Annotated in this window: 40 protein-coding genes, 2 tRNA genes and 2 other RNA genes; 22 read left to right on the top strand and 22 right to left on the bottom strand. The window is 65.0% G+C overall.

What is annotated here, in order from left to right:
- Positions 1 to 13: 13 nt before the first annotated feature.
- The 5 genes from CKY51_RS22485 to CKY51_RS13215 all read right to left on the bottom strand — a co-directional run bounded on the left by CKY51_RS22485 (position 14) and on the right by CKY51_RS13215 (position 4,229).
- On the bottom strand, positions 14 to 157 hold the full coding sequence (locus tag CKY51_RS22485; protein ID WP_170292327.1) for a hypothetical protein: 144 nt from the start codon (positions 155 to 157) through the stop codon (positions 14 to 16).
- Between the two features lie 109 nt (positions 158 to 266).
- On the bottom strand, positions 267 to 716 hold the full coding sequence (locus CKY51_RS13230) for a hypothetical protein (protein ID WP_152249346.1): 450 nt from the start codon (positions 714 to 716) through the stop codon (positions 267 to 269).
- An 8-nt stretch (positions 717 to 724) separates the two neighbouring features.
- The gene (locus CKY51_RS23025; protein WP_484607008.1) at positions 725 to 1,831 is read right to left on the bottom strand and encodes a hypothetical protein; all 1,107 of its coding nucleotides are present in this window, start codon (positions 1,829 to 1,831) and stop codon (positions 725 to 727) included.
- Between the two features lie 66 nt (positions 1,832 to 1,897).
- Positions 1,898 to 3,556, bottom strand: coding sequence for a ShlB/FhaC/HecB family hemolysin secretion/activation protein (locus CKY51_RS13220; protein ID WP_031339419.1), 1,659 nt, complete (start codon positions 3,554 to 3,556; stop codon positions 1,898 to 1,900).
- Positions 3,557 to 3,794: 238 nt separating this feature from the next.
- A complete protein-coding gene (locus tag CKY51_RS13215) occupies positions 3,795 to 4,229 on the bottom strand; it encodes a BLUF domain-containing protein (protein WP_022971905.1) in 435 nt (144 codons plus the stop codon).
- Between the two features lie 559 nt (positions 4,230 to 4,788).
- On the opposite strand from CKY51_RS13215, the gene CKY51_RS13210 reads away from it, so the two are divergent.
- The 8 genes from CKY51_RS13210 (at position 4,789) to CKY51_RS22835 (ending at position 13,820) form a co-directional block, all read left to right on the top strand.
- On the top strand, positions 4,789 to 7,023 hold the full coding sequence (locus CKY51_RS13210; protein WP_022971906.1) for an ATP-binding protein: 2,235 nt from the start codon (positions 4,789 to 4,791) through the stop codon (positions 7,021 to 7,023).
- Positions 7,023 to 7,475 (top strand): response regulator, encoded by a 453-nt coding sequence (locus tag CKY51_RS13205; RefSeq protein WP_152249345.1) that lies wholly within the window; start codon positions 7,023 to 7,025, stop codon positions 7,473 to 7,475. Before CKY51_RS13210 ends, CKY51_RS13205 begins: the two co-directional genes overlap by 1 nt.
- 78 nt (positions 7,476 to 7,553) lie before the next feature.
- Complete coding sequence (locus tag CKY51_RS13200) at positions 7,554 to 9,902, top strand: PAS domain-containing protein (protein ID WP_052172244.1); 2,349 nt, start codon at positions 7,554 to 7,556, stop codon at positions 9,900 to 9,902.
- A gap of 372 nt (positions 9,903 to 10,274) precedes the next feature.
- A complete protein-coding gene (locus CKY51_RS13195) occupies positions 10,275 to 10,784 on the top strand; it encodes a MarR family winged helix-turn-helix transcriptional regulator (RefSeq protein ID WP_022971909.1) in 510 nt (169 codons plus the stop codon).
- Positions 10,781 to 12,469: an FAD-dependent monooxygenase gene (locus tag CKY51_RS13190; protein ID WP_022971910.1), complete on the top strand. Its 1,689-nt coding sequence runs from the start codon at positions 10,781 to 10,783 to the stop codon at positions 12,467 to 12,469. Before CKY51_RS13195 ends, CKY51_RS13190 begins: the two co-directional genes overlap by 4 nt.
- Before the next feature lie 245 nt (positions 12,470 to 12,714).
- Positions 12,715 to 12,894 carry a hypothetical protein gene (locus CKY51_RS22480; RefSeq protein ID WP_022971911.1) on the top strand — a complete coding sequence of 60 codons (180 nt, stop codon included), beginning with the start codon at positions 12,715 to 12,717 and terminating at the stop codon, positions 12,892 to 12,894.
- 594 nt (positions 12,895 to 13,488) lie between these two features.
- Positions 13,489 to 13,668: a hypothetical protein gene (locus CKY51_RS13180; protein WP_152249344.1), complete on the top strand. Its 180-nt coding sequence runs from the start codon at positions 13,489 to 13,491 to the stop codon at positions 13,666 to 13,668.
- Between the two features lie 29 nt (positions 13,669 to 13,697).
- Complete coding sequence (locus tag CKY51_RS22835; RefSeq protein ID WP_272944117.1) at positions 13,698 to 13,820, top strand: hypothetical protein; 123 nt, start codon at positions 13,698 to 13,700, stop codon at positions 13,818 to 13,820.
- 68 nt (positions 13,821 to 13,888) lie between these two features.
- Here CKY51_RS22835 and CKY51_RS13175 read toward each other — a convergent pair.
- A tRNA-Arg gene (locus CKY51_RS13175) sits at positions 13,889 to 13,965 on the bottom strand.
- A 132-nt stretch (positions 13,966 to 14,097) separates the two neighbouring features.
- Here CKY51_RS13175 and amaB point away from each other — a divergent pair.
- The 6 genes from amaB to CKY51_RS13145 all read left to right on the top strand — a co-directional run bounded on the left by amaB (position 14,098) and on the right by CKY51_RS13145 (position 19,874).
- The gene (gene amaB / locus CKY51_RS13170; protein WP_022971913.1) at positions 14,098 to 15,630 is read left to right on the top strand and encodes an L-piperidine-6-carboxylate dehydrogenase; all 1,533 of its coding nucleotides are present in this window, start codon (positions 14,098 to 14,100) and stop codon (positions 15,628 to 15,630) included.
- 175 nt (positions 15,631 to 15,805) lie between these two features.
- Complete coding sequence (locus tag CKY51_RS13165) at positions 15,806 to 16,090, top strand: DUF4190 domain-containing protein (RefSeq protein ID WP_031339431.1); 285 nt, start codon at positions 15,806 to 15,808, stop codon at positions 16,088 to 16,090.
- Complete coding sequence (locus tag CKY51_RS13160) at positions 16,087 to 16,860, top strand: class I SAM-dependent methyltransferase (protein ID WP_022971915.1); 774 nt, start codon at positions 16,087 to 16,089, stop codon at positions 16,858 to 16,860. Before CKY51_RS13165 ends, CKY51_RS13160 begins: the two co-directional genes overlap by 4 nt.
- 4 nt (positions 16,861 to 16,864) lie before the next feature.
- The gene (locus CKY51_RS13155) at positions 16,865 to 17,920 is read left to right on the top strand and encodes a quinone-dependent dihydroorotate dehydrogenase (protein WP_022971916.1); all 1,056 of its coding nucleotides are present in this window, start codon (positions 16,865 to 16,867) and stop codon (positions 17,918 to 17,920) included.
- Positions 17,917 to 18,969 carry a UDP-N-acetylmuramate dehydrogenase gene (gene murB / locus CKY51_RS13150; RefSeq protein ID WP_022971917.1) on the top strand — a complete coding sequence of 351 codons (1,053 nt, stop codon included), beginning with the start codon at positions 17,917 to 17,919 and terminating at the stop codon, positions 18,967 to 18,969. The genes CKY51_RS13155 and murB overlap by 4 nt, the downstream gene beginning before the upstream one ends.
- A complete protein-coding gene (locus CKY51_RS13145) occupies positions 18,963 to 19,874 on the top strand; it encodes a DMT family transporter (RefSeq protein WP_022971918.1) in 912 nt (303 codons plus the stop codon). The genes murB and CKY51_RS13145 overlap by 7 nt, the downstream gene beginning before the upstream one ends.
- A 142-nt stretch (positions 19,875 to 20,016) precedes the next feature.
- Here the strand turns inward: CKY51_RS13145 and CKY51_RS13140 are convergent, their stop codons facing one another.
- The gene (locus CKY51_RS13140; RefSeq protein WP_022971919.1) at positions 20,017 to 20,739 is read right to left on the bottom strand and encodes a phosphatase PAP2 family protein; all 723 of its coding nucleotides are present in this window, start codon (positions 20,737 to 20,739) and stop codon (positions 20,017 to 20,019) included.
- Positions 20,705 to 21,970, bottom strand: coding sequence for a flavodoxin-dependent (E)-4-hydroxy-3-methylbut-2-enyl-diphosphate synthase (ispG, locus tag CKY51_RS13135; protein WP_022971920.1), 1,266 nt, complete (start codon positions 21,968 to 21,970; stop codon positions 20,705 to 20,707). Before ispG ends, CKY51_RS13140 begins: the two co-directional genes overlap by 35 nt.
- A 120-nt stretch (positions 21,971 to 22,090) precedes the next feature.
- Here ispG and CKY51_RS13130 point away from each other — a divergent pair, with 120 nt between their 5' ends.
- The gene (locus CKY51_RS13130) at positions 22,091 to 23,317 is read left to right on the top strand and encodes a sensor histidine kinase (protein ID WP_022971921.1); all 1,227 of its coding nucleotides are present in this window, start codon (positions 22,091 to 22,093) and stop codon (positions 23,315 to 23,317) included.
- Positions 23,314 to 23,889, top strand: coding sequence for a response regulator transcription factor (locus CKY51_RS13125; protein WP_022971922.1), 576 nt, complete (start codon positions 23,314 to 23,316; stop codon positions 23,887 to 23,889). Before CKY51_RS13130 ends, CKY51_RS13125 begins: the two co-directional genes overlap by 4 nt.
- Positions 23,890 to 23,971: 82 nt before the next feature.
- Here CKY51_RS13125 and CKY51_RS13120 read toward each other — a convergent pair whose 3' ends face one another.
- Entirely contained in the window at positions 23,972 to 24,958 is a 987-nt protein-coding gene (locus tag CKY51_RS13120) for a cellulase family glycosylhydrolase (RefSeq protein ID WP_031339435.1), read from the bottom strand.
- A gap of 344 nt (positions 24,959 to 25,302) precedes the next feature.
- On the opposite strand from CKY51_RS13120, the gene CKY51_RS13115 reads away from it, so the two are divergent.
- Positions 25,303 to 27,135, top strand: a complete 1,833-nt coding sequence (locus CKY51_RS13115) for a putative bifunctional diguanylate cyclase/phosphodiesterase (RefSeq protein ID WP_031339436.1) — start codon at positions 25,303 to 25,305, stop codon at positions 27,133 to 27,135.
- Positions 27,136 to 27,426: 291 nt separating this feature from the next.
- On the opposite strand, the gene CKY51_RS13110 is transcribed toward CKY51_RS13115, so the two are convergent.
- The gene (locus CKY51_RS13110; protein ID WP_152249342.1) at positions 27,427 to 28,989 is read right to left on the bottom strand and encodes a sodium/sugar symporter; all 1,563 of its coding nucleotides are present in this window, start codon (positions 28,987 to 28,989) and stop codon (positions 27,427 to 27,429) included.
- A gap of 261 nt (positions 28,990 to 29,250) precedes the next feature.
- Positions 29,251 to 31,860: a glycoside hydrolase family 3 protein gene (locus CKY51_RS13100; RefSeq protein ID WP_022971927.1), complete on the bottom strand. Its 2,610-nt coding sequence runs from the start codon at positions 31,858 to 31,860 to the stop codon at positions 29,251 to 29,253.
- 409 nt (positions 31,861 to 32,269) lie between these two features.
- Here CKY51_RS13100 and CKY51_RS13095 point away from each other — a divergent pair, with 409 nt between their 5' ends.
- Positions 32,270 to 34,225: a PhoX family protein gene (locus tag CKY51_RS13095; protein ID WP_031339440.1), complete on the top strand. Its 1,956-nt coding sequence runs from the start codon at positions 32,270 to 32,272 to the stop codon at positions 34,223 to 34,225.
- A gap of 246 nt (positions 34,226 to 34,471) precedes the next feature.
- Here the strand turns inward: CKY51_RS13095 and pgi are convergent, their stop codons facing one another.
- From pgi to pcnB, 6 genes are all read right to left on the bottom strand, one after another.
- Positions 34,472 to 35,986, bottom strand: coding sequence for a glucose-6-phosphate isomerase (pgi, locus tag CKY51_RS13090; protein ID WP_022971929.1), 1,515 nt, complete (start codon positions 35,984 to 35,986; stop codon positions 34,472 to 34,474).
- Positions 35,983 to 36,363 (bottom strand): aspartate 1-decarboxylase, encoded by a 381-nt coding sequence (gene panD, locus CKY51_RS13085; protein WP_022971930.1) that lies wholly within the window; start codon positions 36,361 to 36,363, stop codon positions 35,983 to 35,985. The genes pgi and panD overlap by 4 nt, the downstream gene beginning before the upstream one ends.
- A gap of 105 nt (positions 36,364 to 36,468) precedes the next feature.
- Positions 36,469 to 37,314: a pantoate--beta-alanine ligase gene (panC, locus tag CKY51_RS13080; protein ID WP_022971931.1), complete on the bottom strand. Its 846-nt coding sequence runs from the start codon at positions 37,312 to 37,314 to the stop codon at positions 36,469 to 36,471.
- Entirely contained in the window at positions 37,311 to 38,126 is an 816-nt protein-coding gene (panB, locus tag CKY51_RS13075) for a 3-methyl-2-oxobutanoate hydroxymethyltransferase (RefSeq protein ID WP_022971932.1), read from the bottom strand. Before panB ends, panC begins: the two co-directional genes overlap by 4 nt.
- Before the next feature lie 35 nt (positions 38,127 to 38,161).
- Positions 38,162 to 38,647 (bottom strand): 2-amino-4-hydroxy-6-hydroxymethyldihydropteridine diphosphokinase, encoded by a 486-nt coding sequence (gene folK / locus CKY51_RS13070; protein ID WP_022971933.1) that lies wholly within the window; start codon positions 38,645 to 38,647, stop codon positions 38,162 to 38,164.
- Positions 38,648 to 38,650: 3 nt separating this feature from the next.
- A complete protein-coding gene (gene pcnB / locus CKY51_RS13065; protein WP_031339442.1) occupies positions 38,651 to 39,997 on the bottom strand; it encodes a polynucleotide adenylyltransferase PcnB in 1,347 nt (448 codons plus the stop codon).
- Positions 39,998 to 40,077: 80 nt separating this feature from the next.
- Between pcnB and CKY51_RS13060 the strand changes: the two genes are divergently transcribed.
- Positions 40,078 to 40,152, top strand: a tRNA-Glu gene (locus CKY51_RS13060).
- Positions 40,153 to 40,587: 435 nt separating this feature from the next.
- Here the strand turns inward: CKY51_RS13060 and CKY51_RS13055 are convergent.
- The 3 genes from CKY51_RS13055 to CKY51_RS13045 form a co-directional block, all read right to left on the bottom strand.
- Positions 40,588 to 40,663, bottom strand: a non-coding RNA gene (locus CKY51_RS13055) — sX9 sRNA.
- Between the two features lie 61 nt (positions 40,664 to 40,724).
- Positions 40,725 to 41,648: a GTP cyclohydrolase FolE2 gene (folE2, locus tag CKY51_RS13050; RefSeq protein WP_031339446.1), complete on the bottom strand. Its 924-nt coding sequence runs from the start codon at positions 41,646 to 41,648 to the stop codon at positions 40,725 to 40,727.
- A gap of 29 nt (positions 41,649 to 41,677) precedes the next feature.
- Positions 41,678 to 42,847: an N-acetylmuramoyl-L-alanine amidase gene (locus CKY51_RS13045; protein ID WP_022971936.1), complete on the bottom strand. Its 1,170-nt coding sequence runs from the start codon at positions 42,845 to 42,847 to the stop codon at positions 41,678 to 41,680.
- Between the two features lie 213 nt (positions 42,848 to 43,060).
- Here CKY51_RS13045 and CKY51_RS13040 point away from each other — a divergent pair, with 213 nt between their 5' ends.
- The 3 genes from CKY51_RS13040 to CKY51_RS13030 all read left to right on the top strand — a co-directional run bounded on the left by CKY51_RS13040 (position 43,061) and on the right by CKY51_RS13030 (position 44,584).
- Positions 43,061 to 43,288, top strand: a complete 228-nt coding sequence (locus tag CKY51_RS13040) for a hypothetical protein (RefSeq protein ID WP_022971937.1) — start codon at positions 43,061 to 43,063, stop codon at positions 43,286 to 43,288.
- Between the two features lie 178 nt (positions 43,289 to 43,466).
- Positions 43,467 to 43,542, top strand: a non-coding RNA gene (locus tag CKY51_RS13035) — sX9 sRNA.
- Positions 43,543 to 44,119: 577 nt separating this feature from the next.
- The gene (locus CKY51_RS13030) at positions 44,120 to 44,584 is read left to right on the top strand and encodes a hypothetical protein (protein WP_244952539.1); all 465 of its coding nucleotides are present in this window, start codon (positions 44,120 to 44,122) and stop codon (positions 44,582 to 44,584) included.
- Here the strand turns inward: CKY51_RS13030 and CKY51_RS13025 are convergent.
- A complete protein-coding gene (locus tag CKY51_RS13025) occupies positions 44,538 to 46,076 on the bottom strand; it encodes an MASE1 domain-containing protein (protein ID WP_152249340.1) in 1,539 nt (512 codons plus the stop codon). The two genes, CKY51_RS13030 and CKY51_RS13025, sit on opposite strands and share 47 nt — an antisense overlap.
- Positions 46,077 to 46,339: 263 nt before the next feature.
- Positions 46,340 to 47,767 (bottom strand): sugar porter family MFS transporter, encoded by a 1,428-nt coding sequence (locus tag CKY51_RS13020; protein WP_152249339.1) that lies wholly within the window; start codon positions 47,765 to 47,767, stop codon positions 46,340 to 46,342.
- Between the last annotated feature and the right edge of the window lie 97 nt (positions 47,768 to 47,864).

Genomic DNA, 47,864 nt, shown 5'->3' with positions numbered 1-47,864 from the left:
TTGACGGGGGAGCTTACGCTGCGGCCTGTCGAGTACGCACGCTCAGGCCGCCTTGTGCGCTGATGCCGTTGAGAGCGCTGCCGTTGAGCGCGCTGCCGATGATGCTGCGCCCATCGCTGCCGACGGCGCCGATGCTGACGCCTTGACTGCCGGTCATGCTGGCGGTCAGAGCGGCCGCTTGAGGTTGCTTAGGTCCCTAACCTGCATCATTTTGCGGCCATATCTTTCACCGACCTGCACAAACGGTATCGCTCTTCTGAATAAATCTACTTTTCGTCTTTATTTTTATTTGAAAATTCACGATTTGCTTCAAGTGCTCCACGAAGTAATCCGCGTCTACGTCTAGATATGTAATTTTCGATGATTGCTATTGGGCAGAAATCAGCTCTGATCGCACTGAAATTTGTTATTACTGGCAATTTGTAGTAGATGTTGCGCGGATCGTCTTGGCAGAGATCCCAATGACCCCCAATCTCTCTTCTAAAAATCTCACCCAAATAACGGGAGCATCGCGTTATATTTCTCGTCGCGTCTGGCTTTCCGTAAAAAAAATCAATAAGAACCTCTAAAGAATTTATACTATCTATGGAATAGTCCAGCGAGATACCTTCCGCAGCGGCCGCCGCGATAAGCCCTTCTAACGCATCGTCCATCTCAAAAACGAATTCTTGGAACTTCTCCAACTCATCGCTGCCTGGATTTGATTTACTTTTCATATTTTACCTCATTTTATCTGAGGTCCAATTCTATACTTAATTCCGGCATTTTCCAACGCATCTAACAACGGCTTTGATGCCCCCGCCTCAAGGATCCATTCAACCTGATAACCGTTCTGCACCAAATAAGCATCCTTTTTGATAGCCATCTCGTTTGAGCGCGCTCCAAGCTTTGAATTTATCGTAGTCAATGATTCGGGACCTGTTTTCACTTGCACCATAAGCTTGGAATCGTCAACAAAAGCATCTATTTGTCTCGGACCATATGGAGTTTGGATCACACGGTTTTCTCCGCCAATCGCAGCCCTATATTCAGCTTCACGCGTCAGAGGGCCCGATGAGTTCTGCATATTAACGTCATACTGCTTACTCCAACGCTCATAGTCCCAAGATTTTTCATTTCCGGAATTTCTAGCCTGATAATCTTCCCAGCGTTGAGCCTTGTGCTCGGCACTCCCAGGAAATCCTGCCTTTGTCGCGCCTTGCGAGCCGGACAAGTTAACCGCTTGAGATACATCAATCTGATTGCCACGAACAGCATCACCAGGTACAGCGGCAACGGGAGGCTCAGGCTTGAGTAATGGCACCTCCACCAAGTCAGCCGACGGCTGGACAACAATACTCGGATCTCTCACGACATCTGCAAGAGGAGCATCGATCTTTCTAGTGCCTTTCAGCGCATCCTTAAATATCGTAATAATTTTACCGGCAGCAAGTCCGCCCACCTCACCGAGCTTCGACAGGAGAACCGCGCCTGCAACTGCATTCATTGCGCCGTCAGTATCACCCGTCGCCAATTTGTGAGCGACATCAGCGGCGAAGCCGACATCTCCCATGAACGTCGTCCCGACTGCCCACGCATCCTTATTCAGCACACCGCTGACATAGTCATTTGACCAACCGGAATCTGTCCGGTTAAGCGCCTGCAACAAATATCGCACACCGTTGGCCGCCACCTGCTGACCCGGCGTCTGCCCTGCGGGGTTGGAGGTCGGTGCGACCTGGGCCCAGGCCGGGAACGATGTCCAGGTGACCGTGCAGCACAGCAGCAGCGCAACCGCGCGCTTGCATTGCTCGGCCACCCTTCCACGCACGCTCGTCGCTTCCATGTCCATCGTGTCTCTCTCCGCGCAAGCGGATCAACATCGGCAAACGCGCTGCCACACGGCAACGCATGAAGGTCAAAACTGGTAGATCACGCGCACGCCATAGGCCGGCTGGGCGCTGCCAAATCCGTCCGGGCGATGCACCGCCCAGCCCGCAAAGGCATCGAGGCTGGCACCGAACCAGCCGCCGCGCAGGCCGGTGGCGCTGATGCCATCGATACGGCCGGCATCCAGGCCCAGATACGGTGTGATACCGAGTGTTTGCAGCGGTGCGCTCAGCGTGTTGCGCCAATACGCGCCCTTCTCCGCGCCCAAGGTGGCCTCGCCATCGAAACCGCGCACGCTGTAGCGCCCACCGATGGTGATGAACTCCGAGCCGAGCAGCAGTTCGCCCGCCGTTTGCGCATGCAGGCTGCTTTCCCAGGTCAACGGGCGCGTACCGAGCTTGAACGGAAGCGCCGCACTCAGGTCCAGCGTGGTCACGCCATAGCGGAAGCTCGGAAAGCCGATCTGCGGGTCGTAGCCGGTCCATTGGCTGTCGAACCAGGGTGTCCCGCGCCGGTGCGCCAAGCGCATGTCCAGCTGCAATGCACCCAGGTACTGGCGATGGCTCAGGTAGAACTCGGCGCTGCTGGTATCGCGCCGCTGGATGCCGATTTCCACCCCATCCAGATAACTGCGCGCACGCCGCCGACCGACGACGACGCCGGCCGAGGTCTTGCTGGTGCCGGTCCGATGCAGCACGCGCTGGATATCCAGCTGCGCATTGCTGGATCGCCCGCTGGACTGGAACTGCTGCAGGAAACCATCCACCCGTTGGTGATAGCGATATGACGACGCCGACAAGGCGACGCTCCACCAGCCCCACGGCAGGTTGTAGCTGACGCTATTGCCGCGCGTACCGCGTTCATCGTCGTGCGAGGCCAGATCATGGCTATAGCCCACGCTGAGCAGATCGTTGATCCCCAGCGGATTGTCCAGCGAGAGGTCCAGGCCGCCCTGCCATTTGCCGGTGGCCTGCACACCCGAATCGTCGGCGTTGGCGACTCCGCGCCAGCGGCGTCCGTGCTGCAACGTGATGATCAGATCCGACTCGCCTGGCTGCTCTGCCGGCGCGATATCGATCTTGGCGTCCTGCGACGGCAAGCGTTTGAATTGCTCCACCGCCTGTTCGATCGCGCGCAAGTCGACCAGGTCGCCGCTGCGCAGCGGCAAGGCGTTCTTCCAATTGTCCGCACCGCCGTCGGAGACCACGCGCACCGCACGCAGCCGTCCCGGCATCAGTTCGAAGCGCAGCGTCCCGCGCGAGAGGTCTTGTTCGGGAACGCCGATCCGGGTGGTGACGAAACCGTGCGCCACCAGTTGGTCCAGGGCACGACGGCGAATGAGGTCGATACCCTCCCGACCGACGCAGCGCCCTTCATAGCTGCGCAACGCGCGCCACAACCAGGAAAAGCGCGCACCGTCGGCACCGCCGCCGGACAGCCGGACGCGATCGATCGGAAAGCACAAGGCTTCCACGGGCAGGACCGTGCTACGGGCATCCACGCCCTGTTCGCGCGCGCCGACGAACGGCGCCTGGCGCTCCTGCTCCTGGCGGCGCTGGATCTCTTCGGCCTGGCGCAATTGTTCCTGCCGGTCCAGCGTCGTCGGTTCGGATTGCTGCGCAGCCGCTGGCCTGGCGATCGCCCGCAGGCAAACCGCCAGTACCAACGGTACTGATCGTTTCCACATCGAACTGCCCCCTGTGCGACCGACGCGCTCCGCGTGGACGCCCGTTCTCCGTACCTGGTCACCAACCCCGGCGACAACCCGGCGGCACGAAAAGCGTCGCTACTTTGTTGGGACGTGAAAGCAGGGTCAACCCAGCGTGTAGGGGTGACCCTGTAAGAAACTCCGAACACGATCATTGCGTGATGGAAATCACGAAAAACAGCGCGAGCCTCGACGCCCGGATCGCGAATCGCTTCGCTCAGTCCGCCGTGTGCTCCCAGAACGCCAGCAACGCCCGCAGGCCGGGAGGTTGGGAATCCGGCATCGGCAATTGCACCTGGGCACGCTGCCATGGGGCGCTGCCCAGGCTGAGGATGGTGCCCGGTTCGGCCTTGCGGCCCGCCATATGCCAATGGCCGAAGTAGCGGGACGCCACCGGTTCACGGAAGACCTCGGCCTGGATCCGGTGGCGCGTGGCGCGCTGCACGCGCGCATAGACCTCGTCGACACCGTCCCGCGGACCTTCCAGATACTGAAAGAAGGTCTGGCCGTCATGGAGCAGGACGCCAGTGACTTGCAGCAGCGCATTGCGCGCGCTGGCACGCACGACCAACTCGTCCAACTCGGCAATGCTGAACGGGCGGCGCGGAACACTGATATAGGCCAGCGCATGCAGCGGCTGATGGGTCGGCACGGGGAACTCCTAAACCGACCACCCCCTTCCAAGGGAACCAGCCAGACGAACACGGCACCGACTCCGTCCGGCACATCAATTACTTTATTAGTGAACCATACGGTTTGCAAATAATGCGTCCGTGTGCAAGCCGATCGGCCTGGCGACTCCACGCGCGCGCCCATGAAGCCAGGACCATCATCGGCATCCGCTGGTGCCTTGTCCACGTGGCCCGCGCCACCATCGCAGCGATCCCAAGCACCGCTGCGCCCCACGCCCGCATCGCACGTCCGCGACCAGCCGGTGAACCATTCAGCGCCAGGCACAGGCTGCTGCCGCTGCAGATTCCGCGACTAAACTCGGTTCCACCGCCACTATCCAGCAACGACACCGCTGCCGGCGGCCGTCAGCGCTTCGCCCTGGTGTCGCCTAAGTACCCGCGTACGGTTGGGATTTTGCGCCGAATGCGGCAAGATCGTTGGCTGCCCGTCCACGGGTACACACCGCCAGACGCTCCGACGCAGTTCGCTCATCCCGCGACACGCCGGGCGCAGGGTAAAAACCAGAGCTGGAGCAGCACATGTCATCCCACGCCGGACCGGATCACGCCCTTGACCTGTCGAGCTGCGCGCGCGAACCGATCCACACGCCGGGTGCCATCCAACCCTACGGCCTGTTGCTGGTCATCGAACGGACCGGCTGGACCGTCGCCCAATACGCCGCGACGCGGCCCGAGCTGATTGACCACTACGGCGAGCCGTTGGGCAGGGCGCTGGATCAGGTACTCGGTGGACTGCTGGCACCGCATCGGGCGGCACTGACCACGCTGGACGATGGCGCCACCGCGTTTCTCGGCACGGTGGTGCTGGGCGACGGCCGTGCGCACCAGTTGCTGGCCAACTGCACCGGTGGCCATCTGCTGGTCGAACTGGAAGAAACCGTCGCTGGCGAGGCGGGAACGCTGGAGGACCTGTATCCGTCCATCCGCAGCTTCATGAGCGCCATCGAACACGCCGCCGACACCACTGCATTGTGCGACCTGGCTGCGCGTCAGGTGCGTGCGCTGACCGGATTCGACCGGGTGCTGATCTATCAGTTCGACAAGGACTGGAACGGCGTGGTCGTTGCCGAGGATCGCAATGGCGTGCTGCCGTCCTATCTGGATCTGCGCTTTCCCGAGTCGGATATCCCGGTGCAGGCGCGCGACCTGTATCGCCGCAACCGGATTCGCCTGATCGCCGACTGCGATTACCAACCGGTGCCGCTACTGGTCGATGATCGCCCACCGGCGGATACGCCGGCCGACCTCAGCCTGTGCGTGCTGCGCAGCGTCTCGCCGTTCCACCTGCAATACATGCGCAACATGGACACCCGCGCATCGATGTCCACCTCGCTGCTGCGCGAGGGCGAACTGTGGGGGCTGATCTCCTGCCACAGCCAGGCGCCACGTCGGGTGCCCTACCATGTGCGTACCGCTTGCGAGCTGATCGGCCAGATCCTCTCGCTGCAGCTCGCGTTGAAGGAGCGCGCCCATGGCATCGAGGAACGCGTGGCGCGCCGGGCGATCCAGGTGCGTTTGCTCAGCCGCATGGCCGGCGACGACGACTTCCTCGCTGCGCTGGGACGCGAGCATACCGGTCTGCTGGCGCTGACGGGCGCACAAGGCGCGGCGATCGCCCACCGCGGCGAATGCATCCTGCTGGGCGACTGTCCCAGCCGCGACCACGTGCTGGGCCTGACCCATTGGCTCACCAGCCACAGCGGCGAGGATCTGTTTCACACCGATCACCTGCCCGCCTTGTGGGAACCGGCAAACGAATTTTCCGATCGCGCCAGCGGCGTGCTGGCGATCTCCATCTCGCAGCTGCACGATAGTTATCTGTTGTGGTTCCGACCAGAAGTGGTGCGCACCGTGCGCTGGGGCGGCGAGCCGCGCAAACCCAACGACGGCGGCATGCTGAGTCCGCGCACCTCCTTCGAAGCCTGGAAGGAAACCGTGCGCCGGCAGGCGCTGCCCTGGAGCCAAGCCGACCTGGACGCCGCCATGGAGCTGCGCACGGCCATCGTCGATATCGTGCTGCGCAAGGCCGAAGAAATGGCCGAGCTCAACGAACAACTGGTTCGCAGCAACAAGGAACTGGAAGCCTTTTCGTACTCGGTCAGCCACGATCTGCGCGCCCCGTTCCGCCACATCGTCGGCTATACCGAATTGCTGGCCGATTCGGCCGGCAGCAAGCTGAGCGACACCGAGAAGCGGTTCCTGCGCACCATTGCCGAATCGGCCAAGTCAGCCGGCACGCTGGTCGACGATCTGCTGAGTTTTTCGCAGATGGGCCGCTCGACCCTGGGCCGGGTGTCGATCGACATGAACACCCTGGTGGACGATGTCCGCCAACGGCTGGACATGGAAGCCCAGGGCCGCGAGATCCACTGGGAGATCGCCGACCTGCCGCAGGTGGAAGTCGACCCGGTGATGATGCGCCTGGTGTGGCAGAACCTGCTCACCAATGCCATCAAATTCACCCGCGATACCGCCGAGCCCAGGATCGAGATCTTCCATACCCGCACCGCGCAACACGATGTCTTCCATGTCCGCGACAATGGCTGCGGTTTCGACATGCGCTATGTGGGTAAACTGTTCGGCGTCTTCCAGCGACTGCACCACGCCGACGAGTACGAAGGGACCGGCATCGGCCTGGCCAACGTGCGCCGTATCGTGAGCCGCCATGGTGGCGAAACCAAAGCCGAGGGGGAACTCGGCCGCGGCGCCACCTTCTCGTTTTCCATCCCGACTTGTCCTTACGGAGTGAATTGATGAAGGATCTTCGTCCGATCCTGCTGGTTGAAGACAATCCGAAGGATGCCGAGCTGACCATGGCGGCCCTGCAGCGCTGTCAATTACTCAACGAGATCGTGCATGTGCGCGATGGTGCCGAGGCGCTGGACTACCTGCGCTGCGAAGGCAGCCATGCCGGCGCCCGCCATGGCGCACCGGTGGTGGTGCTGCTGGACCTGAAGCTGCCCAAGATCAATGGCCTGGAAGTGCTAGAGGAAGTCCGTCGCGATCCAGCGCTGGCCAGCACCCCGATCGTGATGCTCACCTCCTCACGCGAGGAGCAGGACCTGGTCCGCAGCTACGAGTTGGGGGTCAATGCCTTCGTGGTCAAACCGGTGGATTTCAAGGAATTCTTCGAGGCGATCCGTGGGCTGGGCATCTTCTGGGGCATCACCAACCAGCCACCGCCGCAAGGCGGCGGCCGTGTTTGATCCAAGCCTGATCGAAGCCTGATCCTAGAGAGACCACGCGTGTCCGAAAGCCCTGTAGGCACCCCAATCCGCATCCTCATGCTCGAGGACAACGCGCTGGATGCCGAATTGACGATTGCCCAACTGACGCTGTCGAAGCTGGACTTCAGCTACGACCGCGTGTGGACCCGCGCCGATTTCCTGCACGCCATCACCCACGGCCATTACGACGTGGTCCTGGCCGATCACGTACTGCCGGGCTTCGACGGCGACACCGCGCTGGAGCTGGTACGCACGCACGCGCCCGACCTACCCTTCCTGTTCGTTTCCGGCACCCTCACCGAGGAACTGGCGGTGCAGGCGCTCAAGCGCGGCGCGCGCGACTACGTGGTCAAGCAACGGCTGCAACGGCTGCCCGATGCGATCGTGCGCGCCATCGACGAAGCCAAGGAACGCCAGCGCCGCGGGCTGGCCGAGGCAGCCCTGCAGGCCAGCCAGGCACACCTGCACATCATTGCCAACGCCCTACCTGCGCTGATCGCCCATCTCAGCCCCGATCATCGCTATCGCTTTGCCAATAACGCCTACGTCGAATGGCATGGACGCTCGCCCGATGCATTGGTCGGGCTGCATGTGCAGGAGTTGATCGGCGAAGAGGCGTTCGCGCGCATCCAGCATCACCTGGAGCGCGCGCTGTCCGGCGAGCGGGTCCGCTTCGAAATGGTCACGCAGCGACAGGACGGCACGCTGCGCTACGCGCAGGTCGACTGCGTGCCCGACTTCGATGCGCATGGCCAGGTGACCGGCTATCACGCGCTGGCGCGCGATATTTCCGACCTCAAACAGGCCGAGCAACAACTGCGCGAGGTCAACGAGGCGCTGGAGCGCCAGGTCGAGCAGCGCACCCAGCAATTGCAACGCAGCGAGCGCCGCCTGCAGGCGATCTTCGAATCCAGCTTCCATCACCAGAGCCTGCTGGCCACCGACGGCTGCCTGATCGACAGCAATGTCGCCTCGCTGGATGCCATCCTCGTCTCCAAGGACGACGTGCGCGGCCTGCTGTTCTGGGACGCGCCGTGGTTCTCCTCCACACCGCAGGTGCAAACGCTGATGCGGCAGGCCGTGCTTGCCGCCGCCGGTGGCGTGGAGTCGCGTCAGGAAGTGGAATTGGACCTGCCCAGCGGCAAGCGCAGCTTCGACTTCTCGCTGCGTCCGCTCTTTGGCGACGAAGGCAAGGTGGTCGCCGTGGTGTCCGAGGCGGTGGAGACCACCGAACGTCGGCAAGCCGAGGAAACCCTGCGGCAATCGCAGAAGATCGAGGCGGTCGGCCAATTGACCGGCGGCATCGCGCACGACTTCAACAACATCCTGACGGTCATCGGCGGCAACATCGAGCACGCCAAGATGATGATCGACCGCAGCGGCGACGCCAGCAAGGGCCCGCAGCGCGCGCTGGACAACGCGCTCAAGGGCGTCATGCGCGCCGCCAGCCTCACCCAGCGGCTGCTGGCATTCTCGCGTCGGCAACCCCTGCAGAGCGTGCCGGTGGACCTCAACGCCCAGGTCGGCGGCATGCAGGAAATGCTGCGCCGAACCCTCGGCGAACAGGTGCAGCTGGAAATCAACGTCGCCCCGGATGTCTGGTGCGTGGAAGCCGATCCCAGCCAGCTCGAAGCCTCGGTGCTCAATCTGGCGGTCAACGCCCGCGATGCCATGCCCGAAGGCGGCCATCTGCGCATCCAGATCGCCAATATCCATCTGGACGAAGACTACATCCGGCGAAATGCGCAAATCCCGCCGGGCGATTACGTCATGCTGCGGGTCAGCGACAGCGGGCACGGCATGCCGGAAGAAACGCTCGCGCGCGTGTTCGAGCCGTTCTTTACCACCAAGGAGGTCGGCCGCGGCACCGGCCTGGGCCTGTCGATGGTCTACGGCTTCATCAAGCAATCCGGTGGGCATGTGCAAGTGCGCTCGGCCGTGGACGAAGGCACCGAGGTGACGCTGTTCCTGCCGCGCTCGGACCGTCCGCTGCCGCAGGACACCACCGCGACAGCAGCAAAGGGTTACGCCCGCTACGCACAGAACGAAGAAACCATCCTGGTCGCCGAAGACAACGACGACGTGCGCGCCTATACCGTGGAGGCCTTGCGTCAGCTCGGTTACCGCGTGCTCGAAGCCCACGATGGTGCCTCCGCGTTGCGTCTGCTGGCACGGCCGGACGTCAAGGTGGACCTGCTGTTCTCGGACATGGTCATGCCCGGCATGAGCGGGCGCATGCTGGCCGACCAGGCGCGCCGACTGGCACCGCAGCTGCGCATCCTGTTCACCTCCGGCTACCCACGCGACCCGGTGGGCGCCCAACCCGAACGCAGCTACAGCATCCTGGCCAAACCCTTCACCCGCAGCGACCTGGCCGGCGCGATCGGCGACGCGCTGCGGGCCTAGAGCGCGTGATGCACCTTCCGACACCGTGTTGCGCGCCTTGTCTGGACGCGCCACAGGACGCTTCGCACTCACCTCAACGTGCATAACACGCTCTAGAGCGGCGATCCGCTGCGATGCCGTCGTGGCATCGCGTTCTGCATTGTTTCTTGGACGATGCTGCCGCAGCGGTGCCGTGCGGCCCGCCACGGTGTTTGCGTATTGACCCCAGAGGTCGCAGGCGGCCGGAGCTGACTCCCTCGCCGACATCGGCGGTGTCATGGCCGCCGATGCCCAGGCAAGCAAAAAGACGCCGGGCTCATCACGCTGAACCCTGGGTGCGCTGTCGTGCCCTCGCCTCTTGCAGCCGCCCCAAAATTGACAATATGTTGTCTTATGGACAACACCTCGCCCATTTCTGAGCCACCGCTCCCCCTTGTCAGGGGCTTGGTCCTGGCGATCTTCGGCACCAATGGCCGACTGGTCGAGACCGGAAACCACTTGGTCCGGCCGCTTGGATTGACCACTGCCTGGTGGCAGGTGCTGGGTGGGATCGGCTACGCCCCCGCCCCGCTCCCGGTCGCGCATATCGCTCGCAACATGGGCTTGACCCGCCAAGCCGTGCAACGCGTGGTCGATGTGCTGGCCACCCACGGACTGGTCCGCTTCGCGACCAATCCGCATCACCAGCGGGCCAAGCTGGTGGTGCTCACCGACGCCGGGAGCAAGGCATTGCGCGATGCCGAAGCCGCAGCTGCCGCGCTGGATCAGACCATTCTCGAGCGCATCGGCGCAGCCCGTCTCTCGGCAGCGCTCACGGTGCTCACTGACCTGGCCGCGATCCTCGCTGAGCACGCCACCGACACGCCCGCGACACCCGACACAGTCACCAAGGAGGACGCATGAGTACCCCCCCGGATCAGCAGAGCTACGATACAGACGTCATCATCGTCGGCGGCGGCCCGATCGGACTGACCACCGCGTGTGCGCTTGCGCATCACGGCGTCGACTTCCGCGTGTTCGAACAATGCCGGCAACCCAAGCCGCACTCCCGCGCCAACAATCTGTGGGCACGCCCGCAGGAATTACTCGCCAGCATCGGGGTGCGCGACGCCATCGCCGCCAAGGCGTACCAGATCACCCAGGTCAATACGCTGTTGAATGGCCGCCCCGTCGACCCGATCGCGATCGCCGACGTGCCCAGTCCGTACGGACCGGTGCTCTACAGCGGCCAGGACGTTATCGAAACCACGCTGACCGAGCACCTCGCCAGCAAGGGGCACGCGCTGGAACGTGGCCGCAAGATGGTGGGCGTCGAACAGGATGCGCATGGCGTGACAGTGACCCTGGCCACCGTCGCCTCCGACGACGAAGACGCAGTGCAAGGCGCGATCGAACGCTTGCGCTGTCGCTACCTGATCGGTGCCGATGGCAGTGCAGGCACTGTGCGCAAGCAGTTGGGCCTGGATTTCACTCCGGAAAAGCTGCCGAACTGCATGAATCGTCAGGTCGACGCCAAACTGTCCTGGCGACGTTCCACCGACCATGACCATCTGTGGTTCTTCTACTACCCGCATGGCTTCTGCGGGGTGCTGCCGGTTTGGGGCGGCTATCATCGGCTGTTCTTTCTGGCCAGCGATGAGGGAGTGCCCGAGCGCGATCCGACCCTGGAGGAACTGCAGGCGCTGGCACGCGAGGTGACCGAAGATCCGACCCTGACCTTGTCCGACCCGATCTGGCTCACCCACAGCCGCTTCCAGCACGGCGTGTCCGAACACTACGCCAAGGAGCGGGTCTTCCTGGTCGGCGATGCCGGCCACCTCACGCTGCCGGCCGGCGGGCAAGGCATGAACGCCGGCCTGCACGATGCGGTGGGACTGGCCTGGCGACTGGCGATGACGCTAGCCGGCAGCGCCGGGCCGGCAATCCTGCAGTCCTACGACAACGAACGCGGCGGCGAGCACCGGCGCCTGGATGCGCAACAGGTCCGTGGCTTCGAAAACAGCGTGTATCGCGGTGCGGTCAAGGATGCAGCGATGAACCTGGCCGCCCGCTTCCTGCCCAATATCGGAACCCTCATCCAAGGCAGTGCGGACCTGCAGCAGTTGACCGTGTCCTATCCCGACAGCCAACTCAACGAGGATCACCTGGGCGGTTGGTTGACGTTCCTCCGCAAGGACGCGCCCAAGCCCGGCGAGCGCGCGCCCGATGCCGACGTCGTCGACCGCGATGGGCGCTCGACCACCCTGTTCGCGCACCTCTACAACCCCGACGGCGCGACCTGGGGCTGGGCGTTGCTGGCCTTCGACGGCAGGAACGCCGATCGGCTCACGGAGATCCGCACGGCCTGCGCGCAGGTAGGCGACTGGCCGTGGGTGCGGCCCCGCCTGATCCTGGGCGCTGCCGTCGCCAGCACCGACGATCCCACGCCGCTGTATGACCTGGACAACGTGGCGCATGCCGCATTCGGCCTGACCGATGCGGCACTGGCGCTGGTGCGACCGGATGGCCATATCGCGTTTCGCGGCCCGCTCGACCGGCCGGATCTGCTACGCGCATATTGTGAGCGTGTGTTTGGCCCGACGGCCTGAGTATCGCGACCGGCGATGCATGCCCCGCTGACAGCGACTGGTGGTGCCGCAAGCGGTCCACCTGGGGGGACACGGTCGAGCATCGAAACAGCGGAACCGGCTGGCCGATGCCTCGACCACGGCCGGCCCCCGCCAGCGCGAACCGGCAACCGTGTGGACAACGCCGCACTGTCCCCCTTCCCCACCGAGGTCACGGGTAGTGCGCCGGTCTCAATGCATGAGACGCCCGTGACTACACTGCCATCATGGCCGACACCTCCTTGCCACCGCTGATGTTGGAGCTACAGCGGCGCCTGCTTGGTGCGGAGGATCCATCAAGCGTCGTCATGCGGTTCCAGGCAGAACTGCTGACGCAATACCCCAATCAGGCCATCGAGGTGATCCAGCTGGTTGCGCATTGGGCGCAGCGCTCCGGGATCGATTGAGACGCCATTGATGCGCCCGATGAAATCCACGTTATTGGGCAGCCACGGTGCGTGGGCCTTCACTGTCTCGATGGCGCGCGCAAGCACGCCCAACGTGGCCGAACCCTCGAAGGCCATCGGCAAATGACGATGCGGCTCGGGACCTGGAGACCCTCCACGCTGGGCAGGTGCGTCTCCAACGCGATCAGGCGCTCGACCAGCACCGACTGCGCAATGGTGCGGCTATCGTAATGAATCTGCAGCAAGCGCACGCCCGGCGAGAGCGCATGCACGCCGTCCAGCTCCACAGCCTTGAGCGAAAGCGCCGCACACCCAGTGCGTGATCGATATCAGTGATGAGACATGACTGCTACGCCTTACAGATGGCTCGGCAGCACTTGCAAGGCGACCCTGTGATACCGCGCCCGGATCGTTGCAATCCCTTTCAACCTCGTGCTTGTCGGAATGAGCCGCTGGTCTCCGACCCCGCGATGGATGCGGTCTCGCATGGCAATGGGAGAAACACCGGCAAGCCGGTTCACTGTGTCAACGGCGTTCATCTTGTCGTCGACCGTGATGCGACACTGCAGGCTTGTCCGCTCCCGAGCGCGCGCCATGATCCCTCCATGGTTCCAGGACCTGCTGCCGATCGCTCTTTGTGGAGGCATCGGCTATTGCATCGGAATGCTGCGTGATGCCCAGTCCAAGCTGGACAGGATGCAGATGCAGATCGAGCAACTGCAGGCCCAGCTACAGGACCGTCACGCACTCGAACATCGGCGCACTGAGCAGTGACCCTGGAGCGGGCTGCGTTGGTGCGGCCGATGGCCTCTTTCGACGCGGCCCAGTCAGGTCGCAAGGCGGGATACCGTCGGGCGGTCGAACAAGGCCGCCACCATCCCGTCGAAGCAGCGGCAATGCAAGCCTTCATCGAAGGACCGCTGTGACCACCCCTGCGGATACGGACGTAAACACGCCAAAAAGCGCTGCAACGCGCGCGCAAGGTAGTGATTGCTGGTGACCCCGGCCCGATTCGAACGGGCGACCTTCCCCTTAGGAGGGGGACGCTCTATCCAGCTGAGCTACGGGGCCAAGCACGGTATTGTCGCATGTTCGCCACGCTTGCCAAGCCGGCGGCGCTGGGGCGGAGCCTGCTAAAATTGTGGGCTTCCCACGCTTGCGCCGATCCGGTGGCGCGTGGTCCTTTCGATTCCAGGAGTCACCATGTCCGCTGACCTGCTCAAGGCACTCGACCTCGCCCCCTCCAATGCGGGCACCTATCTTGGCGAGGCGACCTGGTCGCAGGCCAGCGGTGCCGGGGTGCTGCAGCCGCTCAACCCGACCACCAACGCCATCATCGCCGAGGTGCAGGCGACGACGCCGGACGACTACGAGCTCGTCGTCCAGCGTGCGCAGGCCGCCTTCAAGCTGTGGCGCACCACGCCGGCGCCGCGGCGCGGAGAGGCGGTGCGTTTGTGCGGCGAGGCGCTGCGGCGCCACAAGGATGCGCTGGGCTCGTTGGTTGCGCTGGAAATGGGCAAGAGCAAGCCGGAGGGCGACGGCGAGGTCCAGGAGATGATCGACATCGCCGACTTCGCGGTGGGCCAGAGCCGCATGCTGTACGGCTACACCATGCACTCCGAGCGGCCCGGCCATCGGATGTACGAGCAGTACCAGCCGCTGGGCCTGGTCGGCATCATCAGTGCGTTCAACTTCCCGGTGGCGGTGTGGGCGTGGAATGCGTTCCTGGCGGCCATCTGTGGCGATATCTGCATTTGGAAGCCGTCCAACAAGACGCCGCTGACCGCGATCGCGACGATGAAGATCTGCAACGCCGCGCTGAAGGAAGGCGGATTCCCGGACATCTTCTTCCTGATCAACGATGCCGGCACGGCGTTGTCGGAGAAGCTGGTCGAGGATGCGCGCGTGCCGCTGATCAGCTTCACCGGTTCGACCCAGGTCGGCCGCGTGGTGGCTGAGAAGGTCGCACGCCGCCTGGGGCGTTGCCTGCTGGAGCTGGGTGGCAACAACGCCATCATCCTGGACGAGACCGCCGACCTGAAGCTGGCCATCCCCGGCATCGTGTTCGGCGCGGTCGGCACCGCCGGCCAGCGTTGCACCACCACCCGCCGTCTGATCGTGCATTCCTCGATCTACGACACCGTGCTGGCCACCCTGGTCAAAGCCTACAAGCAGGTCGAAGGCAAGATCGGCGATCCCACCGATCCGGCCAACCTGATGGGCCCGCTCAATAGCCGCGGTGCGGTGGAGCAGTTCCTGGAGTCGATCGCCAAGGCCAAGGCGGCCGGCGGCACGGTGGAAACCGGCGGCACGGCAATCGATCGCCCCGGCAATTTCGTGCTGCCGGCGATCGTGACGGGCCTGCAGAACAGCGATGCGGTGGTCCAGCACGAGACCTTCGCGCCGATCCTGTACGTGATGAAGTACGACAGCCTGGACGAGGCGATCGACCTGCAGAACGGCGTGCCGCAGGGCTTGTCGTCGTCGATCTTCACCCAGAACCTGAAGGCGGCCGAGAAGTTCCTGTCCGCCGCGGGCAGCGACTGCGGCATTGCCAACGTCAACATCGGCACCTCCGGCGCGGAGATCGGCGGTGCGTTCGGTGGCGAGAAGGACACCGGCGGCGGGCGCGAGTCCGGCTCGGATGCGTGGAAGGTCTATATGCGTCGTCAGACCAATACCATCAACTACTCCGATTCGTTGCCGCTGGCGCAGGGCATCAAGTTCGATCTTTGATCGGCGTTGCGCCACTGGCCGGACAGTCCGGCCGGTGGCAACGGCAACACGCGGTGCGCCGGCGGCCTATCCTGCCTGGAAGGATCGCCGGCGCGTCGCCAGGCCGCCATTTCGCGGGCGGCTCTGGGATAATGCGGCGGACCGCCGTCCTGGCGGCTCCGCTCAGGAGTTCATGATGAACATCGTCGTGCGCCAGACCAGTGCATTGGCCGTCGCCAGCCTGATCACCGGCATCCTCGGCTGGACGCTGGTCCCGGTGTTGGGCAGTATCTGCGCCATCGTCACCGGCCATCTGGCCCGCAGCGAGATCCGCCGCAATCCGCATGGCCTGGAGGGCGATGGCCTGGCGGTGACCGGGCTGATCCTGGGCTGGCTGTCGCTGGCGATGCTGGTCGGGGCGGCGATCTGCTTCCTGCTGTTCTTCGGCGGCATGGCCTGGTTGCTGGCGACGCACGGATGAATACGAACGCACCGGCATCCGCGCGCCGCTTCGACGACCGTGTCGAGGACTACGCACGCTACCGCCCCAGCTATCCGCCGGCCTTGCTCGATTGGCTGCAGACGACGCTGGGCGTCACGCCAACGACCGCGGTGGCCGACATCGGTGCCGGCACCGGCATTTCCAGCCGGCTGTTCCTGCAAGCCGGTCATCCGGTCACGGCGGTGGAACCCAACGCGACAATGCGTGCCGCCGCCCAGCAATGGTTGTCCGAGTATCCGCAGTTCACCACCGTCGACGGCACCGCCGAGGCCACCGGGCTGGCCGACGCCAGTGTTGGACTGGTCTCGGCCGCGCAAGCCTTCCACTGGTTCGACACCCACGCCGTGCGCGCCGAATGGGCGCGCATCCTGCAACCTGGCGGCCTGGCCGTGGTGTATTGGAACTCGCGCGAACTGGACAGCACTGCCTTCCTGCGCGATTACGAACAGTTGCTGCTGGACTACGGTACCGACTACACCGCCGTCGCCGAGCGCTACCAGGATGACGCGACCATGCGCGACTGGTTCGGCACCGGCTTCCGCGCAGCGGCCTATTTCCCCAACGTCCAGCGGCTGGATTTCGATGCGCTACGTGGGCGATTGCTGTCTTCGTCGTATGCGCCGCTGGCCGACGACCCGCGTCACCGACCGATGCTTGCCGCGCTGCGCCAGCTGTTCGATCAGCATGCACACGCAGGACGGATCGACTTCCAGTACCAGACCCGCGTGTTCGCGGGCACATTGAACTGACCGCATGTATTCGCTCGCTCGCCCGTTCCTGTTTGCCTTCGATGCCGAGCGCGCCCACGCGCTCGGTTTGCGTGCCATCGAGACCGCCTACCGCAGCGGCACCCTGCCCTTGCTGGCCAAACGGCCCCCGCCGCTGCCGACGTCGGCATTCGGGCTGACGTTCCCCAATCCGGTCGGCCTGGCCGCCGGGTTGGACAAGAATGGCGAGCACATCGATGCCTTGCTGGGCCTGGGCTTCGGCTTCGTGGAGATCGGCACGGTGACGCCGCGCCCGCAGCAGGGCAATCCCAAGCCGCGGATGTTCCGCCTGCCCGAGCACCAGGCCGTCATCAACCGCATGGGCTTCAACAATCTCGGCGTGGACGTGCTGGTGCGCAATGTCGAACGCGCGCGCCGCCTTGGTGGCCTGCTCGGTATCAACATCGGCAAGAACAAGGACACGCCCAACGAGGAGGCGACGCAGGACTATCGCTACTGCATGGAGCGCGTCTATGCCGCGTCGGACTACATCACCGTCAATATCTCCTCGCCCAATACCGCCGGCCTGCGCGAGCTGCAGGAAGAGCAGGCGTTGCGGCGGCTGATCGCCGAGCTGCGCGAACTGCAGGAAGCGTTGGCCGCGCAACATGGCCGACGCGTGCCGATGCTGGTGAAGGTGGCCCCGGATCTGAGCGATCGCGATATCGATGCAGCGGCACGCGTGTTGTCGGATCTGGCGGTGGACGGCGTGATCGCAACGAATACGACCATCGCCCGCACCTTGGTCGAGGAGCATCCGCTGGCCGCGCAGGCCGGTGGCCTGTCCGGTGCGCCATTGCTGGACCAGTCCACCCTGGTGCTGCGCCGACTGCGCGCGCGCCTGCCCGAATCCATCCCCTTGATCGGCGTGGGCGGCATCAACTCCGGCGCCGATGCGGTGGCCAAGATGGCCGCGGGCGCCACCCTGGTGCAGTGCTATAGCGGGCTGGTGTTCCGCGGCCCGGCGCTGATCGGCGAGTGCGTCGAAGCGATCCGGCGCCGCCGCGAGGCCCCCAGCGGCGGCACGGCGGGACGGCTATGACGGGTTCACCTGCGGAGGGTTGGCGCCTGCAGGCGCAAGCGTCGCTGCGCGCCCTCAACACCTTCCATGTCGAGGCCACCGCCCCCTGGTTGCTGGGCATCCAGCTGCCGGAAGCGCTGCCGACCGCACTGGCTGCGCCGGAGATCGCCGGACTGCCGTTGCTGGTGTTGGGTAGCGGCAGCAATGTATTGCTGGCCGGCGATCCGCCCGGCGTGGTGCTGTGCTTCGAAAATCGCGACATGGCCATCATCGCCCACCACGCCGATCACGCCATCGTGCGCGCCGGCGCCGGCGCCAACTGGCATGCGCTGGTGCTGTATTCGCTGCAGCAGGGACTGTCGGGACTGGAAAATCTCGCGCTGATTCCCGGCACGGTGGGCGCCTGCCCGATCCAGAACATCGGTGCCTACGGCGTGCAGGTGGGCGAGTTCATCCATGTGGTGGAGGCCTACGATCGCCAGCAGCAGCAGGTGGTGCGGTTGTCGCCGGACGCGTGCGCGTTTGGCTATCGCGACAGTGTCTTCAAACAGCAGCCGGACCGGTATTTGATCGTGGCGGTGGAGTTCAACTTACCGCTGCTGCACGAACTACGGCTGGACTATGCCGGCATCCGCGAGGAACTGGCGCGCATGGGCGCGGACCTGGCCGGCGCTGCCGACGTGGCGCAGGCCGTCATCAACATCCGTCAGCGCAAATTGCCGGACCCGGATGTGCTCGGCAATGCCGGCAGCTTCTTCAAGAACCCGTTGCTGCCCAGCGACCAGATCGCCGCGTTGCAAGCCATTGAACCGGCGGTGCCGGTGTATCCCGGCGAACATGCCGGCCAGGGCAAGGTGTCGGCCGCCTGGTTGATCGAACAGTGCGGCTGGAAAGGCCAGCGCGATGGCGACGCCGGCGTGTCGGCCGAGCATGCGCTGGTGTTGGTCAACCATGGCCACGCCAGCGGCGAAGACCTGCTGCAGTTAGCGCGCCGCATCGCTGGCTCGGTCCGCGAGCGCTACGCGGTGGTGCTGGAACCGGAGCCGCGACTGATCGGCGCGCAATGGTGATCGCGCTGTCGGCGTCGGTGCGCGCCGCGCTGTGGATGCTGGTCAGCACGCTGGCGTTCGGGCTGATGGTGGTCACCATCCGGCTCGCCTCGCAGCAGCTGTCCACCAGCGAGATCGCGTTCTTCCGCAATGCGTTTGGGCTGCTGGCACTGCTGCCGTTGATCCTGCGGCCGGGCCGGCCATTGCCGCGAACCGGACAATTGCCGCGGTATTTCGCCCGCACCCTGATCGGGCTCGCCTCGATGCTATGCGGTTTCTGGGCGATCGGCCATTTGCCGCTGTCGCAGGCGATCGCCTTGTCCTACTCCACGCCATTGTTCGTCACCGTGCTGGCGGTGCTGTGGCTGCGCGAGCGGGTGCGCCTGCGCCGCTGGCTGGCCGTCGCTGCCGGCTTCGTTGGCGTACTGATCATCCTGCGCCCCGGCTCGGCCAGCTTCAGCGCCGGGCTGTTGATCGCCTTGCTGGCGGCAGTCATCAGCGCGGTGGTCGCCATCCAGATCAAGCAATTGGCGCGCGTGGACGACTCGGACACGGTGGTGTTCTACACCTATGTGTTCTGGGTACCGATGTCGCTGCTGCCGGCGTTGCTGCAATGGCAATGGCCCCAGGGACTGGATTGGCTATGGCTGGCCGCCACCGGCATCTTCGGCACCGCCGGCCAGTTGTTCTGGACCCGCGCGCTCAAGCTCGGAGAAGTCTCGGCCTTGCAGCCGATCAGCTTCGTGCAGTTGCCTTTCGTCGCCTTGCTCGGCTGGTGGCTGTTCGACGAAGCGATCGCGCACTACACCATGCTCGGTGCGGCCATCATCATCGCCGCCAATGTCTATATCGCCCATCGCGAGGCGGTGCTGGCGCGCCGCGCCTCCACCCATGCGCCGGTGGAAGGCGTCAAACCAGGCGAATAAGGCCAGCGCCTTGTTTGCGCCAAGACGACGCCATCACCCGGCTCAGTGAATGACGCACGGTGAGCACGGCGGGCCAGCCCCACCCGCTCGAGGCTGACTGGGAACGCTAGTACATTAAAAGCATTGCCCCTTCCTGGCGCTGCTAGGCGATGCGCTCGGACACACCGGGACGCCGCCAGCGCGGCCGCCGGGTGCCGCGGAACATCACCAAATACAGGCCCACCACCCAGATCAGCGCCGCCGACCAGCCGCCCAGGATGTCGGAGGGGTAATGCACGCCCAGATAGATGCGCGAGACACCGACCAGCAGCACGAACACACTGGCAATCACGCTCACTGGCCAGCGCCAGCCGGTTCGCCAGGCCAGCGCGATCAACACCGCTGCCAGCGTCATCGAGCCCATCGCATGACCGCTGGGAAAGCTGAAAGTGCTCTCCGGCGCGATCGATTCCCACAGGCTGGGCCGGTCGCGCTGGAAGAACTGCTTGGCCGCCATGTTCAACAACGCCGAACCGCCACAGCTCAGCGCAGCGAAGGCGCCTTCGCGCCAACGCCGCAGGAGCAGCAGCACCAGCACCAGGGCGATATCGACCGGAATCACGCCATGCTGGTAACCGAGCCGGGAAATCGTGCCGAAGAAACGGTCGAGCGCCGGCGAACTCAGCTCGTGCAAGTGCCACAGCAATGGCTCGTCGAAGACGAACTGCTCCAGCTCGTGCACTTCGTCGGCCAGATTGACGAACAGCCCCAGCGGCAGCAGCACGCCGACGAACAACACCGCCATCCGCCAGGCGTTGGCAGCCAGCCACGCGCGTCCGCCCGCCGGCGACTCAGCCGGCGCGGCGGACGTAGGTTCGCTCGACATACTGGTCGATCAGGGCGATGAACTCCTGCGCGATGTTTTCCCCACGCAAGGTCACCGTCTTCTCCCCGTCGACGAACACCGGCGCCGAGGGCGCTTCCCCCGTGCCTGGCAGCGAGATGCCGATATTGGCGTGCCGCGATTCACCCGGCCCGTTGACCACGCAGCCCATCACCGCCAGGGTCATGTTCTCGGCGCCGGGATGGTGGATCTTCCACTCGGGCATGCGCGCGCGCACGTGGTTCTGCACCACCTTGGCCAGCTCCTGGAAGAACTCGGAGGTGGTGCGGCCGCAGCCCGGGCAGGCGGTGACCAGCGGGGTAAAGGCGCGCTGGCCGGTGGTCTGCAGCAGCTCCTGGGCGACGATGACCTCCTGCGTGCGCGACTGCCCCGGTTCGGGCGTGAGCGAAATGCGGATGGTGTCGCCGATGCCTTCCTGCAGCAGCACGGACAACGCCGCCGCCGAGGCCACGATGCCCTTGCTACCGATGCCGGCCTCGGTCAACCCCAGGTGCAACGCGAAGTCGCAGCGCGCGGCCATATCGCGATAGACCGCGATCAGCTCCTGCACACCGGACACCTTGGCCGACAGAATGATGCGTTCGCGCGGCAATCCCAGCTCGACCGCACGCTCGGCCGAGTCCACTGCCGAACGGATCAAGGCTTCGCGCAGCACCCGCCCGGCATCCCATGGGGTGGCACGCTGGGAATTTTCGTCCATCAGTTGCGCGGCCAGCGCCTGGTCCAGCGACCCCCAGTTGGCGCCGATGCGCACCGGCTTGTCGTAGCGGATCGCAAACTCGATCAGTTGGGCGAACTGCAGATCCTTCTTGCGACCGAAGCCGACATTGCCGGGATTGATGCGGTATTTCGCCAGCGCCTCGGCGCAGGCCGGTTCGGCAGCCAGCAACTGATGGCCGTTGTAGTGGAAATCGCCGATCAACGGGACCTCGATCCCCATCATCCGCAACTTCTCGACGATGCGCGGGATCGCTGCTGCCGATTCGGGGTTATTGACCGTCAACCGCACCATTTCCGAGCCGGCGCGCCAAAGCTCGGCGACCTGCTTGACCGAGGCGGCGACGTCGGCGGTGTCGGTATTGGTCATCGACTGGACGACCACCGGCCGTCCGCCGCCGACAACGACATTGCCGACCTGGACGGCCTGGGTGATGCGACGTGGCCAGGCGGTGGCCTCGGCGGGCGGAGTTGGGCGAGTGACGGCGTCGTGCATCGGTTTATTTTAGCCTGTCCCGCCTCCGCTCACAGCTGAAGGGCGGCCGCAGACCGTGGAACTGACCGCTGCGACGGTTTGTCGCAGGCCACCGCCCCCCTGAGCGCATAGCATGGCGACATGAATCCTGCCGACGCCTCCTTCCTGCGGACCTTGTGCAGCTTGCGCTGGCTGGCCACGGCCGGCCAGGCCGCCACCATCCTGGTGGCAACCGGCCCGATGGGCCTGGCCCTGCCCCAGCAGCCCTTGTGGGCCGGGGTGATGGCGCTGGCCATGTTCAATCTGTATGCCCAACTGCGGGTCGCCCACCGCGGCGCGGTCGGCCCGGCGACCGAGTTCGGCCACATCCTGGTCGATGTCACCATCTTGACCTGGATGGTGGGCTGGAGCGGTGGCATCGCCAACCCGTTCGGTTCGCTGTTCCTGGTGCTGATCGCGCTGGCGGCGCTGGCCTTGCCCCTGACCTGGGCGATGGCGGTGGCCGCCAGCTGCGTGGCCGGCTACGTGGTCAGTGCCGCCTTCGGGTTGCCGCTGCCCTACGGTCGCTTCGATCCCTTGAGCCTGCACATGTGGGGCATGGCGGCCAATTTCCTGCTGTCCACGGTGGTGGTGCTGGTGTTCGCGACCCGTCTGGCCTTGTCGATGCGCGAACGCGAGCGCGAGATTTCCACGTTGCGCGAACGCTTCGCCCGCAACGAAGGCATCGTTGCCTTGGCCACCCATGCCGCTTCTGTGGCGCACGAGCTCAACACGCCGCTGGCGACCATGACGCTGCTGGTGGATGACATTGCCGACCAATGCGACCAGGTCGAGCTGCGCGAGGATCTGGACACCTTGCGCGAGTTGCTGGTGCAGTGCCACGAGCGCGTGCTGGCATTGGCCGCGCCAGCCGACAACGGCCATCTCAGCCGCGAAGTCGCGGTCAAGGACGTGCTCGAGCAATGGCGTCTGGTGCGCCCGACCATCGAACTGCGCCGCAACGACGACGCGCCGATGCGGCTGATGCTGCAGCCGGGTGTCAGTCACCTGTTGATGGTGTTGTTGAACAACGCCGCCGATGCCGGCGAGCGGGCCGGCCGCCCGATGATCGACCTCAGCCTGCGGGTGGACGGCGACCAGCTCAGCGGGGAGGTTCGCGACTACGGTGTCGGCTTCGACACCTCCCAGGCCATGCTGCCGGGTACCCTGTTCAACAGTGGCAAGCCCGACGGCATGGGCGTGGGATTGGCGCTGTCGCATGCCACCATCGAGCGACTGCAGGGCGAGCTGTGGATGCTGCCGGCCGAAGGCAGCGGCGCCCGGGTCGGTTTCCGCCTGCCCCTCTCCGAACACGAGGCCATCGCATGAGCGCTCCCATCCGTACCGGCTTGCTGGTCGACGACGACACGCTCTATCTGCGCACGCTGCAACGCAGCCTGGCGCGCCGCGGCGTGGAAACCCTGACCGCCACCGATGCCGCCAGCGCCCTGGCCACCGCGCGCGCCCAGCGACCGGATTTCGCCTTGGTCGACCTCAAGCTCGGCCACGACTCCGGCCTGAGCCTGATCCAACCCTTGCGCGAGATCCGTGCCGACATGCGCATCCTGCTGGTGACCGGCTACGCCAGCATCGCCACGGCGGTGGAGGCGATCAAGCTTGGCGCCGACGACTATCTGCCCAAGCCGGCCAATATCCCCACCATCATGCGCGCACTCGGCGAAGAGGACGACGAACTGCCCGAGCCGGATGAAGAAGAGAGCGCGCAGGAAATGATGACGCCGCTCAGTCGCTTGCAATGGGAGCATATCCAGCAGGCCTTGCACGAGACCGGCGGCAACGTCTCGGCCGCTGCGCGTCTGCTTGGCATGCATCGGCGCTCGCTGCAGCGCAAGCTGACCAAGCGCCCCAGTCCGGGACCGCTACGCGAGCCGGGCCGCTAGCCCCAGCGGCGCGAGCGCGTGCAGCCAGGCAGCGGGCGCCGCGGCGACCCGCACGCCGGAACCCGCGAACGCGAGCGCCGGCTCAAGGGCGCGCGAAGATATTGGCCTTGCGTGCGGTTGCCACGATGCCGTCGGTACCGTCGATCAGCGCACGCCCCCAGCTGCTGAGCTGCGCGGGATTCCAACCGACCACCACATCCAGCGATTGCGTGCTGTTGTCGTTGCCCGACCACGACCAACCGAACGTCCCGACGCCGTATTGCCGTGCGCGCTGCATGATCGCCGCTTCGTCGACGTGGGCACCGCGGTGATCGGCGCCGAATTCGCCCACCACCAGTGCCAGTCCCTTCGCACGGAAGGCGCGTAGATAGGCGTCCACCTTGGCGTCGCTATTGAACACCTCGTACATGTGCACACTGAACAGCAGGTTGCGGCGCACGTCGCGGCCCAGCAACGCACTGGCGTTGTCGCGCATGTAGAACTGCCAGTCCTGGCCCCAGTTGGGCGCATCCACCATCAGCAGATGGGTCAGCCCGGCGGTGCGCAACGTCGCGATCGCCTTCGCATGACCGGTCACCCATTCGCTGGCGCTCAACCGATTGCCGAACGGTTCGTTGCCGATGTTGAGGATGACGTAGTCCTCCTGACCGATCAGCGCCTTGCGGATGCTGGTCCAGTACGCAGCGGCCTGGGCCAGGCTGCCGGCGGCAGTATCCTCGCCATAGCCGGTGGTGTCGTGCACCTCCAGCACCGCGATCAAGCCCAGCTGTTTGCAGCGCTCGATCAGCCGCGTGACCTCTGTTTCGGGCGTACGCGTCCAGCGATAGCCGGAGCTGAGCACGATCCGCACGCTGTTGGCGCCGGTGGCGGCAATGGCCGCCAACGCCGCATCGCTGCGGTCGGCATACCAGGCATGCGGCAGATTCACTCCGCGCAACAGCAACACGCTGCCATCGGCCTCCCGCACTGCGGTGCCAGACACGCCCAAGCCCGCCTGCGCGGCAAAAGCCGCCAGACAGCCTGCCACCAGCAGCACGAGCCGCCACCCCAATCGTTCAGCACCCTGCATCGCTCTTCCCCTTGAAAGGCGCCGCACTGCGCCGGCGCACATCACTGCATGAATCTTCACAGTGCCTGCACATGACGACCTGTCGCTGGCACCCAGTCACAAAACCCACTGCCGACTGCCGATTGACCACCATCGGCAATGTCCAGCGCGCCCACAGCCTTCGACTCCGCCGCCACTGCCCCGCCGGCCGGGCGTCTCGCGCGGCGCGCTAACGCCCGCAATGACACGCCGGGCGCGGCTGCTTCGAATCAGTTAGCGGCAGCGGCCGGCGAACCTTTTCTACCGGCCGCTGAACGCTTCGGGCGCCGCCGTCAAGTCGCCACGCTCCAGGCCGATACGCTCACATGCCCGCCGTCTCCGCCCCTCCAGCGCCTCTGGCGCCTCTCCCCCCTGTGCTTGACGATGAAGCCACCCGGCTCACCGTGCTGCAGGGGCTGTGTCTGCTCGACACCCCTCCCGATCCAGTCTTCGACACCCTGGCCGCCATGGCTGCGCGCAGCCTGGGCGCCGAGATCGCCCTGGTGTCGCTGGTCGACGAGCACCGCCAGTGGTTCAAGGCGCGGGTGGGCCTGGAGACGAAGGAAACGCCGCGCGACCAGGCCTTCTGCGCGCACGCGCTGCGCGTCGAAGAGGTTCTGATCGTCCCCGATGCCCAGCTCGACCCACGCTTCCATGACAATCCCCTGGTGCTGGGTCCACCGTACATCCGCTTCTATGCCGGTGCGCCGCTGCGACTGCACGACGGCCATTGCATCGGCACCTTGTGCGTGATCGGGACCACGCCGCGCACGGGGCTGGATGCGCATGCACTGGATCAACTGCAAGGCCTGCGCGATCTGGCCGTGCTGCGCGTGGAGAACCTGCGCAGCGCGGTCTATCGCGACGGTCCGACCGGGCTGCCCAATCGCGCGCGCTTCTGCGAAGCGCTGGAGCACTGCTTGCTGCAGCACGAGGCCGCTACGACAGCCTTCGCGATCGCCGTGGACGTCTGCGGCAGCGATTACTTCCGCGACATGGTCAAGGCCTTGGGCTGGGACTACGCCGATGGCTACGTCGCACTGGCCCATCGCCGGCTACACGCCTATCTGCCCGCCGGCTGCCAGCTGTATCGCCTGGACCAGACCACGTTTGGCGCCTTGCTGCCGGCGCTCGAACCACCGCGGCTGAGCGCACTATGCGGCCGGATCGGCAAGGCCTTCGTCGAGCCGCTCGAACATCAGGGCATTCCGCACACCGCCACACCATCGATCGGCGCCGTTGCGCTGGAAAACAGCTACGGTGCCGCCGACACCGTTCGCTCATTGACCACCTCGGTGGACCTGGCCCGCGAACAGGGACTGAGCTGGAGCCTGTACGAGCGCAAGCACGATATCGGCCAGCGCAACGCCTTTCGCTTGCTGACCGCGCTGCCTTCCGCATTGGACAGCCAAGGTCAATTGCGCCTGCACTACCAACCACGCGTGGACCTACAGGACCATCGCTGCGTGGCGGTAGAAGCGCTGCTGCGCTGGCAGCACCCGACCAGCGGCCCGGTGATGCCATCGGAGTTCATTCCGATGGCCGAGAAGACCGCGCTGATCAACCGCATCACCGCCTGGGTGATCGATCACGGCATCGCACAGGCGGCGCAGTGGCAGCGACAAGGGCTGGACCTCAACCTGGCCTTGAACGTATCGGCGATCGATCTGGACCAACCCGGGTTCGCCAGCCTGATCCGCCGCAGCCTGGAGCGTCATTCGCTGGATCCGCGGCGGTTGGAGATCGAGTTCACCGAAAGCGCGATGATCCGCCATCCAGAGCAATTGGCCGAGCAACTGGATGCGGTGTCCGCGCTCGGCGTGCACATCGCCATCGACGACTTCGGCACCGGCTACAGCAATTTCAGCTATCTCAAACAGCTGCCGGCCGGCGCGCTGAAGATCGACCAGAGCTTCGTGCGCTCGCTGCCGGACAATCAAACCGACCGCACCCTGGTGCCGGCGATGATTGCGCTAGGCCACAGCCTGGACCAGCGCGTAGTGGCCGAAGGCATCGAATCGGCACAGGCGTATGCGCAACTGCGCGATTGGGGCTGCGACGAAGGCCAGGGTTACTGGATCGCCAAACCGATGCCGGCCGCAGCACTGGAAAGCTGGTTGCAGACGCCCTGGAATACAGCCGCGCTGACGCCGACCTAGAGCGTGTGATGCACGTTGAGATGAGATGCGTTGGCCGTCAGCGGTGCGGAGCGGGTGCTGGGTGGCGCCGGCTTGGCTAGCGCCAAGGCAAGCCGCGCGGCGCACGCCTTGTCTCGACGCGCCGCAGGACGCTTCGCACTCACCTCAAAGCGCATAACACGCTCTAGCGCCGTCAACGCACCTGCAGGCGCGCTGCGTTGGAATCAGCGCTGCGGTCTGCCAAGACGTGGCACGCGTCGGCGGCCACGCCTCTACCGGTCACGCGCTCGCTTGCGGCGGCGCGCGCAGCGGTCACCAGAACAAGGTATAGAGCGCGATCAGGATGGCGATCACGCCGACCGCACCAGTATTGAAGCTCAGCGGGGTGCCGTAGCCGACGTCGTCGGTGCGGATCATGTCGCGCGCCGGCGCCGCCGGCGTCGCCAGCGATACCAGGACCGCCAGGACCAGCGACAGCAGGAACACCAGGCCCACGCGGTCCATGAAGGGCAGCGACGGCCACGCCAGCTTGAGCACCACCGACAACACGAACGAACCGATCGCCGCGGTCAGCGCACCCGCTTCGTTGGCACGCTTCCAGAACAATCCCAGCATGAAGATCACCACGATGCCCGGGGTGAAGAAGCCGGTGTATTCCTGGATGTACTGGAACGCCTGATCAAACCCTCCCAGCAGCGGCTTGGCGGTCACGATCGCCAGTGCCACCGACACGAAGGCCGCGATGCGTCCCACCCGCACCAGTTGCTTTTGATCGGCCTGCGGCCGCGACTTGGCGTAGAAATCCAGGGTGAAGATGGTCGCCACCGAATTGATCTTGGACGCCAGCGAGGCCACGATCGCCGCCACCAGCGCCGCGAACACCAGGCCCAGCACGCCGGTGGGCAGCAGCTGCATCATCGTCGGATACGCCTGGTCGGGCTTGCCCAAGGTCGGCGCCAGCACCACGGCCGCGATGCCCGGCAACACCACCACCGCCGGCATCAGCAGCTTGAGGAAGGCAGCGAAGACCATGCCCTTCTGCGCTTCGCCGATGTTCTTGGCCGCCAGCGCGCGCTGGATGATGTATTGGTTGAAGCCCCAGTAGCTGATGTTCATGATCCACAGCCCGCCGATCAGCACGCTCAGCCCGGGCAGGTCCTTGTAGAAGGGATTGTCGCGCGAAAGAATCATCTCGAAATGCTCGGGATGCCGTTGCCACAGCTGGTGGAAGCCACCGACGATGCCCTCGCTGCCGCCGATCGCGCTCAAGGTCAGCGCGGTGACCAGCAAGCCGCCCAGCACCAGTAGGCAGACCTGCACGATATCGGTCAACGCCACCGCCTTGAGCCCGCCGTAGAGCTGGTAGGCCAGAGCGAACACGCCCATCAACGTCAGCGCCAGCAGCTGGTCCATGCCGGTGACCTGGGTCACCGCGATCGATCCCAGCCACAGGATCGAGGTCAGGTTGACGAAGATGTACAAGCCCAGCCAGAACACCGCCATCAAGGTGCGAATCCGGTTGCCGTAGCGTTGCTCGAGGAACTGCGGCATGGTGTAGATGCGGTTGCGCAGGAAGATCGGCAGGAAGAACTTGCCGACGATCAACAGCGTCAACGCCGCCATCCATTCGTAGGAGGCGATGGCCAGCCCGATCGCATAACCGGAACCGGCCATGCCGATGATCTGCTCGGCCGAGATGTTGGCGGCGATCAGCGAGGCGCCGATCGCCCACCAGGGCAGCGACTTGCTGGCCAGGAAATAATCCTCGGCGCTCTTGCTGTGCCCGGCCTTCTCGCGCGACACCCATTGCGCGAGTACGAAGATGCCGGTCAGATAGACCAGCACGATCACGATGTCCAACGTCGCCAAACCCACTGCACTCTCCCATGTTGCGTTGGAGGATGCGTCGACGATCGGACAGGGCCGGGACACGCGCTGGCGCGGCGCAACCAGTGCGCAACGGCAGCGCGGCGAACCGCGGCTGCAGGCCATCCCGGCCGATCGACGACACCGCCCCCGCGGCGGCTGATGACACCACCGCGCGCGGTGGCCGCTGTCTAGCGTCGCCGAGGGCGGCGACGCGCGTGTTGCGTTCGATCTCCCGCAGGCCCGGAAGCGTACCGCCGGGCGTGCGCCTTACTTGACCGGGCAGTCCACCGTCACTTCGGCTTCGTTGAGCGCGCCCAGCGCGATCTTGGAGACAGCGAGGTCCAACGCCGTGCCGCTCTCGAGGCCGGCAACCTGCGTCAGCTTGCTCATGTCGGCGCCGGCCACGGCAAAGCACTTGAGCGGAATGCCCACCACCTTCCATTGACCTTGCGGCAACGCGGCCAGCGTCTTCTGCATATCCACACGACCGGTGCAACGATCGCCGCATTCCACGCCCACCCACACCGGACCGGTCACCGCGCTGTCGCGGCGCACGCTCAGTTGCAGCTGTACATCGCCATTGCTCTCGCGGGTGACGTCCACCGGCTTGCTGGACATCAGCAAGAAACTGGCAGGCTTGCTGCCGGACCACTGCAGACGCCGTGCATCTTCCTGCGCCTTGTGGTCCACCGCACTGATCTTCAGGCTGCCATCGGACAGGCCCACCGGTAGCGTGGTCGCCGGCATGTGTTTCTGGGCGACGCCGGACAGTTGGATCGCAATCCCCAGCGCCGGCTTGCCACGCACGAAGTAGGCACCACCGGCCGACTGCTCGCCGGACACGCCAGATTCCTCGGACAACGGCGCCAGATCGCCCTTGTCGGCATAGGTCAGACCGAAGCCGAACTTGAACTGCGGGTCGTAATCCTTCTGGCCGACGTTGTTGGCGAACTGCATACCGGTCTTGGGCCAGGAGAAGCTGAGCTTGCCCTTGAAGTCGTTCTGCACGCTGCCATCGGCCTTGCGCAGCAGCACGTCGGCAATGCCCTCGCCCTCCGAGCCAGGCAGCCAGGCGGCGACAAAGGCATCGGATGCGTTGATGTACGGATTCACCCACAGCGGACGACCACTGAGGAACACCGCCACCACCGGGATGCCCTCGGCCTTGAGCTTCTTGATCATCGCCAGTTCGCTGTCGTCGCCCGGCTTGTACAGCAAGGTGGCGATATCGCCCTGGAACTCGGCGTAGGGGTTCTCGCCGAACACCACCACCGCCACGTCCGGCTTGGTCTTGTAGCGGCCATCCACCGCCAGCTCGGCGGTGCCGCCAGCGGCCTTGATCTGCTTGTCCAGGCCTTCCCAGATAGTGTTGCCATTGGGATAGTCGCTGCGCTTGGTGCCGGTGCCCTGCCAGTTCAAGGTCCAGCCGCCGGACTGCTTGCCCATGTCGTTGGCGCCGTCACCGGCCACCAGCACACGCTTGTGCGGATCCAGCGGCAGCACACCGGCCTGATTCTTCAGCAACACCAGCGATTCGCGGACTGCCTGGCGAGCGATGGCGCGATGCTCGGGCGAACCCAGCAACGCGAACTTGCCGCCCAGCGGACGGGTCGACGGCTTGCCGGCCTCGAACAGGTTCAGCCGCATCTTGACGCGCAGAATGCGGCGCACCGCATCGTCCAGCCGCTCCATGCTGATCTGGCCGGACTTCACCGCTGCCAGCTCGCTTTCGTACATGCCCTTCCAGCTGTCCGACGCCATCGCCATGTCGACGCCGGCGATGAACGAGGCCGGGCAGTTCTCGTTGGTGCAGCCCTTGACCTGGCCATGGCCGTTCCAATCGCCGACCACGAACCCGCCAAAATTCATCCGGCCCTTCAGCACATCGGTCAGCATGACCTTGTTGCCGTGCATCTTCTCGCCGTTGAAGCTGTTGAATGAGGCCATCACGCTCTGCGCACCGGCCGCGATCGCCGGCGGATAGCCGGCCGCATGGATGTCGCGCATGGTCGCCTCGGACACCTTGGTGTCGCCCTGGTCCTTGCCGTCGGTCGTGCCGCCGTCGCCGACGAAATGCTTGACCGAGGAGATGACGTGGCGACCGTCGAGGAACTGCGGCGTCCCCGCCACGCCCTGCACGCCCTCGACCATCTTGCCGGCGAAGCTGGCCACCACCTCCGGCGACTCGGAATAGCCCTCGTAGGTGCGACCCCAGCGGTCGTCCTGCGGCACCGCCACGGTCGGCGCGAAGGTCCACTCCATGCCGGTCACGCGGGTTTCGGCAGCCGTCACCTCGCCGATCTGTTTGATCAGCTCCGGGTTGCGAGTGGCGCCCAGGCCGATGTTGTGCGGGAACAGCGTGGCGCCGACGATGTTGCTCTGGCCGTGCACCGCATCGATGCCGAAGATGATCGGGATGGCATGGCCGCCCTTGGAGGTGTCCATCGACGCCTCGTAGTACGCGTCCGCCAGCTTGAGCCATTCGGCCGGGCTGGCGTTGTACTTGCCGCCCGGATCGGAATTGCCGCCGGCCAGGACCGAGCCGATGCGGTACTTGCGCACGTCGTCCGGCGTCATGCTGGCGATGTCGCCCTGGATGGTCTGCGCCACCTTCTCTTCGACGCTCATCTGGGCCATCACGTCACTGACGCGCTGCTCCAGCGCCGGATCCTGCGCGAACGGCCACTTGGGCGTCGGCCACTGGTCCGGATGGATCGCCGTCGAAGCCTCGGCGGGCGCCGCAGTCGGCGTGTCCTTGCTGGGCTCGGCGGGGGCCTGCTTGTCCTGGCACGCGGCCAGCAACAGCACCGTGGCGGCAGTGGCCAGGCAAAGGGCACGACGGGCGGGCACGACAGTACGACGCAGCAACTTATCCAAGTGGTTCTCCAATTAGGTCCCCCGCGGCAATCCATGCACAGCCGCAGACCGGTAGGCGGCGTACGCTTGCGTGATTCCCAAACCCTGTCAACCGCGGTTGAAGCTATGCGAAATCAGTCGGAACTTATGGTGCTCGGCTATAGGGTTGGAATACCGACAGCCGGCGTGAAACCGCAGGAAATCGCCCTGAACCGGCCACTGAAGGCGCGCAGGCGACCACGCTGATTTGCTGCAGCGCATCACCCCGCAAGCGAGCCGGTGCGCAAAGCCTGCGCACCTTTTCCAGCGACTCCGAATCACCGCCAACGGGTGAGCCCGCTGTCAAACAACGGTCATCTATGCGACCTAGCGTGAGCGGCTTGCCGCATCGCCATCACCGCGGCGTCGATGTCTTTGATCCGGAGTCGCAATGTCCCCCTCGCCTACGCTTTCCCGTCGCCGCGCGCTCCAGCTGCTGGCGAGCGTCCCCTTGTTGCCGCTCGGCAGCGCCAGCGCCACCGCCCTGCAGCAACTCGGCGGTGCAGCCATGGGCGCCGGTCCGCTGCGTCCATCGACGCAACCGCCACAGCTGGTGCATGCCCAATTTCATGGCATGCCAGCGCCCGACCTGCAGAACCCCGCGGCGATGGCCACCACCACGGTCGGCTCGGCGTTGACGCTGACCCGTGCCGACGGCAGCCAGCAGCGCTATGCGCTGACCTATCGCCCCTTCTTCGTTACCGGCGACCAGGTTCCCGACGGCAAGGGCGGCACGGTCTTGGCCGGCGGGTATTACGACATCCAGCATCGTCCCATCATCGACCGCTCCAAGCCCGGGGCCGAGCGTCAGTTCTTTTCCGATTGCCCGGATGGCTCTTCGCTGCTGACCTTACCGGACGCACATGTGCCCGGGGTCAAGGGCAATCCCGTGTTCGCAGTGGTGCAGTTCGAGTACACCACTCGCGACCAAGCCGGCCACGACACCAATCGCCACCTGCCGGCACCGATCGCGGTGCTGACGCTGGACCAGGATCCGGCCACCGGCGCGCTGTCGCTGGTGAAGTACCACAACGTCGACACCTCTCCGGTGCATGGCTTGTGGACCACCTGCGGCGCCAGCCTGTCGCCCTGGAACACGCACCTGTCCAGCGAAGAATACGAGCCCGACGCCACCGCGCTGGCGAGCAATACCCAGTTCCGCAGCTACAGCACTCATCTGTATGGCGATCCGGAACGCGCCAATCCGTATCACTACGGCCACCTGCCGGAGATCACCGTGCACCCGGACGGCACCGGCAGCGTGCGCAAGCACTATTGTCTTGGTCGCATCTCGCACGAACTGGTGCAGGTGATGCCCGATCGCCGCACCGTGCTGATGGGCGACGACGCCACCAATGGCGGCTTGTTCATGTTCATTGCCGATCGCGAGGCGGATCTGTCGGCCGGCACGCTGTATGTCGGCCGCTGGCACCAGACCTCGGGCATCGGCCCAGGTGCCGCCACGTTGAGCTGGATCCGCCTCGGCCACGCCACCAGCGCGGAAATCGAAGCGCTGGCAGACCGTCTGACCGCCGCCGACATTCTCGACGTGCACTTGAGCGACCCAGGCGATGCGTCCTTTACTCGCATCCCGTTCAACGGCACCCACAACTGGATTCGCATCAAGCCCGGCATGGAGAAGGCGGCGACCTATCTGGAAACGCATCGCTATGCCGCGCTGGCCGGCGGCAGCATGGGATTCACCAAGCTCGAAGGCACCACGGTCAACGCCAAGGACAAGATCGCCTATATGGCGATGTCCTACATCGTCACTAGCATGCTCGATGGCTCGGGCGACGTGAAGGTGCAAGGGCCGCAATCCGGCGCGGTGTACGCGCTCAACCTGCGCGGCGGTCGCCGCGACAGTGCAGGCGCACCGATCCATAGCGAGTGGGTGCCGGTGGACATGGCCGCACCGGCTGCCCTGACCGGCCGCGATCTGGCACAGGCCGATGCGCTGGGCAACCTCGCCGACCCGGAGCGCATCGCCAACCCGGATAACCTCAAGTTCTCCGAATCGCTGCGCACCTTATTCATCGGCGAAGACAGCAGCCTGCACGTCAACAATTTCCTGTGGGCCTACAACGTGGACACTGGCGCGCTGACGCGCGTACTGTCGGTGCCGGCAGGCGCCGAATCCACCGGCCTGCATGCAGTCGACGAGATCCACGGCTGGACCTACGTGATGAGCAACTTCCAGCATCCTGGCGACTGGGAAAGCCCGTTGCACGATACCGTCAAGGCCACGCTGGATCCGCTGGTGCGGGCCAACTACAAGGATCGCTTCGGCGGCGCGGTCGGCTATCTCACCGGCGATCCGGTCGGCGTGCGCCTGCGGCGGGCCTGAGTCGACGTGCCGCTGTCGGCCGCGCGTCGAGACCAGCGAAGCGGCAGCGCGCCCGGCGCTGCATCGCTTCGTTGATATCTTGCGATCGCAGCGATTGGTTTGGTCGGCGTGGATGATGCGCCGACGCGACCGCGCGGTCACCGATGCCGGATCGGCCATCCATCCGCTTCGATGCACCACATCAGATAACGGAACGGGGCCCTTAGGCCCCGTTCGCATGTCAGCATGCCAGCCGGTGCGCTGCGCTCAGCCGTGCAACTTGGCCAGCAAGGCGCGGGTGACCGGATCGGCCACGTCTACCGCCTCGCCCTTGAGCGCCGGCAGCAACTGGCTGGCCAACTGCTTGCCCAACTCCACGCCGAACTGGTCGAAGGCGTTGATGCCCCACATCACCGACTGCACGTAGACGCTGTGCTCGTACATCGAGATCAACGCGCCCAGCGCCTGCGGCGTCAGCGCATCGAGCAGAATCACCGTGCTCGGACGCCCGCCCGGGTAGCTGCGATGCGGGTCGCTGCTGTCCTGGCCATTGGCCAGCGCTTCGGTCTGCGCCAACACGTTGGCCATCAAGGCCTGATGATTCTCCCCGTATGGATCGTCGTTATGGACCGTGGCGATGAAATCGGCCGGTACCACGCTCGTGCCCTGGTGCAACGCCTGGAAGAAACTGTGCTGCACATCGGTGCCCGCCCCGCCCCACCAGACCGCCACGGTATCGCTATCGACCGCCGAGCCATCGAGCTTGACACGCTTGCCCAGGCTCTCCATCACCAATTGCTGCAAGTACGCCGGCAACAGCGCCAGACGCTGGTCGTAGGTCATCACCGCGTGGGTGGCACTGCCCAGCAGGTTGCGGTTCCACACCGCGGTCAGCCCATGCAGCACGGCGACGTTTTCTTCCAAGGGCGTGTTGAGCGCATGCGCATCGAACTGCGCTGCACCCTCCAGCAATTGTTCGAAGCGCTCGAAACCGATCGCCAGCGCGATTGGAAAGCCAACCGCCGACCACAGCGAATAGCGGCCGCCGACCCAGTCCCACATCGGCAGCACACGCCCCGGCGCGATGGCGAAGGCCTTGGCGGCACGCTCGGGATTGGCGCTGACCGCATACAGCCGCTCGCTACCGCCCAGCCAGGCATGCAGGATGCTGCCGTTGAGCAGGGTTTCCTGGGTGCCGAAGGTCTTGGAGATCAGGATGCCGGCGGTTCGTGCCGGGTCCAGCGTGGCCAACGTGCGCTGCATCGCTGCGCCGTCGACATTGGAGACGAAATGCACACGGAAGCGCGCGCCGGAGACCGGCCGCAACGCATCGGCCACCAGGCGCGGACCGAGGTCCGAGCCACCGATGCCGACACTGACGATGTCGGTGACCTCGGTGCCTTCCAATTGCTGGATCAGCGCCCCCATGCGCTGACGCACCTCGGCGGCGGTCGCGTAGGCGTCCGACGCCAGCGGCGCATCGGTCAGATCGCCGCGCAAAGCGGTATGCAGCGCGGCGCGCTGCTCGGTGACATTGACCTGTTCGCCGCGGAACAAGCGCTCGAACGCACCGGCCAGATCGCGCTCGCGCGCCAGCGCGAACAGCGCGTCGAGCGCCGCGCGGTCGTACTTCTGCCGCGCGAAATTGAAATACAACGGACCGACTTGCCTGGCGTACTGCGCTGGCCGTTCCGGCTCGGCGGCAAGCAGTGCGGGAATGGCAGCGCCGCGCAGGCGCTGGGCGTGGGCGTGAAGCGCGTCGAATCCGTTGTTGGTGGTCATGCGGCCTGCGTGGGGATGCTGTGGTTGGTGTGAGTGATCGCGTTGTGCGCACCCACATATACCAGATTGGGCTGGAAGGTCTTGGCTTCTTCTTCGCTCATGCTGGCAAACGCAGCGATGATCACCAGATCGCCGACCTGCACATGACGCGCGGCGCCGCCATTGAGCGAGATGATGCCGCTGCCGTCCTCGGCGCGGATGGCGTAGGTGGTGAAGCGCGCGCCGTTGGTGACGTCCCAGATATGGACCTGTTCGAATTCACGGATGCCGGTCGCCTCCAGCAGCAGGCCGTCGATGGCGATCGAGCCCTCGTAGTTGAGCTCGGAGTGGGTGACGGTGGCGCGGTGGATCTTGGCTTTCAGCAGAGACAGGTGCATGACGGGCAACGACGAAGGAAAGTCGCCATTTTAGCGGAAAGCGGCGGCGTGGACCGGCCGCCGCGACCGCGGGGGGTAAGGGCTTCAGCCGCGCCCTGCCCGGGCTCAGAATTCCAGGTTGTCGATCAGCCGGGTGTTGCCCAGGCGCGCGGCCACCAGCGCCACCTGTGGCCCCGCCAGCGGCGCTGGGCCGGGATCGCTCAGATCCGGCGAACGCACCACCGCGTAATCGACCTGGAACCCGGACTGCGCCAGTGCCTGCACAGCCTCGGCCTCGACCTGCGCGCGCGCCAGGCCAGCGGTGGCCTGCTCGCGCATCTGCAACAGCACCTGGCGGATGCGCGCCGCCCGCGGCCGCTCCTCGGCCGACAGGTACTGGTTGCGCGAGCTCATCGCCAGCCCGTCGGCCTCGCGAACGATGGCGCCACCGACGATCTCGATCGGGAACGCCAGGTCGGCCACCATCTGCCGGATCACCGCCAGCTGCTGGTAATCCTTGCGACCGAAGGCGGCCACGTCCGGCTGCACCTGGTTGAACAGCCGCGCCACCACCGTGCAGACGCCATCGAAATGGCCGGGCCGGCAGGCGCCTTCGAGCACCTCGCTGACGCCGGGTGCGCGCATGCGCATGGCCTGCGCCGTCCCTAGCGGGTACATCGTGTCCACGCTCGGCAGCCACAGCGCGTCGCAGCCGGCGTCGGCCAGGCCGTGCAGATCGGCCTCGGGCGTGCGCGGGTAGCGGGCGAAGTCCTCGTTCGGCCCGAACTGGGTCGGGTTGACGAACACGCTGGAGACCACCCGGTCGGCAGACTGCCGGGCCAGCATCACCAGCGAGAAATGGCCGGCGTGCAGGTTGCCCATGGTCGGCACCAGCGCGACCCGCAGGCCCTCGCGGCGCCAGCCAGCCACCAGCGCGCGCAGCGCGGAAAGATCGGTCAGGGTCTGGATCATGCGGCGTAGGCGTGCTCGGCGTCGGGGAAGCTGCCGTTGCGCACGGCTTCGGCGTAGGCACGCGCGGCGCCGGCCACCGAGCCGCCCTCGGCCAGGAAATCCTTGACGAACTTGGGCCGGCGGTGACCGCTATCCAGGCCCAGCATGTCGTGCATCACCAGCACCTGGCCGTCGCACCCAGGGCCGGCACCGATGCCGATGGTCGGCACGCTCAGCTCGGCGGTGATCTGCTGCGCCAGCGGCGATGGCACGCATTCCAGCACCACCAGCGCCGCCCCCGCGGCGACCACTGCCTGCGCTTGCGCGCGCAGCTGGTCGGCGGCCTCGCCACGGCCCTGCACCTTGTAACCGCCGAAACGCAGCACCGACTGCGGAGTCAGGCCCAGGTGCGAGCACACCGGGATCTCGCGCTCGACCAGGTAGCGAATCACATCCAGCTTGTGTCCGGCGCCTTCGATCTTGACCATCTCCGCGCCGGCCTGCAGCAGCTGGGTCGCGGCATCCAGCGCCCGCTCGGGCGTGGCATCGGCCTGAAACGACAGATCGGCCACCAGCAAGGCACGCTGCAGGCCACGGGCCACCGCGGCGGTGTGATAGACCATGTCGGCCGTGGTCACCGGCAGCGTCGACTCATGCCCCTGCACCACCATGCCCAGCGAATCGCCGACCAGGATCAGGTCCACGCCGTTGGCGTCGAAGGTCCGCGCAAAGCCGGCGTCGTAAGCGGTCAACATGACCAGTTTGCGGCCATCGCGCTTGGCCTCGGCCAGGGCGGGCACGGTCCAGGGCTTGCTGTCGGTATGGCTGCTCATGAACTCATTGCGAGGGGTGATAAGCCGGACATTATCTACCCAATCGGCTCCAGCCCGCAGGCATCCACGCCCTGCAGGGCGTGCCGCACTGTTCCATGGCCGGGAATGCGCAGCTCCGGGGCCAGCTCGGCCAGCGGCAACAGGGCAAACGCACGTGCATGCAGATGCGGGTGCGGCACCTGTAGCCGTGGTTGGTCGATGATCTGATCGGCGTACAACAGCAGGTCCAGGTCCAGCGTACGCGGCCCCCAGCGATCGTCGTCGCGGCGCTGGCGGCCGAAGGTCTGTTCGATGCCCAGCAACGCGTCAAGCAGCGCCAAGGGCGCCAGGCTGGTCTGCAGGTGCACCACTGCGTTGATGAAGTCCGGCTGGTCCTGACGCCCCCAGGCAGGGGTGCGATACAGCCGCGAAGCGCCGATCAGGCGCGTTTGCGGCAAGCCGCCAAGCGCAGCGATGGCCTGGCGGACACTGTCCTCGGCCGGGCCCAGGTTGGCACCCAGGCCGACAAACGCGGCGTGCACGGTTTACTCGCCTGCGCCTGGGCCACTGCGGCGGCGGCGGCGCCGACGTTTGCGGGGGGCCGCACCGGTGCCCTCGCCCTCTTCGTCGTACTCGGCCTGCGCGGTCTCGATCGCCGCCACCAGCTCCTGGCCGGAAGACTGCTGGGCCTCACGCCAGAACTCCACGTCCGCGGCGTGATCGGACGAGGCGAACTGGCGCAGCACCAGGAAGTCGAAGGCGGCGCGGAAGCGCGGATGCGACAGCGTGCGGAACACCCGCTTGCGCTGGCGCGAGGAGAACCGGGTCTGCAACAGCCAGATTTCCTGCATTGGCAACGAGAAGCGGCGCGGCAGCGCCACCCGCTCCAGTTGATGCAAGGTGACGCGGTCGGCGGCGCGCCGTTGCGCGTCCTCCGGCTGTACGCCCTGGGCCTGCAAGCCCATCAACGTGCGGCAGAACGCCGGCCACAACAGCAAGGCGAACAGGAACGACGGCGACACCGGCTCATCGTTGGCCACCCGCGCATCGGTATTGCGCAGACCTTCCAGCACTATCCGCCGCAGCGCACCGCTGCGATTGGAGCGTAGCGCCGCCGCGCTCTCGGGGAACAACGCAGCCAGCAGGCCGTAACGCTCCAGCCCTTCGAAACTGGCGACGCCGTGACCGGACAGGAACAGTTTGAGGATTTCCTCGAACAACCGTGCCGGCGCTGCCTCGGCCAGCAGCCCGGCCAAACGCGGGATCGGCTCGGCGGTGCCGGCCTCGATCTCGAAACTGAGCTTGGCCGCCAGGCGCACCGCGCGCAGCATGCGCACTGGATCCTCGCGATAGCGCTGCTCCGGATCGCCGATCAGCTTCATCAACCGCGCCTGCACGTCCTCGAACCCGCCGCAGTAGTCGCGCACGGAAAAATCTTCGATCGCGTAATACAGCGCATTGCAGGTGAAGTCGCGACGGATCGCATCGTCCTCGATGGTGCCGTAGACGTTGTCGCGTACCAGCCGACCGTTATCCAATTCGCGATCGCCGCTGCCATCATCGACGTTGGCGCGGAAGGTGGCCACTTCGATGATCTCGCGGCCGAAGACCACGTGCGCCAGTCGGAAGCGGCGTCCGATCAGTCGGCAATTGCGGAACAGCGCCTTGACCTCTTCGGGCGTGGCGTCGGTGGCAACGTCGAAATCCTTGGGATGGCCGCTGACCAACAAGTCGCGCACGGCACCGCCGACCAGATAGGCACCGAAGCCGGCCTCGCGAAGGCGGTACAACACGCGTAGCGCATTGGGGCTGATGTCCTTGCGCGAAATGGTGTGCTGATCGCGTGGAATGACGCGCAGCGTGAACGGGGATGTAACTGAGGGTTCGATGATGGCGCTTCCGTTTCGTGGTGCAGGATTGCCGAACGGCTCTTAGCCCACTATACTAGCGCGCTGCACAAGACGCACCAAACGCTCCCTTCGTCTAGTGGTTAGGACGTGGCCCTCTCAAGGCTAAAACAGGGGTTCGAGTCCCCTAGGGAGCGCCAACGTGTTCTCACTGCAGCAACGCCAGAGCCCCGCATCGCGGGGTTTTTGCGTTTCTACAGGAGCGCAAGCCGGCAGCTCCACGTCCGATGGGTCGCTTCGTTGCCGCCGTCAGCGATGCGCATCGACGCTGACGCAGCGCACCTCGGCCATCGGTCGAGCGGTCACCGGGGAGCCGCTCGGGCCCACTCCGGCCGCCTTCCTGCATCGCACTGCAAACGCTGCATTGCTCTCGTGTGGAGCCTCGCCGGCATCGCCCCCATGGCGCGCGCAGATCGATACCGCACACACGGGCGCAGCGGCCCGGCTCTGCCTGCCATCGACTGGCGACGTCATCCGCACTGTGAAGCGACGACAGCGCCGCAGACGCCCCGCCCTCCCCCGACCGACCGCGCCGATGCGGCGCGGACCGGTCCACGCATCGATTGCTTTAGAGCGGCTAACAAAACGTAGCGAGCAGCCGTCAGGTGGGCGCGGACGGCGCGCAGGAACCGCAGTGTACAAGTGGTACATGAGGATTCCGAGCACCGGCCGCGCCCGCCTGGCGGCTGCGCAGTCGTTTTGTTGGTTGCTCTTAGTCGCGCAGCGGATGCATCCCGACCACGGCACTGTCGGTGGCGGCGATCGCGTCGTGCGCGTGCAGGCTTTCCAGGTGCCGGACCGCGACATGGAAGGCGGCAAAACGCTCGGCCAGCACGGCACGCAGGCGACGCGCCGCGTCTTCCACGTACATCAGGTTGGCGCCATTCAAACGCGCAAAGGCCTGCTCGTCGGGCCGCCGCACCGCCGCCTGCACCGGCGTGGCCAGTGCCTGCTCGCAGAGGTCGACCAATTGCCGGATATCGAAGGCCTGTACACAGGAAATGACATCCACGCTGACCTGGGCCACGCTTCGCTGGCTGTGCGGGGTGGCGTAGGAGCCATGCTGGTGCAGCCACTGGGCGACCGCCGCGGGCGACAGCGACTGATCGCCGGCATGCTCGGCCAGAAACGCCTCGCTCAGTAATTGGCGCGACAACGCCGCCGAGCATGGGCAGGTGGAGGCATACACGACGTCGACCCGCAACTGGATCCGGCTGTAGCCAGCCCGATGTTGCGCGTCGATGCGTACCGGATAGGCCCGCCATCCGGCCAGCCCCGCGCTGCGCAGTGCCGGCCGACGCAGCATCAGCTCGAACGACAGGCAGACGCGCGCGGCACGGCTGCCGCAATCGGCATGACTGTCGATCAACGCCTCCAGCAAGCGCGAGAGCATCGCCGGCGAGAGCGGCTCTTCGGCATGCCGATCCAGCAGCCGGTACAACCGCGACATATGGATTCCCTTCAACTCCGGACGCGGCAGATCGACCTGCACCTGCGCGCGCGCTGCCACCGTTCCGCTCGGCTCGGCCTCGTCGAGACGGATCGGCATGGCGATGTCCTGCATGCCCACCCATCGCAGCGGCGCATGTTGTAAGGACGGTTCGGTGACAGCGACATCGGGAAGCGTGGCGGACATCATCATTCTCGGGAAGGGAGGCGCGGCGTTCAGGCGCGGCCTGGGAAGGCGCGGAAGTAGTCGTCGATACCGGCGTGCAGGGTCTGCGCGAGCTCGTCCTGATGCGCCTGGCCGCACAGGCGCTGGCAGTCGTCGCGATTGCTCATGAAACCGGTCTCGACCAGCAGCGAGGGAATGTCGGGGGACTTCAGCACGGCGAACCCGGCCTGCCCGACCTGGGTCTGGTGCAGACGTGTGACCTGCTGCAGGCGTTCGAGCATCAGCGAGCCGAACTGCACGCTGCTGGCGATGGTGCCGCTGAGCGACAGGTCTGCCAGTACGTGCGAAAGCACTGGGTTGCTCGGCACCCGCAGCCGACGCGTGCTGTCGCCCATCTCGTCGGCGGAGTTCTCGCTGTCGGCCAGCCAGCGCGCCATGGCCGAACTGGCGCCGTTCTCCGACAACGCATACACCGAGGCACCGCGCGCCTGTGCGTTGGGCGCGGCATCGGCATGGATGGAGACGAACAGGTCGGCATTGTGTCGATGGGCAATCAGCACCCGTTCGTGCAGCGGCACGAAACGGTCGTCGCTGCGGATCATCGTTGGGCGGTAGCGCGCATCGGCGGCCAGGCGCTGGTGCAGCCGCGCAGCGATCGCCATCGCCACATGCTTCTCGTAGCGCGTGTCGGCGCTGACCGCACCCGGATCCTTGCCGCCATGGCCGGCATCGATCGCCACCACGTAAGGGCGCAGGCGATGGCCGAGCGCGGCCGGCGCGAGCGCATCGGCAACCTGACTGTCCACCCCATCAGGTGCCTGCGCTGCCGGCGCTGCCGCCTCGCCGCCCAGATCGATCAGCAGCTCGCCGCCTTGCCAGCGCGGCTGCGCGGCGACCGGCCGGGTCAGATCGAGCACCACGCGCACGCCATCGCCATGCACACCCGCGCGAATGCCGGTCACTGGCTCGCCATCGGCAATCGCTGCGATCTGAGGCAGCGCAGGGGCCACTTGCCCGAGGTCGATGACCAGACGCTGCGGCCCGGTCAGGGCGAACAGGTGGTACGGCGTCGGCGCCGACAGGGACAGCCGCAGCTGCGTTCCCCGATCGCCTCGCTGCAGCGAGCACGCCTGCAGACGGGCCTGGCCTGCGGCCCTGACCAGGCCGGGCGCAAGCACCATGGCCGCGCCGGTGGCCTGCAACAACGCGCGTCGCTTCATGCAGTCGGCCTGCAAGGGTCACGGACAATGGAGCGATCGCGTGCCCTTCCTGCGGAAGGGGCATGACGCTGAAAGATACAAGAGGCGATAGGACTGAAAGGCACGACGCATCGACGGCGATCAAGATGATTGTTATAAAGTAACAATTAAAGGCGTGACGCAAGTGTCAACGGCTCTGTGCACGTGTCGCCATTCATCTTCCCAAGGACACCTATGACCATCGGCCCGGTCCCTGCCAACTACGACGCGTGGCGTCACTGCATCGAAGTCGATTGCGCCCAGCCACTGACGGCCACCTTCATCGCACAACGCCTGGCCGCCTTACGCGACCCCAGCGACCACCACACCCAGCAGTTCCTGCGTCGCTGGGGAGCGCAGCATCATGCCCAGGTCATTGCATGGTTCGAGCGGGCACGGCAGCACCGCCCTCTTGCCGGCTGATTGCGAGCTCCCAGTCGCTTGTTTGCCTGGAAGATTGAGGGGGTCCTGGCGGCCTATCCCGTGATGGTCACTGCTAGGCATGCGCCAGCATCCGTGCAACACCGAGCTAACGCCTTAGAGCAGCTAACAAAACGACTGCGCAGCCGCCAGGCGGGCGCGGCCTGTGCTCGGAATCCGCATGTACCACTCGTACACTGCGGTTCCTGCACGCCGTCCGCGCCCACCTGACGGCTGCTCGCTACGTTTTGTTAGCCGCTCTTAGCCGGTCACCTGCATACGCATCACCAGGGGGTCATCTTTGATAAGTGCGCAGGCAAGCCGGTCGCGTACACGCCCCATCATGGCCTACCCGCTGCCACTTCAGGGCGGCAGCAATTGTTCCCATACGCTTTATATGTGGTCTCGCCGTCTGCATGCATGTAAGGCCATTCGGAGTTCTCTCCCCATACCCACACCCTTTGTCCAGGCTGCTTGTCGCTGGCAAATCAAAGGTCGCACGAATCGTCTCACGTCTGAAACCGCCCCGGACGACGGAGACAAATCAGGATCGTCCCGACTAACCCCGACCCGCAAACATCTTGGAACTTGCAGGCTTGCACGAGCTCTTGCAGCTAATAGATTTTTTGCCGACGCAACGACAGCAATGCCCCAACATGGGGCAGGCTAAATGATGGCAACCAAGGCGAACGAACATCACTTTCCTGTACGCAACGCGAGAGCCCCTCCCCAGGGCTCTGCGACAAATAATCAACAAAACGTCTTGATAAGGACGTAACGTACAAGCGCCTGAATCGCAGGCGAAGCTGCCCCATGCAGGGGGAAGGCAAGACCATGAAGAATGCGAATACTTGGCTGAAACCTTTTTGTGTCGTCGCTGGACTTTTTGCATCGGGCGCGGCAATGGCTGACTGCTGCCCCAGTGGCGGCGTCGGCACGGCTGCCATCGGGCTTGGAGATAGCAACCCCAAGGCGGCAAACCTCGCCATGGACCCGTCGCTTGCCATCTATGAATTCCATCGTGATGGCGTGACATACTTGCAGATCAACGATGTCACCGGCGTTGTCCACGCTGTCGTCGCCAGGGTAGATGATGCGCTGTGGACCCTACCGATGGGCAAGGACGTGAATCGCGTTGTTTTACCTACGAAGAATAAGATCTCAGACACAAGCTCGAGCGAGTCGACTACAAGCGATGCAGGCCAACGCAACGCGGCCCAACTCGTCTATAAGACAAGAAACTTCACTGTCCTCACACGGCGCGCAGCAACCGGGGATCAGTGGATCGTATCTCCCTAATCATCACGGGATTGTCTTCAGCGACCAGGAATGTCAGAACCGATGCATGGCGGCGATGGAACATGCCGCCATGCGCTTTCAATCTTGCCTTTAGCTCGGCTTCCACGTCATTCAAGTCGCGCCGGGACACCTCTGCCGAGGAGGAATCTGCAATAACACGCACCGCGACTCCACGGGTTTCACTAGCTGCCCATGCACGCACCTGAATGAAATGCCTGCCAGCCGGAGGCAAAATCTCGACGCAATTGAGCACGCTGCGATATGCACTCAACTGTAGCCCCAAAGACAAGCCCCTACAGTCGCCACGAAACACACACTGAAACTGAGATGAGCAGAAGCGTTCAAGCGACGGCGAACTTAGCGCTTGGTACAACCCATGCGTTTCTATTTCCAACGGATATAGCGCTGCGACATATTGCTGCAGCAGTTGCGACTCGATAACTCCTACTCGCGTCATCTCCATCGCAACCGAATGCTGCCCTTTCGCCCTCAAATCGGCCACTACATCCTTGCGCATTCTGTTGATCTGCACATTGATGTCAGAGTATTCGAGCACGCGATTGCGCAGCAAGCGTTCGGCGCTGGCGTAGCTATTGCGGGCGAAAGCATAGACATCATCCTTCGATTGACTCGATACGCCGTCGCGGACGGGCTCACGCAGACGAGCATCGAAGATAAACAGAATCGTCGTCACCACCCCATAGAGCAATTGGATGTTGAAAACATCCTGATCAAAGAACCCGACCTGATACACCTTAGGCATCGAGAACTCAAGCGCAAAGCTCGCCAATAGCGCCCCCAACGCATTCCCTCTCCACCCATGCCTGAAGGTCAGCACAACCATCGGCACCAGCATTGCGACCATCAGAACATTTCGCACCGAGGAGTCGCCCAAGACACCTAGAGTGAAGAAGATGCTGAGAATAACAACCACTGCGACAGCAATATCCCGCGGAAAACTGGAACGCACTGGACTTTCATTCCAACTGACCCACAACATTACCGGCAACAACAGAATAAGCACACCGAGATAGCTGCCCACCCCATATCGTAACAACAGGTCGATGACAGGATAAATCGGCGGCCCGCCGAGGAGCCCGTTCAATAACAGGCTGCACAACGCGTTCCAAAGCGCTAACGCGAGAGCGGCAGGGATAAGCCACTGCTGCTTCTGAACGATGTAAGGTGCCCGGTAACGTAGCAGGACGATCGCGCTGGCGATCAAAGGCGCATGCAATAAGGGGCTCAAGTACGACCAGAGCGGACTGAAGCCCTGCAGCTCGCCCAGCGGAATCCGCAGGAACAACATCGCCGCAGCATCGCCCGCCAGGAGGAACGGCCACTCCCGATAAGGTCGATAGAGCAAAGTAACAACCCGCAAACCAACCGGCAGGTACCACTGATCAAGGGAGAAACGCCAAAGCATCAGAAATACCAGGCAGTAGCACACGCCGATCAGCGCACCCCTGAGGAATTTCTTGGCTAACGTCATCGCCTACCACTCCCTGGCCTTCTTAGTCGCCGTAGTTTGGAGGGAACTGCCGGACCGAGTCTAGCCGGAGCGCACAGAATGCGAGAGTGAAGCCGGATCGAGGATGTTCTTGCGCGCAACTTATCGCCCATCGCACTGTCCTGGTGCACCGGACCGCATTCGCTCGCACTGAGCGCATCCGCTTCACTGCCGCCAATGGAAGAAGACCGCGCACTGCGCGGTCTTCCTCTAGCAGCTCATGCCATTAAGCCTCGTAGGCCAAATCACCCCTCCATCTGCTCCAATTCCTTGCCCTTGGTCTCATACACATACTTGAGTACGAAGAACACCGAAATGAAGGCCGCGACGGTGTAGATGCCATAGGCGCCGGCCAGGCCGATGCTGCCGAGCAGGATCGGGAAGGTCACGGTGATGGCGAAGTTGGACGTCCACTGCGCCGCACCGGCGACCGCCAGGCCGGAGCCGCGGATCTGGTTGGGGAACATCTCGCCAAGCATGACCCACATCACCGGGCCCCACGAGGCGTTGAAGAACACCACGTAGACGTTCGCGGCCACCAGCGCCAGCATGCCCATCGCATCGGACATCGCCAGCTTGCCATTGGCATCCAGCGATGCGGTGGCGAAGGCATAGGTGACCAGCGCCAGCGAGACCGCCATGCCGGCCGAGCCGATCCACAGCAAGGGCTTGCGCCCGATCTTGTCCACCAGCATCACCGTCACCAGGCAGGCGCCGATGCTCAGGCCACCGGACAGCACGTTGATCAGCAGCGCATCCTGTTCGGAGAAGCCCACCGCCTGCCACAGCACCGCGCCGTAGTAGAACACCACGTTGATGCCGACCAGTTGTTGGAACACCGCCAGGCCGATGCCGATCCAGACGATCGGGCGGATCTTGCCGGTGGCCTTGCTGATCAGGTCCGACAGCTTGGGCTTGTGCTGGTCGGCCGACAACGATGCAGCGATCTCACCGAGCTTGGTCTGCGCGGCATTGCTGCCGTACAAGCGCGTGAGCACCGCCAGCGCCTGCTCACGCCGCCCCTTGACCACCAGATAGCGCGGGCTTTCGGGAATGACCAGCAGCAGTAGCAGGAACGCCAGCGACGGAATGGCCTGCATCCAGAACATCCAGCGCCAGGCGGCCTGCCCGGCCCACAGCGGTTCGGTCGAGGCGCCGGCGGCCTTGGCCAACAGGTAGTTGCTGAGGAAGGCGCAGAACAGTCCGCTGATGATGGCGATCTGCTGCACGGTGGCGAGCCGGCCGCGATAGCGCGCCGAGGCGACCTCGGCGATATAGGCCGGCGACATCACGCTGGCTGCGCCCACTGCAAAGCCGCCCATCACCCGGGCGAAAATGAAGAAGCCCGAGCTGTGCGAGGCGCCGGCGCCGATGGCCGACAGCAGGAACAGCACGGCAGAGATGATCAGGACTGCACGACGTCCCCAGCGGTCGGCCAGCCGGCCGGCGAAGAACGCACCGATGGCGCAACCGAGCAGCATCGAGGCGACCTCGAAGCCGGTCTCGGCCGCCGTCGACTGGAAGGTCTGCTTCAGTCCGTCGACGGTGCCGTTGATCACGCCGCTGTCGAAGCCGAACAGGAAGCCGCCGATCGTGGCCACGCAGCTGATCAGGATGATGAAGCGGGTGTTCTCGCCGGCGTCGGGGGCGCCGGTCAGGGGGACGCTGGACATGGGTTCACCTGGGAAACATGCAAGGAACCAGCGCGAAGGCCGGCATCGGCCGGCAGCGCCCTGCGCCGCCGGCCACGAAACATCAACGCGTCAGGTA

The sequence above is a fragment of the Xanthomonas maliensis genome (genome assembly GCF_009192945.1).
Taxonomy (GTDB): domain Bacteria; phylum Pseudomonadota; class Gammaproteobacteria; order Xanthomonadales; family Xanthomonadaceae; genus Xanthomonas; species Xanthomonas maliensis.
The sequence above is the reverse complement of the archived record's forward strand: the minus strand, read 5'-3'. Positions and strand labels throughout refer to the sequence as shown.

Coding starts and splice junctions, on each gene's coding strand:
- CKY51_RS13125 (WP_022971922.1), top strand. CDS start 23,314: ATGAGCGCTCCCATCCGTACCGGCTTGCTGGTCGACGACGACACGCTC.
- panB (WP_022971932.1), bottom strand. CDS start 38,126: ATGAGCAGCCATACCGACAGCAAGCCCTGGACCGTGCCCGCCCTGGCC.
- CKY51_RS13115 (WP_031339436.1), top strand. CDS start 25,303: ATGCCCGCCGTCTCCGCCCCTCCAGCGCCTCTGGCGCCTCTCCCCCCT.
- CKY51_RS13210 (WP_022971906.1), top strand. CDS start 4,789: ATGTCATCCCACGCCGGACCGGATCACGCCCTTGACCTGTCGAGCTGC.
- panD (WP_022971930.1), bottom strand. CDS start 36,363: ATGCACCTGTCTCTGCTGAAAGCCAAGATCCACCGCGCCACCGTCACC.
- pgi (WP_022971929.1), bottom strand. CDS start 35,986: ATGACCACCAACAACGGATTCGACGCGCTTCACGCCCACGCCCAGCGC.
- CKY51_RS13165 (WP_031339431.1), top strand. CDS start 15,806: ATGAACATCGTCGTGCGCCAGACCAGTGCATTGGCCGTCGCCAGCCTG.
- CKY51_RS13145 (WP_022971918.1), top strand. CDS start 18,963: ATGGTGATCGCGCTGTCGGCGTCGGTGCGCGCCGCGCTGTGGATGCTG.
- CKY51_RS13155 (WP_022971916.1), top strand. CDS start 16,865: ATGTATTCGCTCGCTCGCCCGTTCCTGTTTGCCTTCGATGCCGAGCGC.
- CKY51_RS22480 (WP_022971911.1), top strand. CDS start 12,715: ATGGCCGACACCTCCTTGCCACCGCTGATGTTGGAGCTACAGCGGCGC.
- CKY51_RS13025 (WP_152249340.1), bottom strand. CDS start 46,076: ATGACGTTAGCCAAGAAATTCCTCAGGGGTGCGCTGATCGGCGTGTGC.
- CKY51_RS23025 (WP_484607008.1), bottom strand. CDS start 1,831: ATGGACATGGAAGCGACGAGCGTGCGTGGAAGGGTGGCCGAGCAATGC.
- CKY51_RS13230 (WP_152249346.1), bottom strand. CDS start 716: ATGAAAAGTAAATCAAATCCAGGCAGCGATGAGTTGGAGAAGTTCCAA.
- CKY51_RS13200 (WP_052172244.1), top strand. CDS start 7,554: ATGCTCGAGGACAACGCGCTGGATGCCGAATTGACGATTGCCCAACTG.
- CKY51_RS13030 (WP_244952539.1), top strand. CDS start 44,120: ATGAAGAATGCGAATACTTGGCTGAAACCTTTTTGTGTCGTCGCTGGA.
- CKY51_RS13045 (WP_022971936.1), bottom strand. CDS start 42,847: ATGAAGCGACGCGCGTTGTTGCAGGCCACCGGCGCGGCCATGGTGCTT.
- amaB (WP_022971913.1), top strand. CDS start 14,098: ATGTCCGCTGACCTGCTCAAGGCACTCGACCTCGCCCCCTCCAATGCG.
- CKY51_RS13190 (WP_022971910.1), top strand. CDS start 10,781: ATGAGTACCCCCCCGGATCAGCAGAGCTACGATACAGACGTCATCATC.
- CKY51_RS22835 (WP_272944117.1), top strand. CDS start 13,698: ATGGCCTCTTTCGACGCGGCCCAGTCAGGTCGCAAGGCGGGATACCGT.
- murB (WP_022971917.1), top strand. CDS start 17,917: ATGACGGGTTCACCTGCGGAGGGTTGGCGCCTGCAGGCGCAAGCGTCG.
- CKY51_RS13180 (WP_152249344.1), top strand. CDS start 13,489: ATGATCCCTCCATGGTTCCAGGACCTGCTGCCGATCGCTCTTTGTGGA.
- CKY51_RS22485 (WP_170292327.1), bottom strand. CDS start 157: ATGACCGGCAGTCAAGGCGTCAGCATCGGCGCCGTCGGCAGCGATGGG.
- panC (WP_022971931.1), bottom strand. CDS start 37,314: ATGATCCAGACCCTGACCGATCTTTCCGCGCTGCGCGCGCTGGTGGCT.
- CKY51_RS13120 (WP_031339435.1), bottom strand. CDS start 24,958: ATGCAGGGTGCTGAACGATTGGGGTGGCGGCTCGTGCTGCTGGTGGCA.
- CKY51_RS13020 (WP_152249339.1), bottom strand. CDS start 47,767: ATGTCCAGCGTCCCCCTGACCGGCGCCCCCGACGCCGGCGAGAACACC.
- CKY51_RS13095 (WP_031339440.1), top strand. CDS start 32,270: ATGTCCCCCTCGCCTACGCTTTCCCGTCGCCGCGCGCTCCAGCTGCTG.
- CKY51_RS13195 (WP_022971909.1), top strand. CDS start 10,275: ATGGACAACACCTCGCCCATTTCTGAGCCACCGCTCCCCCTTGTCAGG.
- CKY51_RS13130 (WP_022971921.1), top strand. CDS start 22,091: ATGAATCCTGCCGACGCCTCCTTCCTGCGGACCTTGTGCAGCTTGCGC.
- ispG (WP_022971920.1), bottom strand. CDS start 21,970: ATGCACGACGCCGTCACTCGCCCAACTCCGCCCGCCGAGGCCACCGCC.
- CKY51_RS13040 (WP_022971937.1), top strand. CDS start 43,061: ATGACCATCGGCCCGGTCCCTGCCAACTACGACGCGTGGCGTCACTGC.
- CKY51_RS13220 (WP_031339419.1), bottom strand. CDS start 3,556: ATGTGGAAACGATCAGTACCGTTGGTACTGGCGGTTTGCCTGCGGGCG.
- CKY51_RS13160 (WP_022971915.1), top strand. CDS start 16,087: ATGAATACGAACGCACCGGCATCCGCGCGCCGCTTCGACGACCGTGTC.
- folE2 (WP_031339446.1), bottom strand. CDS start 41,648: ATGTCCGCCACGCTTCCCGATGTCGCTGTCACCGAACCGTCCTTACAA.
- CKY51_RS13140 (WP_022971919.1), bottom strand. CDS start 20,739: ATGTCGAGCGAACCTACGTCCGCCGCGCCGGCTGAGTCGCCGGCGGGC.
- CKY51_RS13205 (WP_152249345.1), top strand. CDS start 7,023: ATGAAGGATCTTCGTCCGATCCTGCTGGTTGAAGACAATCCGAAGGAT.